53 protein-coding genes are annotated in these 53655 nt (G+C 62.9%); 29 read left to right on the forward strand and 24 right to left on the reverse strand.

What is annotated here, in order from left to right; translation table 11 throughout:
• Positions 1-38 precede the first annotated feature (38 nt).
• Positions 39-1418, forward strand: a complete 1380-nt coding sequence (gene radA, locus V7M64_RS07430) for a DNA repair protein RadA (RefSeq protein ID WP_333678206.1) — start codon at positions 39-41, stop codon at positions 1416-1418.
• Between the two features lie 2 nt (positions 1419-1420).
• On the opposite strand, the gene ccsA is transcribed toward radA, so the two are convergent.
• Entirely contained in the window at positions 1421-2230 is an 810-nt protein-coding gene (ccsA, locus tag V7M64_RS07435; protein WP_333678207.1) for a cytochrome c biogenesis protein CcsA, read from the reverse strand.
• Between the two features lie 276 nt (positions 2231-2506).
• On the opposite strand from ccsA, the gene ffh reads away from it, so the two are divergent.
• The 5 genes from ffh (at position 2507) to rplS (ending at position 5962) form a co-directional block, all read left to right on the forward strand.
• Complete coding sequence (gene ffh / locus V7M64_RS07440) at positions 2507-3889, forward strand: signal recognition particle protein (RefSeq protein WP_333678209.1); 1383 nt, start codon at positions 2507-2509, stop codon at positions 3887-3889.
• Between the two features lie 117 nt (positions 3890-4006).
• On the forward strand, positions 4007-4258 hold the full coding sequence (rpsP, locus tag V7M64_RS07445) for a 30S ribosomal protein S16 (protein WP_333678211.1): 252 nt from the start codon (positions 4007-4009) through the stop codon (positions 4256-4258).
• A 2-nt stretch (positions 4259-4260) separates the two neighbouring features.
• Positions 4261-4776: a ribosome maturation factor RimM gene (gene rimM / locus V7M64_RS07450; protein WP_333678213.1), complete on the forward strand. Its 516-nt coding sequence runs from the start codon at positions 4261-4263 to the stop codon at positions 4774-4776.
• 7 nt (positions 4777-4783) lie between these two features.
• Positions 4784-5566, forward strand: coding sequence for a tRNA (guanosine(37)-N1)-methyltransferase TrmD (gene trmD / locus V7M64_RS07455; protein ID WP_333678215.1), 783 nt, complete (start codon positions 4784-4786; stop codon positions 5564-5566).
• Positions 5567-5584: 18 nt separating this feature from the next.
• Positions 5585-5962 carry a 50S ribosomal protein L19 gene (gene rplS / locus V7M64_RS07460; protein WP_333678216.1) on the forward strand — a complete coding sequence of 126 codons (378 nt, stop codon included), beginning with the start codon at positions 5585-5587 and terminating at the stop codon, positions 5960-5962.
• Between the two features lie 199 nt (positions 5963-6161).
• Here the strand turns inward: rplS and V7M64_RS07465 are convergent, their stop codons facing one another.
• Together V7M64_RS07465 and epmB are read right to left on the reverse strand one after the other, a co-directional pair.
• A complete protein-coding gene (locus V7M64_RS07465) occupies positions 6162-8219 on the reverse strand; it encodes an EAL domain-containing protein (protein ID WP_333678217.1) in 2058 nt (685 codons plus the stop codon).
• 204 nt (positions 8220-8423) lie between these two features.
• The gene (epmB, locus tag V7M64_RS07470; RefSeq protein WP_333678219.1) at positions 8424-9434 is read right to left on the reverse strand and encodes an EF-P beta-lysylation protein EpmB; all 1011 of its coding nucleotides are present in this window, start codon (positions 9432-9434) and stop codon (positions 8424-8426) included.
• A gap of 83 nt (positions 9435-9517) precedes the next feature.
• Here epmB and efp point away from each other — a divergent pair, with 83 nt between their 5' ends.
• From efp to V7M64_RS07510, 8 genes are all read left to right on the forward strand, one after another.
• Positions 9518-10087, forward strand: a complete 570-nt coding sequence (efp, locus tag V7M64_RS07475; protein ID WP_333678220.1) for an elongation factor P — start codon at positions 9518-9520, stop codon at positions 10085-10087.
• Positions 10088-10276: 189 nt separating this feature from the next.
• The gene (locus V7M64_RS07480; RefSeq protein ID WP_333678221.1) at positions 10277-11620 is read left to right on the forward strand and encodes a TRZ/ATZ family hydrolase; all 1344 of its coding nucleotides are present in this window, start codon (positions 10277-10279) and stop codon (positions 11618-11620) included.
• Positions 11617-11871 (forward strand): YciI family protein, encoded by a 255-nt coding sequence (locus tag V7M64_RS07485; RefSeq protein WP_333678223.1) that lies wholly within the window; start codon positions 11617-11619, stop codon positions 11869-11871. Before V7M64_RS07480 ends, V7M64_RS07485 begins: the two co-directional genes overlap by 4 nt.
• A gap of 27 nt (positions 11872-11898) precedes the next feature.
• Positions 11899-12606 (forward strand): bifunctional 2-polyprenyl-6-hydroxyphenol methylase/3-demethylubiquinol 3-O-methyltransferase UbiG, encoded by a 708-nt coding sequence (gene ubiG, locus V7M64_RS07490; protein ID WP_333678224.1) that lies wholly within the window; start codon positions 11899-11901, stop codon positions 12604-12606.
• Positions 12603-13277 carry an HAD-IA family hydrolase gene (locus V7M64_RS07495; protein ID WP_333678226.1) on the forward strand — a complete coding sequence of 225 codons (675 nt, stop codon included), beginning with the start codon at positions 12603-12605 and terminating at the stop codon, positions 13275-13277. The genes ubiG and V7M64_RS07495 overlap by 4 nt, the downstream gene beginning before the upstream one ends.
• Positions 13274-14131 (forward strand): squalene/phytoene synthase family protein, encoded by an 858-nt coding sequence (locus V7M64_RS07500; RefSeq protein WP_333678227.1) that lies wholly within the window; start codon positions 13274-13276, stop codon positions 14129-14131. Before V7M64_RS07495 ends, V7M64_RS07500 begins: the two co-directional genes overlap by 4 nt.
• A 120-nt stretch (positions 14132-14251) precedes the next feature.
• Positions 14252-15202, forward strand: coding sequence for a GTP cyclohydrolase FolE2 (gene folE2 / locus V7M64_RS07505; protein ID WP_333678229.1), 951 nt, complete (start codon positions 14252-14254; stop codon positions 15200-15202).
• Positions 15203-15262: 60 nt separating this feature from the next.
• The gene (locus tag V7M64_RS07510) at positions 15263-15691 is read left to right on the forward strand and encodes a YbaY family lipoprotein (protein ID WP_333678230.1); all 429 of its coding nucleotides are present in this window, start codon (positions 15263-15265) and stop codon (positions 15689-15691) included.
• 51 nt (positions 15692-15742) lie between these two features.
• Here the strand turns inward: V7M64_RS07510 and V7M64_RS07515 are convergent, their stop codons facing one another.
• Both V7M64_RS07515 and yidD read right to left on the reverse strand, forming a co-directional pair.
• Positions 15743-17080 carry a dihydroorotase gene (locus V7M64_RS07515; RefSeq protein ID WP_333678231.1) on the reverse strand — a complete coding sequence of 446 codons (1338 nt, stop codon included), beginning with the start codon at positions 17078-17080 and terminating at the stop codon, positions 15743-15745.
• A gap of 46 nt (positions 17081-17126) precedes the next feature.
• Positions 17127-17396: a membrane protein insertion efficiency factor YidD gene (gene yidD, locus V7M64_RS07520; protein WP_333678290.1), complete on the reverse strand. Its 270-nt coding sequence runs from the start codon at positions 17394-17396 to the stop codon at positions 17127-17129.
• 141 nt (positions 17397-17537) lie between these two features.
• On the opposite strand from yidD, the gene dksA reads away from it, so the two are divergent.
• On the forward strand, positions 17538-18623 hold the full coding sequence (gene dksA, locus V7M64_RS07525) for an RNA polymerase-binding protein DksA (RefSeq protein ID WP_333678233.1): 1086 nt from the start codon (positions 17538-17540) through the stop codon (positions 18621-18623).
• Between the two features lie 117 nt (positions 18624-18740).
• Here dksA and V7M64_RS07530 read toward each other — a convergent pair whose 3' ends face one another.
• Positions 18741-19169 (reverse strand): SufE family protein, encoded by a 429-nt coding sequence (locus V7M64_RS07530; RefSeq protein ID WP_333678235.1) that lies wholly within the window; start codon positions 19167-19169, stop codon positions 18741-18743.
• A 49-nt stretch (positions 19170-19218) separates the two neighbouring features.
• Entirely contained in the window at positions 19219-20595 is a 1377-nt protein-coding gene (gene cysS / locus V7M64_RS07535) for a cysteine--tRNA ligase (RefSeq protein ID WP_333678237.1), read from the reverse strand.
• Between the two features lie 415 nt (positions 20596-21010).
• Here cysS and V7M64_RS07540 point away from each other — a divergent pair, with 415 nt between their 5' ends.
• The 11 genes from V7M64_RS07540 (at position 21011) to V7M64_RS07590 (ending at position 32413) form a co-directional block, all read left to right on the forward strand.
• A complete protein-coding gene (locus V7M64_RS07540) occupies positions 21011-21574 on the forward strand; it encodes a glycine zipper 2TM domain-containing protein (protein WP_333678240.1) in 564 nt (187 codons plus the stop codon).
• A gap of 314 nt (positions 21575-21888) precedes the next feature.
• Positions 21889-22896, forward strand: coding sequence for an N-acetylornithine carbamoyltransferase (locus V7M64_RS07545; protein WP_333678242.1), 1008 nt, complete (start codon positions 21889-21891; stop codon positions 22894-22896).
• A gap of 7 nt (positions 22897-22903) precedes the next feature.
• Positions 22904-23536, forward strand: coding sequence for an FMN-binding negative transcriptional regulator (locus tag V7M64_RS07550; protein ID WP_333678244.1), 633 nt, complete (start codon positions 22904-22906; stop codon positions 23534-23536).
• A complete protein-coding gene (locus V7M64_RS07555) occupies positions 23526-24002 on the forward strand; it encodes an OsmC family protein (RefSeq protein WP_333678246.1) in 477 nt (158 codons plus the stop codon). The genes V7M64_RS07550 and V7M64_RS07555 overlap by 11 nt, the downstream gene beginning before the upstream one ends.
• 24 nt (positions 24003-24026) lie before the next feature.
• Positions 24027-25220 carry an argininosuccinate synthase gene (locus tag V7M64_RS07560; RefSeq protein WP_333678291.1) on the forward strand — a complete coding sequence of 398 codons (1194 nt, stop codon included), beginning with the start codon at positions 24027-24029 and terminating at the stop codon, positions 25218-25220.
• The gene (locus V7M64_RS07565) at positions 25217-26356 is read left to right on the forward strand and encodes an acetylornithine deacetylase (protein WP_333678248.1); all 1140 of its coding nucleotides are present in this window, start codon (positions 25217-25219) and stop codon (positions 26354-26356) included. Before V7M64_RS07560 ends, V7M64_RS07565 begins: the two co-directional genes overlap by 4 nt.
• Positions 26357-26393: 37 nt before the next feature.
• Positions 26394-27659 carry an acetylglutamate kinase gene (locus V7M64_RS07570; protein ID WP_333678292.1) on the forward strand — a complete coding sequence of 422 codons (1266 nt, stop codon included), beginning with the start codon at positions 26394-26396 and terminating at the stop codon, positions 27657-27659.
• 5 nt (positions 27660-27664) lie between these two features.
• Entirely contained in the window at positions 27665-28618 is a 954-nt protein-coding gene (gene argC / locus V7M64_RS07575) for an N-acetyl-gamma-glutamyl-phosphate reductase (protein ID WP_333678250.1), read from the forward strand.
• 82 nt (positions 28619-28700) lie between these two features.
• Positions 28701-29996, forward strand: coding sequence for an argininosuccinate lyase (gene argH / locus V7M64_RS07580; RefSeq protein ID WP_333678253.1), 1296 nt, complete (start codon positions 28701-28703; stop codon positions 29994-29996).
• Positions 29997-30005: 9 nt separating this feature from the next.
• Entirely contained in the window at positions 30006-31154 is a 1149-nt protein-coding gene (gene proB, locus V7M64_RS07585) for a glutamate 5-kinase (RefSeq protein ID WP_333678255.1), read from the forward strand.
• Positions 31151-32413, forward strand: coding sequence for a glutamate-5-semialdehyde dehydrogenase (locus V7M64_RS07590; protein ID WP_333678257.1), 1263 nt, complete (start codon positions 31151-31153; stop codon positions 32411-32413). The genes proB and V7M64_RS07590 overlap by 4 nt, the downstream gene beginning before the upstream one ends.
• Before the next feature lie 74 nt (positions 32414-32487).
• Here V7M64_RS07590 and kynU read toward each other — a convergent pair whose 3' ends face one another.
• The 13 genes from kynU to V7M64_RS07655 all read right to left on the reverse strand — a co-directional run bounded on the left by kynU (position 32488) and on the right by V7M64_RS07655 (position 45707).
• The gene (gene kynU, locus V7M64_RS07595) at positions 32488-33765 is read right to left on the reverse strand and encodes a kynureninase (RefSeq protein WP_333678258.1); all 1278 of its coding nucleotides are present in this window, start codon (positions 33763-33765) and stop codon (positions 32488-32490) included.
• A gap of 92 nt (positions 33766-33857) precedes the next feature.
• Positions 33858-34379, reverse strand: a complete 522-nt coding sequence (locus V7M64_RS07600; protein ID WP_333678259.1) for a hypothetical protein — start codon at positions 34377-34379, stop codon at positions 33858-33860.
• Complete coding sequence (locus tag V7M64_RS07605) at positions 34376-35410, reverse strand: amidohydrolase family protein (RefSeq protein ID WP_333678260.1); 1035 nt, start codon at positions 35408-35410, stop codon at positions 34376-34378. The genes V7M64_RS07600 and V7M64_RS07605 overlap by 4 nt, the downstream gene beginning before the upstream one ends.
• 51 nt (positions 35411-35461) lie before the next feature.
• Complete coding sequence (locus V7M64_RS07610) at positions 35462-37567, reverse strand: FUSC family protein (RefSeq protein WP_333678261.1); 2106 nt, start codon at positions 37565-37567, stop codon at positions 35462-35464.
• Positions 37568-37706: 139 nt separating this feature from the next.
• Entirely contained in the window at positions 37707-38285 is a 579-nt protein-coding gene (gene yeiP, locus V7M64_RS07615; protein WP_333678262.1) for an elongation factor P-like protein YeiP, read from the reverse strand.
• A 38-nt stretch (positions 38286-38323) separates the two neighbouring features.
• Complete coding sequence (locus V7M64_RS07620; RefSeq protein ID WP_333678263.1) at positions 38324-39085, reverse strand: SDR family NAD(P)-dependent oxidoreductase; 762 nt, start codon at positions 39083-39085, stop codon at positions 38324-38326.
• 141 nt (positions 39086-39226) lie between these two features.
• On the reverse strand, positions 39227-39970 hold the full coding sequence (locus tag V7M64_RS07625) for a hypothetical protein (protein ID WP_333678264.1): 744 nt from the start codon (positions 39968-39970) through the stop codon (positions 39227-39229).
• Positions 39971-39994: 24 nt separating this feature from the next.
• Positions 39995-40570 carry an N-acetyltransferase family protein gene (locus V7M64_RS07630; RefSeq protein ID WP_333678266.1) on the reverse strand — a complete coding sequence of 192 codons (576 nt, stop codon included), beginning with the start codon at positions 40568-40570 and terminating at the stop codon, positions 39995-39997.
• Positions 40567-41055 carry a GNAT family N-acetyltransferase gene (locus tag V7M64_RS07635; protein WP_333678268.1) on the reverse strand — a complete coding sequence of 163 codons (489 nt, stop codon included), beginning with the start codon at positions 41053-41055 and terminating at the stop codon, positions 40567-40569. The genes V7M64_RS07630 and V7M64_RS07635 overlap by 4 nt, the downstream gene beginning before the upstream one ends.
• Before the next feature lie 121 nt (positions 41056-41176).
• A complete protein-coding gene (locus tag V7M64_RS07640; protein ID WP_333678270.1) occupies positions 41177-42076 on the reverse strand; it encodes a hydroxymethylglutaryl-CoA lyase in 900 nt (299 codons plus the stop codon).
• 23 nt (positions 42077-42099) lie between these two features.
• A complete protein-coding gene (locus V7M64_RS07645; protein ID WP_333678272.1) occupies positions 42100-44097 on the reverse strand; it encodes an acetyl/propionyl/methylcrotonyl-CoA carboxylase subunit alpha in 1998 nt (665 codons plus the stop codon).
• A gap of 188 nt (positions 44098-44285) precedes the next feature.
• On the reverse strand, positions 44286-44801 hold the full coding sequence (locus V7M64_RS07650) for a cupin domain-containing protein (RefSeq protein WP_333678274.1): 516 nt from the start codon (positions 44799-44801) through the stop codon (positions 44286-44288).
• 123 nt (positions 44802-44924) lie between these two features.
• The gene (locus V7M64_RS07655) at positions 44925-45707 is read right to left on the reverse strand and encodes an enoyl-CoA hydratase-related protein (protein ID WP_333678276.1); all 783 of its coding nucleotides are present in this window, start codon (positions 45705-45707) and stop codon (positions 44925-44927) included.
• A gap of 157 nt (positions 45708-45864) precedes the next feature.
• Between V7M64_RS07655 and V7M64_RS07660 the strand changes: the two genes are divergently transcribed.
• Genes V7M64_RS07660 through V7M64_RS07670 form a run of 3 tightly spaced genes read left to right on the forward strand, consistent with a single transcriptional unit; the run spans position 45865 to position 48241 of the window.
• The gene (locus tag V7M64_RS07660) at positions 45865-46104 is read left to right on the forward strand and encodes a FeoA family protein (protein WP_333678277.1); all 240 of its coding nucleotides are present in this window, start codon (positions 45865-45867) and stop codon (positions 46102-46104) included.
• Positions 46101-47942: a ferrous iron transporter B gene (locus tag V7M64_RS07665; protein ID WP_333678279.1), complete on the forward strand. Its 1842-nt coding sequence runs from the start codon at positions 46101-46103 to the stop codon at positions 47940-47942. The genes V7M64_RS07660 and V7M64_RS07665 overlap by 4 nt, the downstream gene beginning before the upstream one ends.
• Entirely contained in the window at positions 47939-48241 is a 303-nt protein-coding gene (locus V7M64_RS07670; RefSeq protein ID WP_333678280.1) for a DUF6587 family protein, read from the forward strand. Before V7M64_RS07665 ends, V7M64_RS07670 begins: the two co-directional genes overlap by 4 nt.
• A 143-nt stretch (positions 48242-48384) precedes the next feature.
• Here the strand turns inward: V7M64_RS07670 and V7M64_RS07675 are convergent, their stop codons facing one another.
• The 4 genes from V7M64_RS07675 to V7M64_RS07690 all read right to left on the reverse strand — a co-directional run.
• A complete protein-coding gene (locus V7M64_RS07675; protein ID WP_333678281.1) occupies positions 48385-49833 on the reverse strand; it encodes a hypothetical protein in 1449 nt (482 codons plus the stop codon).
• Positions 49830-51521: a molecular chaperone HscC gene (locus V7M64_RS07680; RefSeq protein WP_333678282.1), complete on the reverse strand. Its 1692-nt coding sequence runs from the start codon at positions 51519-51521 to the stop codon at positions 49830-49832. Before V7M64_RS07680 ends, V7M64_RS07675 begins: the two co-directional genes overlap by 4 nt.
• 73 nt (positions 51522-51594) lie before the next feature.
• Entirely contained in the window at positions 51595-53202 is a 1608-nt protein-coding gene (locus V7M64_RS07685) for a carboxyl transferase domain-containing protein (protein WP_333678284.1), read from the reverse strand.
• A gap of 108 nt (positions 53203-53310) precedes the next feature.
• On the reverse strand, positions 53311-53655 hold a 345-nt coding region (locus V7M64_RS07690; protein WP_333678286.1), incomplete at its 5' end, for a hypothetical protein.

Consider the following 53655-nt stretch of genomic DNA (forward strand, 5'->3'; position numbering starts at 1 on the left):
GCTAAGCTCTCGCTCATCGATTCCACGCATGCAGTGTCATGGCCAAAGCTAAAACCGCCTACATCTGCGCCGATTGCGGTGCCGAACATTCCAAATGGCAAGGCCAATGCGTGGAATGCGGCGCCTGGAACACGCTGTCTGAATTCGTCGTGCAGCCGGCGCAGAAATCCGCCGGTGCAGCACGGCAAAGTGGCTATGCCGGTGCCGTGAGTGGCGTGGCGCGCGTGACGCCGCTGACTGACGTGCTGGTGACCGCCGAATCGCGGACGTTGACCGGCATTGGCGAACTGGACCGCGTACTGGGTGGCGGATTGGTCGACGGATCGGTCGTGCTGATCGGCGGTGATCCTGGCATAGGCAAATCGACGTTGCTCCTGCAAATGCTCGGCAAGCTCGGCGAAAAGCTGCCCAGCGTGTACGTCACCGGCGAAGAATCGCTGGCTCAGGTGGCTGCGCGCGCGCAGCGCTTGGATTTGCCATTGCAGCCTCTGCACGCGCTCGCCGAGACGGGTATCGAACGCATTCTCGACCAGGTTTCTGCCACGCGGCCACGCGTGCTGGTGATCGATTCCATTCAAACGATCTGGACGGACCTGCTTACTGCGGCACCCGGTTCGGTAAGCCAGGTGCGCGAATCCGCTGCCAAGCTCACGCGGTTCGCGAAGGAGACCGGTACCTCGGTTTTCCTGGTTGGGCACGTCACCAAGGAAGGCGGCATTGCAGGCCCGCGCGTGCTCGAGCACATGGTCGATGCCGTGCTGTATTTCGAAGGCGAATCCGGCAGCCGCTTCCGCGTGTTGCGCGCGTTCAAGAATCGCTTTGGCGCGGTCAACGAACTGGGCGTGTTCGCCATGTCCGAAAAGGGGCTGCGCGAAGTGCCCAACCCCTCTGCGATTTTTCTTTCCGCGCACAGTGGACCGACTTCAGGTAGCGCCATCATGGTGACACGCGAAGGTACGCGCCCCTTGCTGGTGGAGGTGCAGGCGCTGGTGGACCAATCGTCGCTAGGAAATCCGCGCCGTGTGGCGCTCGGTCTCGAGCAAAACCGCCTGGCAATGTTGCTGGCCGTCTTGCATCGGCACGGCGGCGTTGCGGCTTACGATCAGGACGTCTTCGTCAATGTCGTTGGTGGCATTCGTGTACAGGAAACGGCCGCCGATCTGCCTGTATTGCTCGCCGTGCTTTCCTCGCTGCGCGATCGCCCACTGCCGGACAAAGCGATTACCTTCGGCGAAGTCGGTCTTTCCGGTGAAATTCGTCCGGTTCCCAATGGCGAAGACCGCTTGAAAGAAGCCGCTCACCATGGGTTTCAACGCGCCATCGTGCCGAAGGCCAACGCACTAAAGAAGGGGCGCGTAGGCGATATGGAAGTCATCGGCGTGGAGCGCTTGTCGCAAGCCATTGATGCTTGCCGTTGAGCTCAATCCACGGCGCGATGCAGTATCACTTCCAATACGAACTTTGATCCAAAGAACGCCAGCACCAATACGCTCATGCCGATCAGGGTAAGGTTCACCGCGCTGCGGCCACGCCAGCCGTGTCGCCAGCGGCCGTAGAGCAGGGCGCCGAACACCAGCCAGGCGATGATCGACAGCACAGTCTTGTGGACCAAGTGTTGGCCGAACAGGTTGTTCACGAACAGGATGCCGGTGAGCAGCGCCACGGTAAGCAGGCCGAAGCCGGCGCCAATCAGGCGGAACAGCAAGGATTCGGTCAGCGTCAGAGGAGGAAGGGCACTCAGCCACGGTCCAATGTGACGGTGCCGGAGCGCTTTTTCCTGGATCGCGAGCAGGATCGCCATCGCTGCGGCAATCGAAAGCACGCTGAAGGCAAGCAAGGCCACCGTGACGTGCAGCTTGATGTGCCAGTCCATGGGAATCGGTAGGGTCGGGGGGGCGAAGAAGCTATCGACGCATAGAAGCAGCGCGCTTAGCGGAAACACGATCACGCCAAGCGCCATCACGGGGCGCGTGAGGTTCACGACCAGCGTGAGTGCGGACACCACGCACGCCACCAGCGAAAGCGCAGCAAAGAAGTGCAGATCGAGCGCGCCACGATGTGCTGCAAGCAACCACGCGGCATGCGCCAGTATCGCAAGGGTGGCGATGACCAAAGCTGGGCGCGCAACTCGTGCCGGTACTGTTGCGCGGCTGTCGAACAGCGGCCATGCCAACAGTCCGCTGGCAAGCAGGTAGCAGACGATGGCGAAGATGGAGAGGGCGGCGAACATGGCGTGCAAGTGTCGCACAGGGCGGTGATAGGGTGAACGTGAGCACATCCGGTCGTCTTGCAATGTTGCGGCGACTGTCCGACTTCTACGTGGATCGGTGAGCGATGGGCGTCTGCCGGGTCATTGCAGGGCGTTGGATTGGCACGACGTTTCGTGGGAGCGTCGAAGGTTGTTTGATCCCGCGTCGGAAGGTCGCAGGCACGTCTGTCTGCCAAGAGGCCTGCTGGCCCGGCTCTGGTATCATCGCCAGTCCATTTGCTTTACCCATTCGCCTTTATGTTCGAATCCCTCAGTCAACGCCTCTCCACCACTGTCAACCGCCTGCGTGGCCGCGGCCGGCTGACCGAGGAAAATATCCGCGAATCGCTGCGCGAAGTGCGCATTGCTCTGCTGGAAGCGGACGTGGCGCTGCCGGTGGTGCAGGCGCTGATCGAGCGCGTGAAGGTGCGCGCCGTTGGCCAGGAAGTGCTCAAGAGCCTGTCGCCCGGCCAGGCGCTGGTCAAAGTGGTAAGTGATGAGCTGACCGCGCTGATGGGTACGGCCAATGCCGAACTGAACCTTGCCCAGCAGCCGCCGGCCGTGGTGCTGATGGCGGGCCTGCAGGGTGCGGGTAAAACCACCACCGTGGCCAAGCTGGCGCGCTTCCTTGCCGAGCGCAAGAAGAAGCGTGTGATGGTGGTGAGTTGCGATGTCTATCGTCCGGCGGCGATCGAACAGCTGCGCACCCTGGCCGAGCAAGTCGAGGTCAGGTTCTTTCCTTCCGAGGCCGGCCAGAATCCGGTCGACATTGCCAAAGCGGCGATCACTGCAGCGCGCAAGGAAGTGATCGACGTGTTGCTGGTGGACACTGCCGGCCGCCTGCACGTCGACGAAGCGATGATGGCCGAGATCAAGGCGCTACACGCCGCGATCACCCCCATCGAAACCCTGTTCGTGGTCGACTCGATGACCGGCCAGGACGCGGCCAACACCGCCAAGGCCTTTGCCGAGGCACTGCCCCTTACCGGTGTGGTGCTCACCAAGACCGACGGCGATGCCCGTGGCGGCGCGGCGCTCTCGGTGCGCTACGTCACCGGTCGGCCGATCAAGTTCCTTGGTGCGGGTGAAAAGACCGACGCGCTGGAACCGTTCTATCCGGACCGTATCGCGCAACGCATCCTTGGCATGGGCGATGTGCTGTCGCTGGTCGAGGAGGTGGAGCGCAAAGTCGATCAGGAAAAAGCGCAGAAACTGGCCCAGAAAGTGATGAAGGGCAAGCGCTTCGACCTCAACGACATGCGTGACCAGCTCGAACAGATGAACAGCATGGGCGGCCTGGCCGGCTTGATGGACAAGCTGCCGGGCGTGTCCTCGCTGCCGGACAACGTGAAATCCAAGGTCGGCGATGGCGAGATCAAGCGCATGATCGCGATCATCAGTTCGATGACCAAGAAAGAGCGCCGCCATCCGGACCTGCTCAACGGTTCCCGCCGCGCCCGTGTGGCGCGGGGTTCCGGCACGCAGCCAGCGGATGTCAATCGTCTGCTCAAGCAGTACATGCAGATGGAAAAAATGATGTCCAAGCTCTCCAAGGGCGGCACCAAGGGCCTGCTGCGGCAGATGCGTGGCGCCATGAAGGGCATGAGCGGCATGGGCGGCGGGTTTCCGCCCATGCGTTGAGGCGGGTGCACCGCTAACCCCTTCCTTTTTCCGCGAATTTCATTAAAATGTCGCGTTTACCGCGTCCAGTCTAGGGCGTGCTTGCCGGAGACGCCGGCAACTCTGGAGCTTTCAACTATGGTCAAGATTCGTCTTTCGCGCGGCGGCGCCAAGGGCCGTCCGTTCTACCACGTCGTTGTGACCGATTCGCGCAGCGCGCGTGATGGCCGCAGCATCGAGAACGTGGGATTCTACAACCCGGTCGCCGCGGGCAAGGACAAGCGCCTTGATCTGAACGTTGCGCGCGTGCAGGAGTGGGTGGGCAAGGGCGCTCAGTTGAGCGACAAGGTTGCCTCCCTGTTGAAGGAAGCCGCCAAGCAGGCTGCTTGAGCATGAATACAGCCGGTCGGCGCGTCCTGGTTGGACGCATCGTCGGGTTGTACGGCGTGCAGGGCTGGGTCAAGCTCGAATCCTGGACCGAGCCCCGTGTGCAGATCTTCAAGTACCAGCCCTGGCTGCTTTCAGCGGCGCCGGGTGGGGAAACGGAGCTCGAAGGTGTCAAAGGTCGGCCTCAGGGCAAAGGGCTCATCGCCCAATTCCCCGGAGTGGACGACCGGGATGGCGCCGCAGCGCTGGTAGGGCAGGACATCTACGTCGCCCGCGAGCTGCTGCCGCCACCTGGCAAGGATGAGTATTACTGGGTCGATCTCGAAGGGCTCGAGGTCGTCACCACCGAAGGTGTGGCGTTGGGACGCGTGAGCCATCTGTTCGCGACCGGCGCCAACGATGTGGTGGTCGTAAGGGATGGCGAGCGCGAGCGGCTGGTTCCTTTCGTCCAGGGTGTGTACGTGCGTGCGGTGGATATTCCAGGCGGGCGCATGGTGGTGGACTGGGATCCCGAGTTCTGAGGGTCCGATGCGCATTGATGTCGTCACGCTTTTTCCGGACTTCATGCGTCAGTGTGCCGCCGTCGGCGTCGTTGGACGCGCGCAGCAGCGCGAGCTGCTGCAGGTGGAAACCTGGAACCCGCGCGATTACGCCACCGACAACTACCGTACCGTGGATGGCCGCACCTGCGGCGGTGGTCCCGGCATGGTGATGCTGATCGAGCCTTTGCGCAAAACCCTCCAGGCGATGCGCGAGGCGGCACCTGAACCGGTGCATCTGGTTTACCTCAGTCCGCAAGGAGCGCGGCTGACGCAGGGCAGGGTGGAGGCGCTGGCGGGCTTGCCTCGCATCGCTCTGCTTTGCGGGCGTTACGAAGGTGTGGACGAGCGCCTGCTGGCGCACGAGGTCGACGAGGAGCTTTCCATCGGCGACTATGTGCTGTCCGGCGGCGAGCTGGGCGCCGCGGTGATCATCGACGCGGTAGGGCGCCTGCAGGAGGGTGCGCTGAACGACGCGCAATCCGCCGAGCAGGATTCCTTCTCGAACGGCTTGCTCGATTGCCCGCATTACGCAAAACCGGTGCACGATGCACTGGGCGACGTACCGGAGGTGCTGCTTTCCGGCGATCACGCGGCCATTCGCCGCTGGCGTCTGAAGCAATCGCTGGGACGAACCTGGTTGAGGCGTCCCGATTTATTGGCGCAGCGCGCGTTGGATAAGGAATCCCGTGCGCTGTTGGATGAATTCCGCCGTGAGCATGCTCAGGCACAGCTACGGCAAAACGCGGTCGATGAAGACCGCAAGCATTGAACAAAGACAGGTGTTGTCATGAACAAAATCATCGAACAGTTCGAAGCCGAGCAGATCACCCGCCAGCTGCCGGAGTTCGGCCCTGGCGACACCGTGGTGGTCAACGTCAAGGTGAAGGAAGGCAACCGCGAGCGCGTACAGGCGTTCGAGGGCGTGGTGATTGCCAAGCGTAGCCGCGGCCTGCATTCGGCCTTCACCGTGCGCAAGATCTCGCACGGCACGGGCGTGGAGCGCGTGTTCCAGGCGCATAGCCCGAGCATCGAGTCGGTGCAGGTGAAGCGCAAGGGCAAGGTGCGTGGCGCCAAGCTGTACTACCTGCGCAACCTCGAAGGTAAGGCGGCTCGCATCAAGGAAGACATTGGTGCTTCCATCGCTGCTTCCTCGTCGGCGGACTGATTCCGGGCGATGCTACAGACACAAAAACCCGCGGAGCGATCCGCGGGTTTTTGTTTTGCCTATGCCTATGGGGCATGCGGTGGGCGCCTTGGATTAAACTGGCGCATCCGGGCAGCCTGGAGATTCAGTTGGGTTACGTTGCGCCAACTCACCTACGTGCCGCCTGAGGGTAGGGATGTACCGGCGTCCCTGAAGACTTCTACATATTTGCCACGAGCGGCTGCGGTTCCTGCAGGAAGTTGCCTTGCACGAAGTCCACGCCGCAGGCAAACAGCAGTGAGGTGCTGGCGGCATCCTCCACCCACTCGGCCACGGTCAGGCGCTTCATCTCGTGCGCCTGCTGGCAGATCTCGGTAACCTTCTTCTGGTTTTCCGGATGCTGCGGCAGATCGGCCATGAAGCTGCGGTCGATCTTCAAATAATCCGCGTCGATGTGATTGAGCAGCTGGAACGAGTTAAGACCAGAGCCGAACTGTTCCAGCGCGAAGGAGCCACCGAGCTGCTTCCATCCAGTGATGAACTCCTGCGCCGGGCGCAGCATCGTCACCACCTTGCTTTCGGTCATTTCCAGCACCAGGCGGCCGTGCTTGAGCGCTGCCTGCTTTAGCGCGCGCTCCAGCCACGACAGCAAGTTGGCGTGCTGCTGCATGGAATCCGGTGTGAGCTTGACGAAGAAGGTGGTTGGGATGCCATGCCGGTCGCGAGCTTTCAAGGCGCCGATGGCCTGGTTGAGCACCCAGCGATCGATTTCGGCATTCAGCCCGTACTTTTCCGCGATTGGCATAAAGAAGCCCGGCGAGACTTCTCCTTGCGGACCATTCATGCGCAGCAGGATTTCCGAATAATCGCCCTCGGCATCCTGCAGGCTGATGGTCTGCTGGTGATACAGCGCAAATTCGTTCTGGGTGAGCGCGCGGCGGAGCAAGTTCAGCCAATTGCGCTCGCGTTCGGCGTCGGCCTTTTCTCTGGCTGCCGGATCGTGCAATTCGCTGCGATTGCCGCCTTGGCCCTGCGCACTGCGCAGCGCCTGGCCGGCCTGGTTCAACAGCATCTCGGCGTTGGCGTTCTTTTCGCCCAGCAGGCTGCCGCCGATGCTGGCGGTCAAGGTGATCGACTGCGTGCCCAGGTCAAAGATTTCGCTGGAGATGGCCTTCTGCAGGGTGTCGATCCAGGCCCGGATGGCTTCATCGGTTTCCGTATGCAGGATTACGCCGACGGTATGTTCGGCCAGCAGGCCGGCGATATCTTCCTGGCGCAGCTGTGCGGTGACGCGGTGGGCGAAGGCAGCCAGCAATTCATCCGCCTTGCCCAGGCCGATGTTGTTGACGAGGTGCGCCCAATTGTCCGGCTCGATCAGCAGCATCGTCTGCCCCTTTCGGCCTTCGCTGGCGACGGCCACGGCGTTGTCGATGCATTCCAGCGTACGGGCACGGTTGAACAAGCCGGTGACCGGATCACGCTGCAATTGCTCCACCAGCGACGGATCGATCTGCTGTCGTCGGAACACGATCTGCAAGCAGGGCTCGCCTTCGAAGGTGGCATGGGCGAATTCGGCGGTGGCCGGGAAGGTGCTGCCATCGGCGCGGCGGGCGTGTAATTCCAGGCGGTATTCGGCCTTCTCGCCTTTCGACAACGCACGCAGCAAATTCTTGAAGGCATCCGCATCGGCCGGACCGATCAGGTCCAGCACCGGCAGGCCCAGCAGGTCGTCGTAGTCGGTATAGCCGAACGTATCGAGGTAGGAGCGGTTGGCGCGCACGTGCATGCCTTCGTGCACGTAGGCGATGGGATCGTTGGAGGAGTCCAGCAACGCATCGCAGCGGCGCTCCGATTCGCGCAGCGCCGCTTCCAGCCGGCGAACCTGGCGGCGTGCGTGCAGCGATTCGAATTCGCGACGGATAACAGTAATCAGCTGCTTGGGTTGGCTGCGCGAACCGACACCATGCACCACGCCATCCTGAAACATGTCCGCGACGCTTTGTTCGTCGATTTTTGCGACACAAGCGATCAGGGCAATGTCGCGGGCGCTGGCATCAATTTGCTGCGCCACATGGCGCAGCGACAGCCCGCTGACGCTTGGGTTGTACAAAACCACGTCGGGGCCGAGTTCCTCCAGCGCCGCATGGACTTGCTCGGTAGTGGTTGCTCGCGCTGGGCGAACGGCAATGCCTGAGTTACGCAACAAAGTATTGATGTGTTCCGCGTCCTCAACCGAATTCTCGATAAAGAGGATCTTGATGACGGAGTCTGTCTTCATGGGCGCGTCGTGCTTTCCTTCGATAGGGGCTGCTCGCGCGGAAGGCATCCGAGGGCAAGCCGGCACTGAATATAGGGTGTTTTAACGGATTCCTTGCAGACCTGCCAGCATCAATGCGTGCATTGGTGACGAAGCGCAGGCATACGGTTGTCCCCCGCCTGTTTTTCGTCAAGGGCATGCGGCTGGCATGGCCCATGAGGACAGTCAAAGTGGCCGCTTCGACGGATCGCCTCCCACCTCACGCACCAGCTTGGGTACCAGGTACCCTGGCAGGTGGCCGCGCATGCATTCGATCAGTGCCCGTGCCTGGGTATCGCTTACCTCGAAATGCGCTGCGCCCTGCACGCGATCGAGCTGATGCAGGTAATAAGGCAGCACGCCTGCGGCAAACATGCGTTCCGACAGCCTTATCAGCGTATCGGCATCATCGTTGATTCCCTTGAGCAGCACGGCCTGGTTGAGCAGTGTCGCACCGGCTTCGCGCAGGCGTGCGCAAGCCTCGTCTACGGGGGCATCGAACTCGTTGGCGTGATTGGCGTGCAAGACCACCACCTTTTGGATGGGCAGTGCCCTCAGCCACTCGACGAAAGGTGTGTCGATACGCTCGGGGAGCACCACCGGCAGGCGGGTATGGATGCGCAATCGCGTCACGTGAGGGATGCCGGCCAGCCCGCGGCCAAGCTCTTCCAGCTTGCCGGTGGCCAGCGCCAGCGGATCGCCGCCGGACAGAATCAGCTCGCTGATCGATGCGTCCTGGCGAACGTTTTCCAGCGCCTGGTGCCATTGACCGGCCGCGGCCATCTCCTCGCCGTAAGGAAAATGACGTCGAAAACAATACCGGCAATTCACCGCGCAGCTGCCGCTGGCGATCAGCAAGGCACGCCCCTGATACTTATGCAACACGCCCTTGGCCGAGCGGGCCGCCATATCGCCCACGGCGTCTGTGCTGAAGCCAGGCATCGGCCGTGTCTCGGCCAGCTGGGGCAGCACCTGCAGCAACAGCGGGTCGCGGGCATCGGCCTTACGCATGCGGCCGGCAAAACCACGGGGCACGCGCAGCGGGAAGCCGGCATCGTCGGCAGGCAGCGTATCGGCAAGCTGCTCCAGCCCCACCATCGCCAATAATTCGCGCGTATCGGTAATGGCTTCGCGCCATAGCGTGCGCCAGTCGGGCTCGGGCGGTGATAGGCGGGCAGCGTGGCTTGCGGTTATCATAATGAGTCTTGAACCGGGCCCAGGCCCGGGAACCGCTTATTCTAGCTGCCTGCCGGCGGCATCACATCTGGAGCACATAGCGCATGGCCACCGTCGGTCTCAACGACGTCAAGAAGGGTATGAAGATCCTTCACAACAATGACCCGTGGGTCATTACCGACGCCGATTTCATCAAGCCCGGCAAAGGTCAGGCGTTCACCCGCATCTTCATCCGCAACCTGAAGAACGGGCGCACCACCGAGCAGACGATGAAGTCCAGTGACAGCTTCGAAGTCGCCGACATCGTCGATACCGATATGCAATACCTGTACTCCGATGGCGAATTCTGGCACTTCATGCACCAGGAAAGCTTCGAGCAGCATCAAGCCAGCAAGGTCGGCATGGGTGATGCGGCCAAGTGGCTCAAGGGCGAAGAAGAATGCGTGGTCACGCTGTTCAACGGCGAGATCATTGCGGTGCAGCCGCCGAACTTCGTCGAACTGAAGATCACCGAGACCGATCCTGGCCTGCGCGGCGATACCTCCGGTGGCGGTGGCAAGCCGGCGACGCTGGAAACCGGCGCCGTGGTGCGCGTGCCGTTGTTCGTCAGCACGGATGAAGTGATCAAGGTCGACACCCGCACCGGCGAATACGTCAGCCGCGTCGGCAAGTGACGTACTGGCCGCGCGCTTCAGCGCGGCTTGCCAGTAGGTCATCCCGGTGAAGGCCGGCATCCAGTGAGGCACCAGTGCGTAGCACGCAACATATTGAGCGCAGTCTTCACTAGGACGACAAGCAACCCCGCGGGGCGGTCATCGTAAGATGTACCGCCCCGTTTCATATCCCCACATCAAAGAATCCCCATGACGACCCAGACCGCGCCGCAGCCTGTGGATGTACTCATCGAAGCCCGTTGGGTGGTGCCGGTCGAACCGCGTGGCGTGGTATTAGAACACCACGCCGTCGTTGTTCATGCCGATCGCATCGTGGCCATACTGCCGATCGCCGAGGCGCGCCATGCCTATGCGCCGCGCGAGCGGGTTGAGCTGGGCGAACACGTGCTAATCCCCGGTCTGATCAACACCCACGCACACAATCCCATGACCTTGATGCGCGGTCTGGCTGACGACTTGCCGCTGATGGTCTGGCTGCAGCAACACATCTGGCCGGTCGAGGCAAAGGTGATCGGTCCCGAATTCGTGCGCGATGGCGTAGAACTGGCCATCGCCGAGATGCTGCGCGGTGGTACCACCTGCGCCAACGAAAACTATTTCTTTCCGGACGCCATCGGTGCGACTTACCGCAAGCATGGTTTCCGCGCCGTCATCGCCTTGCCGGTGATCCAGTTTCCTACCGCATGGGCGCGCACGCAGGACGAATATTTCGAGCGGGCCGGCGAAACGCACGACAGCTTCCGCAACGATCCGCTGGTTCGCACGGCATTCGGGCCGCATGCGCCGTACACCGTGTCCGACGAATCCTTCGAGCGCATCCGTATGCTGGCCGATCAGCTGGATATCCCGGTGCATCTGCATCTGCATGAAACGGCGCACGAGGTGGAGGAGGAGCGCAAGAAAAGCGGCCTGCGCCCGTTCCAGCGCCTACAGAAACTGGGCCTGGTCAATGACCGCCTGATCGCCGTGCACATGACCCAGCTCACCGACGGCGAAATTGCCGCCTGCGCCGAGGCCGGTGTGTCGGTGGTGCATTGTCCAGAATCCAACCTGAAATTGGCTTCCGGCTTCTGCCCGGCGGAAAAGCTGCGCAAGGCTGGTGTGAACGTTGCGCTGGGTACCGATGGCGCCGCATCCAACAATGACTTGGACATGTTCGGCGAAATGCGCACCGCGGCGCTGCTGGCCAAGGCGGTGGCCGATGACGCCGCCGCGTTCGATGCCGAGTACGCACTGCGCACCGCCACCATCCAGGCCGCCAAGGCGCTGGGCCTGGATGCGGAAATCGGCTCGATCGAAGCCGGCAAGCAGGCAGACTTGGCAGCGGTCCGGTTGAGCGATCTGGAAACGCAGCCGTTGTTCCACGTTGTGTCCCAACTCATCTATGCCACTGGCCGCCACCAGGTCACCGACGTATGGATCGCCGGCAAGCGCAAGCTCGCCGGTCGCGAACTGGTGGACATGGATCTGGACGGCATCATGGGACGCACGCATGCATGGCGCGAGCGCATCGCGGCATTGGATCCGGCATGACACGTTTCCTCGTCATGCTGATGCGCAGGCCGCAAGTTGATCCTGCCGTGATACCGCTGCATCAAGCGTTTCTGGACACGCTGCGCGAGCAGGGGCGCAATGAGATGTCCGGCCCCTTTGCAGACCGCTCCGGCGGCGCCTATCTGCTACGTGCGCAATCCATGGACGAGGCCTTGGCGATCGCCCACAGCGACCCGGCGCATACTAGCGGCGGCTGGGATGTCACGGTCTACGAATGGAACACCCACTAAACACCGGATTCACGGGAGTTGTTCGTCATGCAAGCTACGCAAAACGTCAGCCATAAAGAAATTGCGCGCTTCGACAAACTGGCCTCGCGCTGGTGGGATCCGGACGGTGAATCACGGCCGTTGCACGATCTCAATCCCGTCCGCCTCGACTATGTCGCGTCGCGTTTGGCCTTGCGTGGTTCGCGTGTGGCCGACGTGGGTTGTGGCGGCGGCCTGCTGAGCGAAGCCCTCGCGCGCGCCGGTGCCGACGTGGTCGGCATCGACATGGGGCTGAAGGTTATCGAGATCGCTCGATTGCATCTGCACGAGTCGAACGTGCAAGTGGACTACCGCAAGCAGTCCTCCGCGGAACTTGCCGCAGCTGAGCCGGCCAGCTTCGATGGCGTGTGCTGCATGGAACTGATCGAACACATTCCTGATCCGGCGGCACTCGTGCACGATCTGGCTGTCATGCTGAAGCCGGGCGCAAGACTGTTCATGTCCACGCTCAACCGCACTCCGGCTTCGTTCGGTGCGGCCATCATCGGCGCGGAGTACATCGCGCGCCTGTTGCCGCGCGGTACGCATCACTATGCGCAATTCCTCAAGCCGTCCGAACTCGCGCGCTTGCTGCGGCATGAGGGCCTGGAACTGGAAGACATCAGCGGCCTGGGCTACAACCCGATCACGCGCAAGGCATGGCTAAGCCGCATCACCGCCGTCAACTATCTCGTCTGCGCACGCAAACCCGCATGAAGCCACTACCCGTATCGCCTCAAGGCGTTTTGTTCGACCTGGACGGCACGTTGCTGGACAGCGCCCCCGACCTGCATGCCGCGCTGGCTGTTTACTGCAATGAAGTGGGTGCAGCCGTTCCTTCGTACGCAGCGGTGCGCACCGTGGTGTCGCGCGGTTCGCGCGCCATCCTGCGCTGTGCCTTCGATGAAGGCGACGACGCACTGCTTGAGCGCATGCCGCGTTATCTGGAGCTTTACCACGGCATGATGTCGCGCCATACGCGTCCCTTCGAAGGCATCGACGCATTGCTCGACACACTCGAGGTCCATGGCATTGCCTGGGGCATCGTTACCAACAAGCCCGGCTATCTCACCGATGATCTGGTGAAGCAGATCGGCTGGGGCGAACGCGTGTGCGCGGTGGTGTCAGGCGACACGTTGCCCGTGCGCAAGCCCGACCCGGCCCCTGTGCTGCTGGCATGCGAACGTGCTGCGCTGGAGCCCGCGCGCTGCCTTTTTGTAGGCGATGATCGCCGCGACGTGCAGGCCGGACACGCCGCCGGTCTCTATACCGTCGCCGTCCAATGGGGCTATCTCGACGGCGGCGATCCACACAGCTGGGGCGCCGAGCTTGTCGTGGCACACCCGCGTGACTTGACCGAGTTGCTCAAGTTGACGGTTCCGGCGTGAGCGAAGAAGTTTCCCTGCACGGCGCGCTGCAAAGCTACGTCGATAAATGGCTGGCCGTGCAACCGCAACAGCGCACTGCGCTGGTGTTCGTGGATCCGGCCAAATATCCGGGACATATCGCGCTGGCGGCATGGGAACAAGAGTTGCTGTCCGCCGCCTACGGCATTCGCGAACCGCATGTGGCTGCCACCAAGCTCAATTGGTGGGCAGAAGAATTGAGCGGTGCGGCAGCCAGTGGCGGCAGGCATCCGCTGACCCGCGTTTTGTTCGATGACGAGCGTGCCCATGCGATGCCACAGGAGCGCTGGTTGGCCCCCGTATTGGCCGCGATGGCACAACTGGAAGAGGGCACGGCGGTGGATTTCGCCGCGCAACTCCATGCCGCCTCTGCCTTGCATGGCGCGCTGGCCGCACTGGAAACCGCCTGGTGGTACGGCGAAACCGCTTCGCCGGCACGCGCCGCGCGCGTGGCGACGTTGAATCATTTGCTGTTTGCCTTGCGCCGCCTGCCAGACGACGCGGAGCGCGATCGCCTGCCGTTGCCCATGGCGCGGCTGGCCCGCTTCGATCTGAGCCGCGCCGGACTGCGACAACCGAGCGAGGCGCGTGATCAGGCCATCAAGGCGCAGCTGGATGATCTGCACTCGGCCTGGAGCGAAGCCGTTCGGCTCGACGGTCCTTTGAGCGTTTTCCGAGCGCTGGAAGCCGGCGAGGCGGAGCGGCTGGTGCGCCGGGCCGCGCGCGCCGGCGAGCCGATGGAGGCGTTGCAAAAAGGTACGCCGGACCGAGGCTTCATGGCGACCATGCGCGCCTGGCGAGTGGCTCAGCGATGGCAGCAGCAGGTGAGGGGCTAAAGAGCAATAAAACGCACTGTTTCCAAAGCAAGGCCTGTTGCGGCGCGGCGAGCTGCCCCAAGATTGGCTCCGTGACAGCCTTGTACAGCTCCCCTGTAGAGGGGTGATTGAGGAGCTCCCATGCATACCCATGAAAACACTGTCCGCCTGATGCCAGATGTTGCCGCCCAGGCACAGCCGCATCTGGCTGGGGCATTGGATTGGGTGGGCATGGATGGCATTGAGGTGCCCGTACTGTTCGATGCCGGCGACGGCTCGGCGCAGCGTTCCAGCGCGCAAGTGGGTGCTTTCGTCAATCTCACCCGGCCGGACAAGCGCGGCATCCACATGTCGCGCCTGTATCTGCTGGTGGACGAATACCTGAGCGCCAGGCCGGTCGATGCCGGCCTGCTGGAATCCTTGCTACGCGCCTTCCTGGAATCGCACCATGAGCTGGCGGATCGTGCGCGCATCAGCATTCGCTTTGATCAACTCGTGCGCCGCGCTGCCTTGCGCAGCAGCAACAGCGGTTGGCGTGCCTACCCGGTTTCCATTGAAGCCAGTCTGTGCGAAGACGGCTTTCGCCTGGAATTGGGAACGGAGGTGGTTTATTCCTCGACTTGCCCCGCCTCAGCGGCGCTTTCGCGGCAACTGATCCAGGAGCAATTCGCCAAGGATTTCGATGCAAACAAGCCGTTGGATCACGCGGCGGTGCTGGCCTGGCTGGGCAGCGAAAAGGGCATCGTGGCCACGCCGCATGCGCAGCGCAGCGTGGCGCGTCTGCTGGTGCGTTTTGCCGGGGGCGCACGGCTGGATCTCATCAGTCTGCTCGATCGTGTCGAACACGCCCTGGGTACGCCGGTGCAGACCGCGGTAAAGCGCGAAGACGAGCAGGCCTTCGCCCTCGCCAACGGCGGCAACCTGATGTTCTGCGAGGATGCCGCGCGACGTATCCAGCATGCGCTCGACATCGATGAGTGCATTGCCGATTTCCATGTGCGCCTTGAACACCAGGAAAGCCTGCATCCGCACGATGCCGTGGCCTACGCCAGCAAAGGCATCGCCGGCGGCTACGGCAACGGGCGAGACTGATCCAACGCCGATGCGCGCGCGGTTGTTATCATCCGCACGTTCGCAGATGAGGAAATCCCCATGAAGATCCGCTACGGAGTGCTCCTGGCCGGCGCGTGTGTACTGGCCGGTTGCAGCTGGATGCCGCACTTCGGCAAGCACAACACGCCGCTGCCACAGCAGACGCTGATGAAGTCGTTGGCCGGCGAAGTCGACTATCACCTCGCGCACGACTTGCCGCCCGATGCTTATCTGGTCGTTACGCTCAACCGGCATGATGCGCCGGCAGGCGTGATCGCGACCGACCGCATTGCGCCGATCGGCGCCTCGCCGGTGTCGTTCGTGTTGAGCTATGAGCCGGGCGACGTGGCCAACGGCACGGATTTCCGTGTGTCGGCGAGCATCAAGCAGGGTGATCGCACCTTGGCGACCAGCGATACGCAGGCCCGCGTGCTTGGCGACTCAGGCAACAGCGGCCCGGTGTCGGTAACGATTTCCGAGTTGCACTGATGGCCGCGTGCGCCATGCCTCGCATGGAGGCATGGCGAGAGGCTAAAGGCTTCAGCGATCAAACGCCAGGCGCTCGCCGCGCACGCTTTCGTCCACGCGCATGCCGTCCCACACGCGTCGCCCGTTGACGAACGTCGACGCAATGGAATGGCTGAAGGAGTAGCCCTCGAATGGCGACCAGCCACACTTCGACAGCACTTCTTCGCGACGCACGGTATGCGGCTTGCGTGGATCGACCAGCACCAGGTCAGCCGCATAGCCTTCGCGCAGAAAGCCGCGTTCGTGCACGCTGAATAGCGTGGCCGGCGCATGGCTGACCGCTTCCACCACGCGTTCCAGCGTGAGCTTGCCTTCGGTCACGCGCTGCAAGGCCGCCTGCAGTGCAAATTGCACCAGCGGCAAGCCGGAAGGGGCCTTGTCGTAGAGCTGTGCCTTTTCTTCCAGCAGATGCGGTGCATGGTCGGTAGCGAGCACGTCGATGCGGCGCTCCGCCACCGCCCTGATGATCGCTTCGCGATCCGCGGCCGTCTTGATGGCGGGATTGCACTTGATCAGGAAGCCCAGCCGTTCGTAATCCTCGTCGCTGAAATGCAGGAAGTGCACGCAGGTTTCGGCCGTGATCTGCTTGCCCTTGAGCGGACCAGGCTGGAATAGTGCCAGTTCGTCGGCGGTGGAAATATGCAGCACGTGCAGTCGCGTGCCGTGCTTTTGCGCCAGCGAGATGGCCAGCCGGGTGGACTTGATGCAGGCCTCACGCGAGCGGATCAGCGGATGCTCGCGTGCCGGAATGTTGTCGCCGTATTTTTCGCGTGCCTTGGCGTGCAACGCATCGATCATCGGCGTGTCTTCGCAATGCGTGATGATCGGCGTGGGGGCTTCGCGGAAGATGCCGTCCAGCGTGTCGGGGTTGTCCACCAGCATGTTGCCGGTGGAGGCGCCCATGAACACCTTGATGCCCGGCGCGGCGTTGGGGTCGAGCGAGCGGATCGCCTCGAGATTGTCGTTGCTGGCGCCGAGGTAGAACGCGTAGTTCACCGCCGAGGTTTCCGCCGCGCGCGCGTACTTGGCTTCCAGCGATTCGCGGTCCAGCGCCGGCGGCTTGGTGTTGGGCATCTCCATGAAGCTGGTGATGCCGCCCGCGGCGCAGGCGCGCGATTCGTGCGTGATATCGGCTTTGTGCGTGAGCCCCGGTTCGCGAAAGTGCACTTGGTCATCGACCATGCCGGGCAGCAGCCAGAGCCCTGTCGCATCGATCACCTGCTCGCCGGGGCGAGCGTTCAAGCTGTCGCCGATGGCATCGATGCGGCCGTGCTTGACGCGCAGGTCGGCGTGGAAGCGGCGACCTTCATTGACCAGTTCGGCGTTCTTGATCAGCCAATCGGTGGACATGCGAACTCCTCAAGGAAAAGGGAAAGGCATTGGACTTGCGCCGCGCTCAAGCAGCCCCATCTTCCGGTTCCCTGCCTGCGGCATGGCAGCCGGAAAAGTGGAAGTGCCCGGGTACCGGATCGTTACCGCCCGAGCACAGCGGCTGACAGCGTAGTATCCGCCATCCGGCCAGCAGGCTGCCGCGCCATGGACCAAAGCGGGAGACAGCAATGCGTGCATAATCGGAGCAACTGGGGTAAAAGCGACAACGCTGTCCTAACAGAGGGCTCACGAAGCGCTTGTAGAGATTGAGCAGGAAGATAATCAACCGATGCACGGCGTTCACATGGCCGAAGCCGCTTTGAGACCCGAGGGTGGAAGTATTCCAGAAGGTGTAAGTATCCCAAAGGGATGGTTGCCGGTGTGAAGGGTATTGGGCTATAACAGCCGGCCGCCAAGGCCAAAACGGTGAAGGTAAATGGCGAAAACCACGCATAATTCGACCGCCGCCAAGAACGCTGCAAAAGGAAAGGCTGCGGGCAAGAGCAACGACACCAAGGCCAGCAAGGCCAAGGTCGCTGCCCCCAAGTCCGTGAAAAAGGCGGCGCCGGCCAAGAAGGCCGAGGCGAAGAAAGCTCCGGTCAAGGCGGCCGCCAAGAAGGCGGCGCCAGCGCCGGCCAAGAAGGCCGTGGCCAAGCCGGTCGCCAAGGCGCATCCGAAGCATGCCGAGCCGGTCAAGGCGCCAGCCAAGAAGGCAGCCAAGCCCGAGGCCAAGAAGCCTGAGCCCAAGCACGCCGCGCCTGCCCGCAAGCCGGCGCCGGCGCCGGTCAAAAAGGCGGCTGAAAAAACCGTTGCCAAACCGGTGGCGCCCAAAGCGGCATCGGCTCCCGCCGCAGCGGTCGTGGCAAAGGCGACATCAGCTACACAAACTGCAACACCGCAAGCCGTATCATCATCTGCCGCCCGGCCCATTGCGGGTAAGGTGGCCAGTGCCGTGGGACCGTCCCCGGCGCCGCGCGTTGCGAATGCCACTGCGCAAAATTCCTCCAGCAAGAAACAAAAAACCACGCAGTCATCAATGAATAGCTCCGCTACAACGCTCGACAATGGTGTAACCCGCGAAGACGGCCGTTACGCCCTGCCCATCACCACGAATATCGATCTGCCTCCGGGCTATCGGCCTTCGTCCGACGAGGAGTACATGAATCCCCGTCACCTTGCGTACTTCCGCAACAAGCTGCGCACCTGGCGCGAGCAGTTGGTGGAAGAGTCGCGCCAGACCATGGAGAACCTCCGCGACGAAGTGCGTGACGTTGGCGACGAAGCCGAACGCGCCACTCGCGAGACGGAAAACTCGCTGGAACTGCGCACGCGCGACCGCTACCGCAAGTTGATTTCCAAGATCGACAAGGCTTTGCGCCGCATCGAGGAAGGCCGTTACGGCTACTGCGAAGAGACCGATGAAGAAATCGGTCTCGAGCGCCTCGACGCCCGCCCGATCGCCACGCTCTCGCTGGATGCGCAGGAGCGTCGCGAACATCTGCAGAAGCAGATGGGCGATTGATGCTCGGGACGTAAACGAGAAAAAGCCCCGCCGAGTGCGGGGCTTTTCGCAGGCCGAGATGAAATTCCAGCTTTCTTGAGCGTCCCTGGCGCTGGGATTGCATGCCAGCCTGGAGGCCTACAGTTGCGCTGCCGCGTACGCTTTGAGCCTCACCAGCATCGCCGCCAAACCGTTCGATCGCGTCGGTGACAAATGCTTGGCCAAGCCGATTTCCTGGATGAACGCAGGCTCGGTAGCCACGATCTCGGCCGCTGGCCGATCGGAATACACGCGAAGCACCAAGGCGATCAGGCCGGAGACGATGGCCGAGTCGCTGGCCGCGTCGAAGTGCATGTTGGATGCATCGCCGCTGGGCACCAGCCATACCATCGACTGACAGCCGTGCACGCGGTAATCCTCGGTCTTTTTGTCTTCCGGAAACGGTGGCAGCTGTTTGCCGAGGTCGATCAGGTATTGGTAGCGCTCGGTCCAGTCGCCGAAGAAGGCAAACTCATCGGCGATTTCCTGTTGGGCCTGGGCGGCGGTGGCTGGGGCAAGAGTGTTCATGAGTGAATTATCGCGCGGTCCGGCTTAGTTCGGGCCGAACCACGCTGTTTCAATGTTTCACCACGCTCCAGCGCGTGCCCTGGGCGCCATCCTCGATCACCACACCCATGCTCGTCAGCTCCTCGCGGATCGCATCGGCCCGTGCAAAGTCGCGTGCGGCGCGGGCAGCGCGGCGTTCTTCCAGCAGCGTCTCGACGCGCGTTGCATCTACCGCATTGCCGCCGGCCTGCTTGAACCAGGCTTCCGGGTCCTGCTGCAGCAATCCCAGCGCCGCGCCGCCACCGAGCAGGGCGGCCTTGCTGCCAGCGCTCGGAGCCTGCCGCGCGGCATCGGCCAGCAACGAGAGTTCGGCCAGCGCTTGCGGGGTGTTGAGATCGTCGCAAAGGGCGGCCTCCAGGCGTTCCGGCACCGGCAATGGCTGGATCATGTCGACGATGACGCCGCTCAGTTCGCGCAGCACGCGATACCAGCCATCCAGCGTGCTGATGGCCTGCGCGACGGCCGCGTCCGACCAGTCCAGCGGCTGGCGGTAATGGCCGCGCAGCAGCAGCAGGCGCAACGCTTCGTGCGGATGCTGCTTGAGCAGCTCATGCACGTGCAGCACATTGCCCAGCGACTTGGACATCTTGCGCCCATCGAAGGTGAGCATGCCGTTGTGCAGCCACCAGCGCGCAAACACCTTGCCGCCGTGCGCACAGGTGGATTGGGCGATTTCGTTTTCGTGATGGGGAAACTGCAAATCGACGCCGCCGGCATGGATGTCGATGGTTTCGCCCAGATGCGCCGCGCTCATGGCCGAGCACTCGATATGCCAGCCGGGCCGCCCGCGGCCCCAGGGGCTGTCCCAGCCGGGCAGTTCCGGAGTGGAAGGCTTCCACAGCACGAAGTCGGTGGGGTTCCTTTTGTACGGCGCCACTTCCACGCGCGCGCCGGCGATCAGCTCGTCCGTATCACGGCCAGACAGCGCACCGTAGGCCGAGTAGGAAGCCACGTCGAACAGCACGTGCCCTTCGGCCTCATAGGCGTGTCCGTTGGCGATCAGCGTCTGGATCATCGCGGTGATCTGGCCGATATGCGCGGTGGCGTGCGGCTCGACGTCCGGCGGGGCAATGCCCAGCCCGGCCATGTCCTCGCGGTAGGCCTGGGCGAAGCGGCTGGTGATCTGGCCGATCGGCACGCCCTGCTCGAGCGCGGCGGCGTTGATCTTGTCGTCCACATCGGTGATGTTGCGGGCATAGACCACCCCGGCGTAATGCCGGCGCAGCAACTTCACCAGCACGTCGAACACCGCCGGGCCGCGCGCGTTGCCGATATGGACATAGTTGTAGACCGTGGGCCCGCACAGATATACCGTCACCCGGTTCGGATCGAGCGGCAAAAAAGGCTCGGTGCGACGGCTGAGGCTGTTGTAAAGCGAGATCGGCATGGCTGGGCACGGTCGGGTCAATAAGCCCGCCATCTTATCAAGCTCTTGCGGCCGTGCTGGCGGGGAAAGCTCTTAAGGCATCACTAAGTATCGCTGTCGTCACCAGTCCGAAGGCCTGCGAACAGGCAGGGCTGGCCCAAACGCATTAGTTCAAATGATGGGGCGATGCCTGTAAGGCCCGCAGACTGCGCCGCGCGGCTTGAAAGGAAGCCAGTCTTTCCTGCGCCGTGCGACACACCCTGCGGGCCTTCCAGGCATCATGACCACGGCGATACTTGGTCCGTGGTGCCTTCGTTTCGCCAACCTGCCGCGAACAGGGCACTAAGTTACGGCAGTTCTAAGCGTGGATTCAGAGTGAATTTGCTGGAATTTCAACATGCGCCACGCGCCATCCTTCCTCTTCCGGAGGCTATCCATGAATAACAAGATGCTGCTGATCCCCTTGCTTGCGCTGACCGTGATGTCCACCGGCGTGATGGCGCAACAAGACGGATATCCGCCCCCGCCGCCTCCGCCGGGCGCTCCTGGTCCCGCGGCCGATAATGCGCACTATGCCTGGGCTGACGTGCTGCGTGTCGATCCGGTCTACGGCGTCGCCCGCACGTCTACGCCCAGCACGCAGTGCTACGACCAGCAGGTAGTGCAGCAGACGCCGAGCAACAAGGGCGTCGGTACCGTGCTTGGTGCCGTCGTCGGTGGCGTGCTCGGCAGCACCATCGGCCATGGCCGCGGCAACACGGCGGCGATCGTGGGCGGCGCGGTGGCAGGCGGTGCGGTTGGCAACTCCGTTTCCAGCGGTGGCCAGACTTACACCAGCAACCAGACGGTGTGCCAGCCGGTGACCCAGGTCAGCGAGCAGCGCCAGATCATTGGCTACGATGTGGAATACCGCTATCACGGCGACGTCTACATGTCGCGCCTCAGCTACGACCCGGGCGAGCGCCTGCGGGTGCGGGTCAGCGTCTCGCCAGCTGATTGATCTGCCTCATAGCCTCATATCAGGCGACCGCTGCCGCCGGCATGGTCGCCTTTCTTTTGTGAAAAATTTTCTGTTGCATGGCAACGAAAATCCCGTCATGATGACTATTCAACCACCCGGAAGCCTCATGTCTTCAGCCGTCTATACCGCTACCGTGCTTACCAGCGCCCGTATGGCCGCTGGCATGACGTCGCGTGCGCGCCGACCGCTGAATCGACATTCGGCCGGGTAGGCTGTCGCCACGTTGCATGTGTAATACGACGACTAAACCCGGCCCTTGCGCCGGGTTTTTTGTTTTTGGACTGGAGTCAACGATGTCACTTCGTCATTTCCTCACCACCCAGGATTACAGTCGCGCCGAAATCGACGCGCTGCTTGAACAGGCTGCCGCATTCAAGTGCTCGCCGCGTGGCCAGCAACTGGCCGGAAAATCGGTGGCGTTGTTGTTCTTCAATCCCTCGATGCGTACGCGCACGAGCTTCGAGTTGGGTGCGTTCCATCTAGGTGGTCACGCCATCGTGCTATCACCGGGCAAGGATGCATGGCCGATCGAATTCCGCCCCGGCGTGGTGATGGATGGTGAGGCGGAAGAGCACATTGCCGAAGTGGCACGCGTGCTGAGTCGCTACGTGGACCTGATCGCCGTGCGCGCCTTCCCGAAATTCCAGGACTGGTCGGTGGATCGCGAAGACGCCGTGATCAAGGCCTTCGCGCAGCATGCCACCGTGCCGGTGATCAACATGGAAACCATCACGCATCCATGCCAGGAACTGGCGCATGCGCTGGCGCTGAAGGAACGCTTCGGCGATCTCACCGGCCGCAAGTACGTGCTGACGTGGACCTATCACCCAAAGCCGCTGAACACTGCGGTGGCCAACTCGGCGTTGCTGATCGCCACCAAGATGGGCATGAATGTGACGCTGCTGTGCCCCACGCCCGACTACGTGCTGGACGAGCGTTATATGGCCTTCGGCGAGCAGAACGCGAAGGAAAACGGCGGCTCGCTCACGGTCAGCCACAACATCGAAGAAGCCTATCGTGGCGCCGACGTGGTGTACGCCAAGAGCTGGGGGGCACTGCCGTTCTTCGGTCGCTGGGAGCAGGAAAAGCCGATCCGCGACGCGCACAAGCACTTCATCGTCGACGAAGCAAAGATGGCGCTCACCAACAACGGTGTCTTCAGCCATTGCCTGCCGTTGCGCCGGAACATCAAGGCCACCGATGGGGTGATGGATTCGCCGGCATGCATCGCCATCGATGAAGCCGAAAACCGCCTGCACGTGCAGAAAGCCGTGATGGCTTCGCTGATCGGGCAGCGCTGAGCCCATCATGTATCTGCCCAAATCTTTCCATGAAACACGGCCGGACGTATTGCACGCGCTGATGCGCGACTATCCGTTTGCCACCATCGTCATGCATGGGAACGACGGCCTGGTTGCCAATCACATACCGCTGGAACTGGCCAGCGATGCATCGCTGCACGGACACGTGGCGCGCGGCAACGAATTGGCGAAAGCAGACGGCGCCGAAGTGCTGGTGATCTTCCATGGCGTGGATGGCTACGTCAGTCCCAATTGGTATCCAAGCAAGCACGAGACCGGACGCGAAGTGCCCACCTGGAACTATGCCGTGGTGCACGTGCATGGCCGCTTGCGCGTCGTGGAAGATCCTGCCTGGTTACGCCAGTTGCTGGATCGGTTGACCGACCGCCACGAAGCATCGCAGGCGAAACCGTGGCACGTCAGCGATGCGCCGGAAGACCACATCGAAAAGATGCTGCGCCTGATCGTGGGTATCGACATCGCGATCGAACGTATCGAGGGCAAATTCAAGCTGAGCCAGAATCATCCGGACGCCAATCGGGCCGGTGTATTGAAAGGCTTGGCCGAGCGCGATGGGCGACGCGATGCCGAACTGGCCGAACTGATGCAGCAAACCGAGGAGCGTCGGCATGGGCGATAAGCAGCACCAGTACCCCGTGCAAGTGGTGTGGACCGGCAATCATGGCAGCGGCACCAAAACCTACCAGGGTTACGGGCGCGAGCATGAAGTCCGCGTCGCCGGCAAACCGGTGATCGCCGGGTCGTCCGACGCAGCGTTTCGCGGCGACGGCAGCAAGCACAATCCCGAGGACATGCTGGTGGCCGCGCTATCGAGCTGCCACATGCTCTGGTACCTGCATCTTGCTGCCGTAGCGGGCGTGGTGGTGACCGGCTACATCGACGACGCCGTCGGCACTTTGCAGGAGCGCGGCAACGACGGCCGTTTCATTGAGGTAGTGCTGTGCCCGCGCGTCACCATCACCGCGGCCAGCGATCCGGAAACCGCCAGGTGCGTGCACGACGACGCGCACCATGCCTGCTTCATCGCCAACTCCGTCAACTTTCCGGTGCGCTGCGAACCACGCATTGTCATCGAATCCATGTAAACCACCTTTCTTTTTGGATCTCGCATCATGAGCAAAGACATCGTTCTGGCCTTCTCCGGCGGTCTCGACACCAGCTTCTGCATTCCCTACCTGCAGGAACGCGGTTGGGCCGTGCACACTGTGTTCGCCGATACCGGCGGCGTGGATGCCGAAGAGCGCGCCTATATCGAAGCGCGCGCCAAGGAACTGAAGGCGGCCAGCCACGTCACGATCGATGGCGGTCCGGCGATCTGGAATGGCTTCGTCAAGCCGTTCGTGTGGGCCGGCGAGGGCTACCAGGGCCAATATCCGCTGCTGGTGTCCGACCGCTACCTGATCGTCGATGCCGCGCTCAAGCGCTGTGCCGAACTGGGCACCAAGGCGATCGCGCACGGTTGCACCGGCATGGGCAACGACCAGGTGCGTTTCGACCTAGCCGTCAAAGCGCAGGGCGACTACGAGATCGTGGCGCCGATCCGCGAGATCCAGAAAGAACACACCGAAGTACGCGCCTACGAGCAGAAATACCTGGAAGCCAAGGGTTTCGGCGTTCGTGCGAAGCAGAAGGCCTACACCATCAACGAAAACCTGCTTGGCGTGACCATGTCCGGCGGCGAGATCGATCGCTGGCAGACCCCGGGCGAAGGCGCCGTGGGCTGGTGCAAGCCGCGTGCCGAATGGCCGTCCAAATCGCTGCGTTTGAAGCTCAGCTTCGTCAACGGCGAAGCGGTGGCGCTGGACGGTGAGAAGATCGACGGCCACAAGCTGCTCGCCAAGCTCAATAGCGTGTTGGCGCAGTACGGCGTGGGCCGCGGCATCTACACCGGCGACACCACCATCGGCTTGAAGGGCCGCATCATTTTTGAAGCGCCGGGCCTTACCGCCCTGCTGGCGGCGCATCGCGCGCTGGAAGAAGCCGTGCTGACCAAGCAGCAGAACCGCTTCAAGCCTGACGTGGCGCGCAAATGGGTGGAGCTGGTCTACGAAGGTTTCTTCCACGATCCGCTGAAAACCGACCTCGAAGCGTTCCTGGCTTCCAGCCAGTCGACCGTCAACGGCGACGTGGTGCTGGAAACCAGCGGCGGCATCATCAACGCGGTCGCCGTGGAGTCCAAGCATATTCTCAACGCCAAGGGCGCCACGTATGCGCAGGCGGCCGACTGGGGCGTGGCGGAAGCCGAAGGCTTCATCAAGCTGTTCGGCATGAGCAGTACGCTGTGGGCCGAGGTGAATCGATGAGTGCTGCGGACCTCCGGACGCAGGATTCAGGACTCGGTGCGGCGTTGCTCGATGCGACGCTGAAGCATCTGCGCGCGCTGGTGTCGTTCGATACGCGCAATCCGCCGCGCTCGATCGGTACCGGCGGCATCTTCGACTATCTGCGCGAACAGCTGCCAGGTTTCGACGTGCAGGTGACCGACTACGGCGCGGGCGCGGTGACGCTCCATGCCGTGCGCGGCAAGCCGAAATATCTGTTCAACGTGCACCTGGACACGGTGCCGGATTCGCCGCATTGGACGCGTGATCCGCATGTACTGGAAACAACGGCTGATCGCGCCATCGGCCTTGGCGCTTGCGACATCAAGGGCGCAGCGGCCGCCTTGGCGGCGGTGGCGAACGCCTGCCAGGGCGACTTGGCCTTGCTGTTCTCCACCGATGAAGAAGCGAACGATCCGCGCTGCATTGCCGGCTTCCTCAAGGAAGGGCACGCGTACGATGCGGTGATCGTGGCCGAGCCGACATGCGTTGAAGCCGTGCTCGCGCATCGCGGCATCCATTCGGTGCAGATGCGCTTCAGCGGCCAGGCCGGCCACGCTTCCGGTGAGATCAAGCCGACGGACAGCGCCGTGCATCAAGCCATCCGCTGGGGGGGCGCCGCCCTGGATCATGTCGAAAGCCTCTCGCATGAGCGCTTCGGTGGACTTACTGGCTTGCGCTTCAACATCGGCCGCGTCGAAGGCGGTATCAAGGCAAACATGATTGCGCCTACCGCAGACGTCCGTTTCGGTTTTCGTCCGCTGCCGAGCATGGACCCGGACCAGTTGCTGGAAACCTTCCGTACGCTGGTGGAGCCCACGCCGGTCAGCTACGAGGAACTGTTCCGCGGCATGTCGCTTCCCGCAGGCGATGTTCCCAACGCCGAAGCACGCCGCCTTGCCGCGCGTGACATTGCCGACGAACTGGGCATTCCCGTCGGCAACGCCGTGAATTTCTGGACCGAAGCGGCGCTGTTCTCCGAAGCCGGTTATATCTCCTTCGTCTACGGCCCCGGCGATATCGCCCAGGCGCACACCGCCGACGAATGGGTCGCGCTGGATCAATTGCAAACGTACGCACAAACCATCTACGAGATCGTGAACCGTGGAAGCGCATAAGAACACTCGCCAGACCATTGTGCGCCTGCTCTCCGCCATGGGCAGCGCCAAGGAAATCCAGCAATACCTCAAGCGCTTTTCGCAGGTCGATGCCAAGCGATTCGCGGTAGTGAAAGTGGGCGGCGCGGTGCTGCGCGACGAGCTCAACGACCTCACCTCTTCGCTGACCTTTCTGCAGCAGGTGGGTCTTACACCGATCGTGCTGCACGGTGCCGGTCCGCAGCTGGATGAAGAACTGCAAGCCGCAGGCATCACCAAGCAAACCATCAATGGCTTGCGCGTCACCTCGCCGAAAGCCCTGGGTATCGTGCGTCGGGTGTTCCAGCAGCAGAACCTGCGCCTGGTCGAAGCGCTGCAGGCAATGGATACGCGTGCCACCTCGGTGCCGTCCGGCGTGTTCATGTCCAGCTTCCTGGACAAGGACGTCTACGGCATGGTGGGCAAGGTCGACAGCATCAATCTCGCGCCGATCGAAGCGAGCTTGCGCGCGGGTTCCATTCCGGTCATCGCGAGTCTCGGCGAAACGGATGAGGGCCAGTTCCTCAACATCAACGCCGACTTTGCCGCCAATGAACTGGTGCGCGTGCTGCAGCCGTACAAGATCGTCTTCCTGACCGGTACCGGTGGCCTGCTTGACGACCAGGGCCAGATTATCGATTCGATCAACCTGAGCACGGAGTTCGAGCAGCTGATCCAGCAACCCTGGATCAACGGTGGCATGCGCGTGAAGATCGAGCAGATTGCCGATCTGCTGCAAAGCCTGCCTCTGACCTCGTCGGTGTCGATCACGCGCCCTTCCGAACTGGCGAAGGAATTGTTCACGCACAAAGGTTCCGGCACGTTGGTGCGTCGTGGCGAAAAGGTGTTCCGTTTTGAAAGCTGGGACGGCGTGGACCAGGTACGCATGCGCGAACTGATCGAATCCAGCTTTGGCCGCAAAGTGGTCGACGATTACTTCGCACGCACCAAGCCCTATCGCATCTACGTCAGCGAAAACTATCGCGCTGCGATGATCCTCACCCGCGAGGATGGCCTGATCTACCTCGACAAATTCGCCGTGCTCGACGATGCGCAGGGCGAAGGCCTCGGCCGCGCGGTGTGGCAGGTGATGCGCGAGGAAAATCCGCAGCTGTTCTGGCGTTCGCGTCACGGTAACGCGATCAATTATTTCTACTACGCCGAGTCGGACGGTTGCTACAAGCAGGAGCGCTGGAAAGTGTTCTGGTACGGCCTGGACGGTTTCGACACGATCGCGCGCTGCGTCGAGCATTGCGCCACACGCCAACCCACCTTGATCGACTGACGACTATGGCTATTTCCAACAAACGCATCGGCATCGTCGGCGCCCGCGGCCATACCGGCGCGGAACTGATCCGCCTGGTGGCAGCGCACCCGGCGCTGGAGCTGGCATACGTGTCCTCGCGCGAGTTGAACGGGCAGCGCGTCGAGGACCACGTCGAAGCGTACAAGGGCGAGTTGCGCTACAGCTCGCCAGCGCATGAAGAATTGCCGTCGCTCGATGCCGACGTCGTGGTACTGGCGCTGCCGAATGGAAAAGCATCCGTTTGCGTGAAAGCGTTCGACGCGGCCGGTAAGAGTCCCGTCATCGTGGATCTTTCCGCGGACTATCGCTTCGACAATACCTGGTACTACGGCCTGCCCGAACTTACCCGCAACAAGTGGCGTGGCGAGAAGCGCATCAGCAATCCTGGCTGCTATGCCACCGCCATCCAGCTTTCCGTGGCGCCGCTCAAGGATGTGCTGGCCGCGCCGCCGGTGTGCTTCGGCGTCTCCGGCTACTCCGGTGCCGGCACCACGCCATCGGACAAGAACAACCCGGAAAAGCTGCGCGACAACCTGATGCCGTATTCGCTTACCGGCCACATGCATGAGAAGGAAGCGAGCCGGCATTTGGGCATACCGGTGGAATTCATGCCGCACGTGGCGCCGCATTTCCGCGGCCTGACGGTGACGACGAATCTCTACCTGTCGCGTGCATTGAAGCGTGAAGATGTGCTGGCGCGCTTCCAGCAGGCCTACGCGGGCGAGAAGCTGGTGCGCGTGCTCGACGAGGCGCCGTGGGTGAGCCAGATCGCTGGTAAGCATCACGCCGAGGTGGGTGGCTTTGCGCTGTCGGCGGACGGCAAGCGTGTGGTGGTAGTGGCCACGCTCGACAACCTGTTGAAGGGTGCTGCAACGCAGGCGATGCAGAACATCAACCGGGCGATTGGGGTGGATGAGTACACGTCAATCCCTGTGTAAGGCGCGATATGCATATCGTTATTGGCCGTCATTCCCGCTTTCGCGGGAATGACGGCAAAAAACAAAAAGAGAACCTAAAGCCATGACCGACCTCCTTTGGCAAAAAGCCGGCGTCGAAACCAACGCGAAAATCATGAAGTTCCTCGCCGGCGACGACGTGCTGCTGGACCGCGAGTTCTTCCTGCACGACATCACTGCCAGCAAGGCGCATGTGGAGGGTCTGGCCAACATCGGTGTCGTCAGCGCGAAAGAGATGGAAGACTTGAAGCGCGAACTGGATGTACTGGCCGAGGACTTCCGCGCCGGCCGCTTCGTGCTGGACGACCGCTACGAAGACGGCCATTCCGCCATCGAAGCCCGCCTTACCGAGCGCCTCGGCGATGCCGGCCGTCGCGTGCACACCGGCCGCAGCCGCAACGACCAGATCCTGGTCGCCACGCGCCTGTGGCTGAAGGAAAAGCTTGCGCTGTTGGAAACGCATTGCCACAGCATTGCCGACGTGTGCTTGCAGCGTGCCGCGCAACCGGCAGTGCCATTGCCGGGCTACACCCATCTGCAACGCGCGGTAGTGTCGTCCACCGGCATGTGGTTTGCCGGTTTCGCCGAAGGCTTTATCGACAACGCGTGGCGCGCCAGGCAGACCGCTGCGTGGATCGATGCCAACCCGCTCGGCACCGCCGCCGGCTACGGTGTCAACCTGCCGCTGGATCGCGCGCATACCACGCAGGCGCTGGGCTTTGGCCGCATGCAGGTCTCGCCCATCTACGCGCAGCTTTCGCGCGGCAAGTTCGAGATGGCGGTGATGGAAGCGTTGAGCAGCGCCATGCTCGATGCACGCCGCCTGGCCTGGGATCTATCGCTGTTCACGACGGCGGAATTCAACTTCGTGTCGCTGCCATCGGAATACACCACCGGCAGTTCGATCATGCCCAACAAGCGCAACCCGGACGTGGTGGAGCTGCTGCGTGCCTCCTATGCCACCGTTGCGGCGGCACGCTGCGAAATCGAGCAACTGCTGTCGCTGCCGTCCGGCTATCAACGCGACCTGCAATTCTCCAAGGGTTCGCTGTTCCATGGCGTCACCCATGGCCTCGCCGCGCTGGAACTGTTGCCCGACCTGCTCGCACGCATGCAATGGAACGAACCCGCCATGCGCGCGGCGATCGAGCCGGCGATGTACGCCACCGACGTCGCCATCGAACAGGCTGCCGCAGGTGTTCCGTTTCGCGAAGCCTACAAAGCCGCGGCCCAGGCAGCGCAGCAAGCCGGGCACGGGCGCACCCCTGAATCCAGCCTCGCGGCGCGCACCTCGCCGGGCGCGGGCAACGACGTGCAATTGGCCGTATTGCGGCAGCGTCTCGATAACCTGGCGTCATAGCGAACCGACATGAGCATCGTCCGCTTGCCAGAACACAGCTTGCCCACATGGCGCCGCGTGGTGCTCAAAGTCGGCAGCAATTTGCTCGCTGCCGACGGCGGCGGCCTGACGCCGCTTTACGCGCAAGCCTTGGCCGGATTTATCAGCGCAAGCCAGCGTGCAGGGCGTGAGGTGGTGCTGGTATCTTCCGGCGCTGTTGCCGCCGGCCGCGCCTTGCTGCGCCAGCGCACCGCACCAGGGCCGGAGTTGGCGGCGAAGCAGGCGCTGGCCGCATTGGGCCAGGCACCGATGATCGCGTTGTGGCAAAGCCTGTCGGAGCATCCCGTCGCACAAGTGCTGCTGACCCACGACGATCTGCGCAACCGACGCCGCTACCTCAACGCGCGTGCAACGCTGCGCGAGTTGTTAATGCTGGGCGTCTTGCCGGTCGTCAACGAAAACGACACGGTCGCGGTGGACGAACTCAAGCTCGGCGACAACGACAATCTCGCCGCCATCGTTGCCGCCCTGGTCGATGCCGATTTGTTGCTGATCGCCTCGGATGTGGATGCGCTCTACAACGCCGATCCCCGCCGCGATCCGGCAGCCAAACCTATCGGCCACGTGCCGCAGCTGACCGCGCAGATCATGGCCATGGCTGGCGGCAGCGGCACTACCGTGGGCACCGGCGGCATGCGGACCAAGCTGCAGGCCGCCGAAAAGGCTGCCGCAGCCGGTATTCCCACGGCGTTGTTCAGCGGCCGCGAGCCGGCGACGGTCAAGGCCCTGGAAGAAGGGCAGCTGCGCGGCACCTTGATCGATGTCGCGGGCAATCGCATGCAGGCACGCAAATATTGGTTGCGCCATGCACCGACCGGCAGCGGTCGCGTGAGCGTCGATGCGGGTGCCGTGCGCGCCCTTGCCGGCGGGCGCGCGTCGCTGTTGCCCGGCGGTATCCTCGACGTGGCAGGCGAATTCCATCGAGGCGACCTGATCGAAATCGTGGACGCCCAGGACCGACCCGTGGCACGCGGACTCTGCCAGTACGGTGCGGCCGAAGTGCGCCGTCTGGTCGGGCGGCACAGCCGCGATATCGCGTCCATCCTCGGCTACAGCTATGGCGATGAAATCGTGCATCGCGACGATCTGGCCACCATTGCAGGAGAATCGGAAGCATGAGCGAGATTCGACACCTGGCCCTGGCCTGCAAGGACGCGGCGCAAGCCATGTTTGCCCTTGATACGGACACCAAGCGCAAGCTGTTGCACGACATGGCTGCTGCGCTGGAAACGCAACGCGATGCCATCCTTGCGGCGAACGCACGCGACCTGCAGCACGCCACTGCGAAGGGCACGCAAGGCGCGATGCTCGATCGGCTGCGCCTGGATGAATCCCGCATCGCCGGCATCGCCAACGCCGTGCGCGAGATCGCTGCATTGCCCGATCCGGTTGGCCTGGTCACGCGCCGCGAAACACGCCCGAACGGCCTGGAAATCGAGCGCGTGCGGATTCCGCTGGGCGTGATCGCGATGATCTACGAAGCGCGTCCCAATGTCACCGCCGATGCCGCCGCACTGTGCCTGATGGCAGGCAACGCCGTGATCCTTCGTGGCGGTTCCGAAGCGCTGCAGTCGAACATGGCGATCGCATCGGCACTGCACAGCGCGTTGGAAAAGCACGATGTGCCAGCAGCTGCCATCACCCTGATCGAAGACTTGCGCCGCGAAACGATGGTGGAGCTGCTGCAGCTCAGCGACATCGTCGACCTGGCGATTCCGCGCGGCGGCGAGGGATTGATCCACTTCGTCGCCGAACATGCGCGCGTGCCGGTGATCAAGCATTACAAGGGCGTCTGCCATTTATACGTCGATGCTTCCGCCGATGAAGCATTGGCGTTGAACCTGCTGGTCGATGGCAAAACCTCGCGTCCTGGCGTGTGCAATGCGCTGGAAACCTTGCTGGTACACCGCGATGTCGCCGCGTCGTTCCTGCCCAAGGCAGCGCAGGCATTGCAGGAGCGTGGTGTGGAGTTGCGCGGTTGCGAACGCGCGCGCGCACTGGTCGAAGGCATGCGCCCGGCTACCGAGGAAGACTACGCGGCGGAATTTCTCGACCTTATCCTGGCCATCCGCGTGGTCGATGATCTTGGCATGGCGATCGGCCATATCCAGTGCTTCGGTTCCGACCATACCGAAGTCATCGCGACACGTGACGATGAATCGGAGCGCTGTTTCACGCATGCCATTCGCTCGGCCGTGGTGATGGTGAACGCGTCCTCGCGTTTTTCCGATGGCGGCGAATTGGGCCTTGGCGCCGAGATCGGCATCTCCACCACGCGCCTGCATGCGTACGGGCCGATGGGTGCGGAGGCCTTGACGGTCGAGCGGTTTATCGTGCGCGGCGAGGGGCAGGTGCGCCATCCGCAGAGCCGGTTGTAACAGGCCGTTCGCCGGCCCTGTGATGTTCCCTTGTTTTCCGCTCGTTGTCCCGGCGACTCGGTAGCCTGCCTCGCTCAGCCGTTTTTCCAGCGACGCACCGCCTGTGCAAATGCCAGGCAATCTGCAAACTGGTTGTATAGCGGCACTGGCGAGATACGGATCACGTCGGGCTCGCGCCAGTCGCCGATGATGCCGTTATCGATCAGGTATTCGAACAACGCGCGCCCCTGCGTACGGCCGCCCAGCACGCGAATGGAAAGCTGCGAACCACGGCGTTCGAGTTCTTTCGGCGTTACGATCTCCAGCACGTCGGGCAACTGTGTTTCCACCAGCCATTGCAGATAGCCGGTGAGCTGCAGTGATTTTTCGCGCAAACGCGGCATGCCTGCGCGGTGGAAAATGTCCAGTGATACCCGCAGCGGCGCCAGCGAAAGAATCGGCGGATTGGAGAGCTGCCAGCCATCGGCACCCGGCGTGGGAACAAATTCCGGGCCCATCTGGAAGCGCGTGGCCTTGTCGTGCCCCCACCAGCCAGCAAAGCGCGGCAGAGCGGCACGGGCATGGCGTGAGTGGACGAACGCGCCACCCACCGCGCCAGGGCCGCCATTGAGATACTTGTAACTGCACCAGATGGCGAAATCCATGCCGCTGTCGTGCAGCTGCAGTGGCAGGTTGCCGACGGCGTGCGCAAGGTCGAAACCCACCTGGCAACCTTGCTTGTGCGCCAGCTCGGTAATCGCCTTGAGATCGAACGCCTGCCCGGTGCGATATTGCACGCCGGGCAGCAATACCAGCGCGATGCGCGAACCATGCTCGGCAAGCACGCGTTCGATGGCGCCCATCGAGATCGTGCCGTTGGGCTCGTCGCCTTCCAGTTCGATCAACGAAAGATTCGGGCTGAAGCCGTGATAGCGGATTTGCGATTCCACCGCGTAGCGGTCAGTAGGAAACGCGCCCGCCTCGATCAGAATGGCGTGGCGGTCCGGCGTGGGGCGATAGAAGCTCACCATCATCAGGTGCAAGTTCACGCCAAGCGTGTTCATGGCGACGACTTCACCGGGTTGCGCGCCGACGACTCCGGCCAGGTGGTCGCGCACGAACTCGTGGTAATCCATCCACGGCAGGCGGCCTTTGAAGTGGCCTTCCACGCCGAGCTCGCCCCAGTAGTCCAGTTCCGCATTGACGGCTTCGCGCGACGCGCGTGGTTGCAGCCCTAGCGAATTGCCGCAGAAGTAATGGCTCTCGCCGTGCTCGTGCGGTGGAATCAGAAACTCCTTGCGAAAATCGCGCAATGGGTCGGCTGCATCACGGGCCTGGGCCCATTCGGCGGTGGCTTCGTAGTGTGGGGACATTGCGGTATCCAAACAGCTGTTTCGTGCCGCCGTCATTCCTGCTTTCCAGGGCATGGCGACGCAGGTGGAATGTCAAACGATGATCAGGCGCATCAGCTGCCCAAGCTTGCGGCGACGTCATTGCAACCCTTGTCGAACGCCGCAGCCCAGGCTTGGCCGGCCTCGCTGGCGGACGGACGTACGCAGCGCAACTGGATGGCATGGCCATGACGGAACCAGTAGCGCTCCGTATAGGTGTACTGCGTGCCGCTTTCGCTCGCGGTGTAGAGGAAGCTGTTCTGCTCACCCGACGGACGCGTACTTGCCTGGTAATCCTTCATGTTCCTGGCTTTCGCCATCGCGCCGTTGACGTAGTCGCCGAACGCCTGTGCATCCGGCACCTGCTTCACTGTGACGGTGACGCGCGCCAACGTGGTGCTCGCGCTGGGCGAGGGATCGGGCACCTGAAACACGCGCACTTCCGGATCGCCATCCACTTGCATGATGCCGACCCATCCGGCTGGCGTGGTGAAGTGCACGCTGCCGGACGCCATGCTGATGTCGTCGGCGTGGGCCACGGTGATGCTGGCCAATGCAAGTAAGGCTGTCACCACCATGTAGCGGGTCAATCTCATGCGTGTTCCTCAGGATGCGGGTTGGATACGAAGCGACGTAGCGGCAGCCCCAGCCATTCCAGTGCGGTGCCGTGAAACAGGCGGGCGCGGGTCGGTTCGTCCAAGTGCAGCGACTCGATGCCGCTGCCCGGTTCCTGCTCCCCCAGCGGGAAAGGATAGTCGGTACCGAGCATGACGCGGTCGAAGCCGGTCACATCCAGGAGGTATTGCAGCGCGCGGGGATCGTGCACGCAGGAGTCGAAGTACAGGCGCTTCAGATATTCGCGCGGATTGCGCGGGTTATCCGTGGCGACCAGGTCCGGACGCATGCGGAAGCCGTGTTCAATACGGCCGATGCTCCACGGAAAGCTGCCGCCGCCGTGCGCAAGCATCACGCGCAGCTTGGGCAGCCGTTCCAGCACGCCGCCGAACGCAAGGCAGCAGCCGGCGCGCGATTGTTCGGCCGGCATGCCCACCAGCCACGGCATCCAGTATTTGGGCATGGTGGCCGCGCCCATCATGTCCCACGGATGCACCATCACGGCGGCACCGAGATCTGCCGCGGCTTCGAAGAACGGGAACAGCTCCGGTGCGTCCAGGTTCCACTCGTTGCAATGCGAGCCGATCTGCACGCCGGAGAGGCCCAGTTCGTCGATGCAGCGCTCCAGTTCGCGAATCGCCAGTTCGGGCGACTGCAGCGGCACCGTACCGATGCCGGCGTAGTTTTTGGGGTAGTCCCGGCAAACGCCGGCCATGTGATCGTTGAGATGGCGATGCAGTTCCAGCGCCTGGTAACCCGGCGCCCAATACGAGAACAGCACCGGCACGGTGGAGATCACCTGCACGTTCACGCCGAAGCGGGCGTAGTCATCGACGCGATGTTGCGGATCGAACGACGACTCCCATACCTCGCGGAAGAACTTGCCGTCCTTGTAGATGCGATGCCGGCCATCGCTGTGGATCATCACCGGGAAGGCATCGTTGCCGAATTTTGCGGCGAGATTGGGCCAGTCACGCGGAAGGATGTGGGCGTGGGTATCGATTTTCAGCATGCATCAAGTGTAGCGCCTGCCGGGCCGATCGTTTGTAGGCAGTACGGGGACCTAGGGATGCACGCGGTGTTCACCCTGCGCGGCCGCCGCTTCCTGCGGGCCCCGTCCGACCACGTAGGCCAGCGTGTTGATGTTGTCGACCAGGCGATCGCCGATGCGCGCCAGCTGCTCGGCGCGAGGACGGTCGTCCGCCATGGCGAGCAGGGTGGCCAGGCTGCGCTGCAGTTGCCGCAGTTCCGGGGCCGGCGGGGGCGCCTGGTTGTTGCGCAATGCAACAGCCAGGGCATGCAACTGGTCCGCCGCCCGCTCGACGAAGTGAGTGACTTCCACCTGTTCGGGCAAGTTGTCGCAGTCGTGCAGCAGCGCTTCCAGCGTCATCGAAGTGCGCGCCAGGCGGTTGCCGTTGAGGAACAGCGCATTGGCCAATTCGAGCAGGTTTAGCGGCGTGGCCGGCTCGGCCTGCATGCGATCCAGGGAGGCTTGCGCATTGGTGCGCGCCGTACGCACGGCAGTGCGGGTTTCGCGGTGGGCGTGGCGCTGTGCCGGACGCGCCAGCGCATGCAGGTAATCCGCGTAGGCATCCAACATATCTGACAAGGCGGAGCGCGCGCGCCGGCGTTCCCACGTGGGCCACACCACGTAGGCGAGCAGGGCCATGCCGCTGCCGAGCACGGTGTTCAACACGCGATCCATCACCGCCGTGCCGGAGTTCACGCCCTCGAACGACAGCAGGATCACCACCGTGCCAGTCAGCGTCGCCACCGCAATGCCGTAGTGCGCGGTAGCCAGATAACGGAACGCCATGCACAGCACCGCCATCAGCGCGAGATGCGCCCAGGGATCGTGCGGCGTGATGTGCAGCAGGGCCGTGGTGAGCACCAGGCCGAGAATGGTGCCGGCCACGCGCAGCAAGCCGAAGTTGAAGGTGGCGGCGAAATCCGGCCGTAGCACGATCGCCGCCGTCATCGGCAGCCAGTAGCCGTGAGGCAGTTGCCACAGGCGCGAAATCAGCAGCGCGATGCTCAGGCACACCGCGCAACGCATTGCATGCCGGAACGCCACCGAATGCGTCGTGAGGTTCGCGCGCAGGGTGGCGAGCGCCGAGCTGCCGCGCAGCGCGCTCGGCAGGCGTGTCTCTGCCGCTGCGGCGCGTTGCTCGCCAGTGGCGCCAGCCCAGTCCGCATTGCGCAGGGCGGCGGCGAGCTTGCCGGAAAGAGCATGGATATGCGCGGCGACGCTGTCATTGCGGGTATGGGTGTCCAGCAGCGCGCGTTCGCTCGCCTGCAAGGTTTGCAGCGCGCGTGCGGCCTGTTCGGGTGAGTCGCCACTGTCCAGTGCATCGGCCAGCGCGCTCAGCACGCGGGCGGCATCGGTACGGAACATTGCCACGATGCTGGCCGCGCTGTGCAGTTCCGCCATCGCCACCAGCTCCAGGCGCAAGCGCTCGGCCAGCTCCAGCAAGACCGCGAAGGCCTCCATCGCGCGACCGCGCGCGTGATGGCGGCCGAGCAGCGTCTGCTGCAAGGTGGTCATCGCGTCGGTGAGCGCGGGCACGTCTTCGTCGTTCTGCTTGTTCTCACTCGCCAAGCTGGCAAGGCCGCGATAGACGGTAGCCAATGCATGCCGTTCCGGCCCGTAGCGCTGCAAGGGCCACGCGGCCACGGAGAACAGGGTAAGCAACAGGCCGCCGGCGAAGATCAGGCCTGCGCCAATGAGGGCGTTGTCGAGCGTGGTCGGCGTCGCTGCCGTGATCACCAGCAGGATCATGCTGGTCATGCCCACGCGGGCGATGTCCACGCCAAACACCACCAACAAGCCGCCGAAGAAACCGCAGGCTGCGGTGGCTATCAGGATCAACGGCAAATTGCCGCCGATCAAAAAGCCGCACAGCGAGGCGAGTCCCGCCGCCAGCGAAGCCAGCAGCAGCTGCTGCAGGCGCTGGCGATACGGACCGGGCTGGTCGGAAAACATCGTGTCGAGCGCACCAGCACCCACGGCCAGGCCGGCCTCGGCGTGGCCGGTGAGCATGCCCACTGCCAGCGGCAGCACGACCGCCGCGGTATTGCGCATCACCACCCATGCCGGCACGTCCGGACGCTTGGTCGCAGTCAGGCTTTGCAGCACGCTGGCGCGGAGCGAGTAAGTGCGGGTGGACATGGCGGGGAACGCGATCGGAATGTTAGTGATTCTGCCTTACCGCTGCGGCGGTGTCGCGTGATGCAGTGTGGCAAAACGGCGCCGCAATGGGCGCCGTTTTGTAGGGTTTCAAGGCTGCCGCCAATACGCGGCCCGGTGTTCAGAACGTCTTTTCGGAACCGCGTCCGGCGAATTCGCCGCTAAGCGTGTTCACCCACACTTTTTCGTCGGTGGTGATGTATTCGGGCACCTGGATTTCGATGCCCGTGTTGAGCTTGGCCGGCTTGGTGCGCTTGGTGGCGCTGGCGCCTTTCAGTTCCGGTGCGGTGTCCACCACGGTAAGCAGCACGCTGGTCGGCACCTGCAGGCCCACCGGCGCATCGTCGATCACCTGCACGTAATAGCCTTCCACGCTTTCCACGATGTAGCCGGCGTTGTCGCCGATCAGTTCCGGCCCGAGCGTGTATTGCGTGTAATCCTCGTTGTCCATGAACACGTAGGCATCACCGTCCATGTACGAGAAGTTGGCGGCGCGGCGCACCAGATCCATTTCCTTCAGATCATCGTCGGCGCGCAGACTGAGATCGAACTTGCGACCGCCGGGAATGGAATACAGCGTGAAACGGAACGTGACGTTGCCGCCACGCGCGGTGGGCGAACTGCGCTCGATGTCGCGCACTTGGTAAACGGTGCCTTCGTGTTCGACCACGTTGCCTTTTTTGACGTCGGAAGCTTTCATGGGTTGAGAGAGCCGATGATTGTGAGATGGGGTTTGCGTTACTTCGGCTGCAGACGTACCGCGCCATCCAGCCGGATCGTTTCGCCGTTGATGTAGCGGTTGCCGAGAATGAATGCCACGGTGGAGGCAAATTCTTCCGGCTTGCCCAGGCGCGAAGGGAAGGGGATGGAAGCGCTGAGCGATTCCTGCACCTGCGGGGGCATGCCATCGACCATCGGCGTCCAGAAGATGCCTGGCGCGATGGTCGCCACGCGGATGCCGAAGCGCGACAGTTCGCGCGCCATCGGCAAGGTCATGCCCACCACGCCGCCCTTCGATGCGGAGTAGGCAGCCTGGCCGATCTGGCCCTCGTAGGCGGCCACGCTGGCGGTGTTGATGATCACGCCGCGCTCGCCATCTTCACCGGCTTCGTTGTGCTGCATCAGCGCTGCGCCTGCCTTGGCAACGTTGAAGCTGCCCACCAGGTTCACCATCACGGTGGAGGCGAAGGTGTTCAACGCCATGGGACCTTCCTTGCCCAGCACGCGGCCGGCGCCGAGGATGCCGGCGCAATTGATCACTACGTTCAGGCCACCCAGCACTTCCTTGGCGGCGTTGACGTTGGCCGATACACCTTCTTCTGAGGTGACGTCGGTGCGGAAAAAGTGCCCGCTCAGCGCCTGGGCTGCTGCCTGGCCCTTTTCCTCGTTGACGTCGAACAGGGCGACGCGGCCGCCGTTGGCCGCCAGGTGCTGGGCCACGGCGTGGCCGAGGCCGGAAGCGCCTCCGGTGATGATGGCCTTGACTTGGTTGAGCTGCATGGGGATATCCCGAAAAGCGAAAACCGTCATGGTAACGCACACCCACTACGCGCGCTTTTCCCGATCGCCCATGCCGGGATGGGTGTCCACTGCTGCGTTGAGCGAACCATGGCGCGTTCACGCCACGGTTCGCCAAGCCAATCAGTGCAGGCAGTCCGTCAGGCTCTCGTGGAGTGTCATGTTGGTATGGGGCAGCACGACTTCCATGGGTTGGGTGTTGTTGACGAAGGCAGCGGCGAGGTCCTCGGCCCGCGTGGATGGAGCGAGTGGGCTGGCGCATTGCCATATACGCGGCCGCACCAGGATCTTGCCGCTGTCGGCATCGACCTCTTCCAGGCTTGCCGCGAACACCCAGACGCATTCGCCAATGATGCCGGTGCTGGTGTTGACCGAGCAGCGATATTTCAACGCTTCGATGTTCGTGTATTCGCCGCTGCAAAAGGTATCGCCGCATATGTCGTCGAAGTTCCGCTTCAGCGAATAGATGGTGCTCACCCAGGCGTCTTGCTGCTGCCAGGTAGGCAGATAATCCCGCATCTCGACATAGGTGGCTGCCATGGGGGAAGCGGCTTGCGGGCTTTGCGTGGCGGCTGCGGCGGGAAGCGCGAAGCACACGCCGAGAAAAAGCGCTAACCGGAAGGCTGCCGGGCGCATGATCGAACAAATGTTCATGAGGGTGATCTCCATGTTGGTGAAGGCTGCGCCATGTGCGGCGCAATGCCATTGAGCGTTACCGCCATGACGACAAACAGGAGAGATGTCCGAAAGCTGCGTAAGCTTTTTATGTGGCGGTTGCAAAGTGTGGACTCTTGGTCCATGGACAGTAGCGCGGAACCGCATAGGCTGGCGGTGAGAAAACGCCGAGCCCAACATTGCCTTCTGCATGGCAACGCTGGGGTTCGCATGCGCTCATCGGGCGCCTGCAGCCAATACATCGCGCAGCGTGGGCGATTCCATTAAGGCGGAGAATGCGGTTACGCCAGCAGGAGTGTGCGCCGGCGGTTGCAGCTCCCGTTGCCAGACCCCTACGTCCCACCACTGGCCGAGCTTGTATCCGGCTTTGCGCCAGACGCCGGCCGGGGTAAAGCCCATCGCTTCATGCAAGGCCACACTGGTCTCGCCCGGCATGGTAATCACACCCACGGCCTGGTTGATGCCCTGCAGGCGCATCACGTCCAGCAGGGTTCCGTAAAGCCTGCGCGCGATGCCACGTCGCCGTGCGTTCGCAAGCACGTAAATCGAGGTTTCGGCGATCCAGTCGTATGCCGCCCGTTCGCGAAAGCGTGTGGCATAGGCGTAGGCGAGCACTTCACCTTGTTCCTCCCATACCAGCCAGGGGTAATGCTGCAGGCGGGTGAGGATGCGCTGGCGCATCGCGTCCGCGCCGGGAAGTTCGGTTTCAAAAGTGATGGCGGTATCGATGACGGCAGGTGCATAGATGGCGTGGACGGCCTCGGCGTCTTCGGCGCGCGCGATGCGAATCATGAGATATCCCGGATGAAGAAACGATCGCAACCGAAGTGCCCGGTACCGCCCATCGGCGCGCACAACGCTTTGAAGCCGCTTTTCAGATATAGCGCCTGCGCGGCGTCCATGCCGGTGAGCGTTTCGATGTAGCAGCGCTTGAAGCCGAAGCTGCGGGCGGCATCCAGGCAACGCTGCATCATGGCGCTGCCGGCACCGATGCCGCGTGCTTCGGGCAGGAAGTACATTTTGCGCAGTTCGCAGACATCATCCTCGCCGGCATCCAGCGGCGCGATACCGCCGCCGCCAACCACGATGCCATTGAGCGCCACCACGAAATAGGCGCAGCGCTGTCGCGCGTAGGCCGCGTGCATGTCGTCCACTTCGGCATCATGGATGGCGAAGCCGGGACCGTCGGCGCCGAACTCGGGCATGACGGTGCGGATGATGCTGGCGATGGCGGCGCTATCGCGCGGCTCGATCGAGCGGATGAGGAAGTTGGGCATGCGCGGGAAATTATCAGCTTTTTGCGCGCTGGTGCATCGGCCTTAAGCTGGGATGACCATCCCGGCTTTCTTGTGGCATTCCGGGTGCCGGGATGGCCGTGCCAGCTTACGGGCCTGGCAATCAAGCCACCGTCGTACGCGCCTTCGTCACCCGGCTCGCCGTGGGTTTGTTGAGCTGCGCGGAAAGCCACGCGCCCGTGGCCACCAGCATGTCCAGATCGATGCCGGTTTGCATGCCCATGCCATGCAGCATGTAGACCACGTCTTCACTGGCGACGTTGCCGCTGGCGCCTTTCGCATACGGACAACCACCGGTGCCGGAGACGGCGCTATCCACCACGCGCACGCCTTCTTCAAGGCAGGCGAGGATGTTCGCCAGGGCCTGGCCGTAGGTATCGTGGAAGTGCACCGCCAGTGCATGCATGGGAATTTCCTGCGACACCGCATGCAGCATCGCGCGTGCCTTGGCCGGCGTGCCGACGCCGATGGTGTCGGCTACGGAAACCTCATAGCAGCCCATCTCATACAGCCGCCTGGCTACGTTGACCACGTCCGCGATGGCCACCTCGCCTTGATAGGGACAACCTAGGGCGGTGGAGACGTAGCCACGCACCTTCACGCCTTCCGCGTTGGCTTCTTCCAGCACCGGCTGGAAGCGTTCCAGCGATTCGGCAATGGAAGCGTTGATGTTGGCGCGATTGAACGCTTCGGATGCCGCCGTGAAGACCGATACCTCGGTGGCGCCGGCCTGGCGCGCAATGCGATAGCCTTGTTCGTTCGGTACCAATACCGGATAGGTCACGCCCGGCACCTTGCGGATATTGCGAAACACTTCCGCCGCGTCAGCCAGCTGCGGCACCCAGCGCGGGCTGACGAAGCTGGTGGTTTCGATGGTCTTGAGGCCGGTGGAGGAAAGCCGGTCGATCAACGCAATCTTGATGTCCGGCGGCAGCAGGGTCTTCTCGTTTTGCAAGCCGTCGCGCGGGCTGACTTCAACGATGCGGACTTCGGAAGTGGTCATGTGAAGCTCCTGCAACCCTCAAGTTACGACGCGAAGCGAACGAGTACGGCATCGGCTTCGACAAACTCGCCTTGGGTTGCGCTGACGGTATCAATGGTACCTGCGCGTGGCGCCTTCAAGGCCAGTTCCATTTTCATGGCTTCCATCACCAGCAATTCCTGCCCTTCTTCCACGGTGTCGCCCGCCTTGGCCTTCACCAGCACGACGCGGCCGGGCATGGGCGCGACGATCTGGTTGCCACCGGCGCCTTCCTTGGATTCCCACGCAAACGCTGCGGCCCGGACAAAGGCGTGGCGCTGGCCGCTGGCATCGTGCAAGGTGATGCGTTCTTCATCGGCATGCACACGCAGTCGAGCGCTTTGCGCACCGAAACGCGCGCTGAGCAGGCTGCCTGCAAAGCGTGCGCCGCGCACATCGCAGTGTGACGCGCCATGCTGCAGACGGTAGTCGCCGTCATGGCCAAACGCTTCGATTTCATGGCGCTGCTCGCGCAAGGTAAGCGCAACGATGCGCTTGCCGGCATGCCCGATGCGCCATGCGTCCGCACGCGACCACGGCGAATACGGATCATTGCCATGCCTTGACGCGGCGACGAGCTTGCGTTCGTCGCAAAGCAGTGCGGCGGTAGCGGCAGCGAACAGGACATGTTCAGAGGGTGCCGTATCGCCGGTTAGAAATTCATCAAGGTGGCGATCGAGGTAACCCGTGTCGATGCGGCCCTCGATCACGACCGGATGACGCGCCAGCCGTTCGAGGAAGGCGATGTTCGATTTCGGCCCGACGATCTCGCATTCGGCCAAGGCTTCGCGCAGGCGTTGCAGCGCTTGCGTGCGATCGGTGTCATAGACGATCAGCTTGGCGATCATCGGATCGTAAAAAATCGTTACCGTGTCGCCTTCGATGACGCCACCGTCCAAGCGCACGTGACGCGACGGAGCGGGCAATCGCAAACGGCGCAATTTGCCCGAACCGGGCAGGAAATGCTGATCCGGATCCTCGGCGTACAGGCGTACTTCAATGGCATGCCCACGAGCCTGGATTTGTTCCTGTTGCAGCGGCAGCGGTTCGCCCGCGGCGATGTGCAATTGCCATTCCACTAGGTCGAGGCCCAGGGTTTCCTCGGTAACCGGATGCTCCACCTGCAGGCGCGTATTCATCTCCATGAAATAGAAGCTGCCATCCTGGGCCACGATAAATTCCACCGTGCCGGCGCCGACGTAATTCACCGCCTTCGCGGCGGCCACCGCCGCCTCGCCCATGGCCTTGCGGCGTTCGGCATCAAGGAACGGGGAGGGCGTTTCCTCCAGCACTTTCTGATAGCGGCGCTGCGCGGAACACTCGCGTTCGTTGAGGTGAATAACGTTGCCGTGCGTGTCGCCGAACACCTGGAATTCGATATGCCGTGGATGCTCGACGTAGCGCTCCAGGATCACGCGCGTATCGCCGAACGAGCTGGCCGCTTCGCGTTGCGCGGAGGCCAGGGCATCGGCGAATTCCTTTTCCGTGCGCACAATGCGCATGCCTTTGCCGCCGCCGCCGGCCGCGGCCTTGATCATCAGTGGGAAGCCGGTCTTGCGTGCTTGTTCGGCAAGGAAATCGCTCGCTTGGTTTTCGCCGTGGTAGCCCGGCACCAGCGGCACGCGATGATGTTCCATCAGCGCCTTGGCGGCAGCCTTGGAACCCATCGCGTCGATGCTTTCCGGGCGTGGGCCGATAAACGTCACGCCGGCTTCGGTGCAGGCACGTGCGAAGGCGGTGTTTTCGGAAAGGAAGCCGTAACCGGGATGGATCGCCTGCGCGCCGGATTTTTTTGCGACCTCCACAATGGCGTCGGCGCGCAAATAGGATTCGGCCGGCCGTGGCCCGCCGATCGGCCAGGCTTCATCGGCGAGCCGCACGTGCTGCGCGTCCTGGTCCGCTTCCGAATACACCGCAATGGTATGGATGCCCAGCCGCCGGCAGGTGCGGATCACGCGGCAGGCGATCTCGCCGCGATTGGCAATCAGTACACGCTCGAACATGCGGATTCCTCAACCCATCGCTTGCAGCTGCAAAGCCCATAAAGCTAGCAGAATTGCGTGACGCGGCCGATGCGCGGCGCAGCATGCGTGCGCCGTCGTCACATTGGGCTGGGATGAAATCCCCGCATCGCCATGCGGACAAAAGCCGGGATGTCATCCAGCTAGCGGTGGCCGCTTTGGCAGGCGCATTACTCGCCTTCCCAGTAATCGATCGTGTCGCCCTGGCGCATGACGATGCGAATCATCTGCGGCTTGCCTTCCGCATCCGGCCCGAATTCACCCAGGATGCCGTACTTGTTGGAATCCGGGTATTCGCAGATCTCCGGCGAAAGCTTGCTGCTCACGGCGAGATAACGCATTTCAACCGATCCAGTGTTGATGATCTGATGCGCGCTTTCCGGCCCGCCGGGCGGGCAGGCGATGATGTCGCCCTGGCGGATCGGGTGGCTTTCGCTGCCGATGCGAATCTCGCCTTCACCTTGCAGGATGAAGAACATTTCCTCGTTGACACGATGGTTGTGCAGCGGAAACGCGCGCATGCCGGGCGGCACCGCGGTGATGTTGTAGCCGAGCTTCTCCGCGCCCAGCTGCATGGATACGCGTCCCATGCGTGCATCGAAGCGCTGGGCGGCATCGCCGGTGGCGGCGAAGGCGGGCGGGCGTGGCTGCAGGTCGACGTCGGCGATGTTGATGATGCGTTTCATGGCGTGCCTCGTAGTGGGACAAAGAGTTGCAGGTAGGCCGGATGAGCAGCACCCGGAATCACGACAAAGCCGGGATGCCATCCCAGCCTAAGCACTGCTGCTGCCAGCGTGGCGTCAGCATGCTCAAACCCAGTTGGCGGCGCGCTTGTCGAGAAAGGCGCCAAGCCCTTCCTGGCCTTCTTCCGATACGCGCAGCCGAGCGATCAATGCGGCGTTGTCATGGTCGATACGTTCGGCCATGGGCAGGGTGAGTCCGTGCATGTTGAAGGCAAGTTGCTTGGCTTCGCGCTGCGCCAGCGGGCCGGCCTTGGCCAGTTGCTTGAGCACGGTGTGCACGGTGTCGTCCAGATATTCGGCGGAGACCGCCTCGTGCAGCAATCCGATGTTCATCGCCGTTTCTGCATCGAAGATCTCGCCGGTCAGGAACAAACGCCGCGCCTGGCGTACCCCGATGGCTGCCACGACATACGGTGAAATCACGGCGGGCACCAAACCCAGTTTTACTTCGGTAAGGCCGAACTTGGCCGTGTTCACGCCAATGGCGATATCGCAACAGGCGATCAGCCCCACGCCACCGCCATAAGCCGCGCCATTGACGCGGGCAACGGTGGGTTTGGGCAGGAATTGCAGCGTGCGCATCAGCGCCGCCAGGCGCAGGGAGTCTTCGCGGTTTTCCGCCTCGCTGGCCTTGGCCATGCCGCGCATCCAGTTGAGGTCTGCGCCGGCCGAGAAGCTTGCCCCCACCCCGGTCAGCACCACGACACGTACGGCGGGGTCGTCACCGGCGTCCCGCAAAGCCACGGTGAGTTCGGCGATCAGTCGATCGTCGAAGGCGTTGTGCACGTCCGGGCGATTGAGGCGGAGTTCGCGGATACCCGCGTGGTCGGCGATCTGGATGGTGGTCATGGGACGTCCATGCATAGGGAGCGGATGTCTTGAAGCGTAGCATCGCCCTCCGGCCGGCCAGCCGCTTTCAGTCCGTCTTCAGTGGGGGACGGACCCCTGCACCCAATGCGAAAAGAGGATACAATGCGAACCATTCTTATTTAGAAGCGTAACAACTGTGCGCCTGTCCGATTTGCCGAAAGGTGCTAACGCCGTGGTTGAACGAGTCGAAGATGCCCATGCCGATGACCTGATCGCGCAGCGCCTGCGTGACCTGGGCTTTGTGGCCGGCGAACACGTGAAGCTGGTCGCGCGTGGCCCGGTGGGCGCCGATCCGCTATTGATCCAGATCGGCTCGACCCGCTTTGCGTTGCGTCGTGCCGAAGCCTCGCGGGTCACGGTGCGGGAGGTTGCATGAGCGCCGATACGCTGCGCATCGCCCTGGTCGGCAACCCCAATTGTGGCAAGACGGCGCTGTTCAACCAGCTCACCGGTGGACGCCAGAAAGTGGCCAATTACGCCGGCGTCACGGTGGAGCGCAAGGAAGGGCGATTCACCGCGCCGTCGGGCCGCGTGATGCAGATCCTGGATCTGCCCGGTACCTACAGCTTCGACGCCGCCAGCCCGGACGAACAGATCACGCGCGATGTGCTGGAAGGCAACTATCCCGGCGAGGCAGCACCCGACCTCATCATTTGCGTGGCGGACGCCACCAACCTGCGCCTGCATCTGCGCTTTGTGCTGGAAGTGAAGCGGCTCGGCCGGCCAGTGGTGCTGGCCTTGAACATGATGGATGCGGCGCGCCGTCGCGGCATCACCATCGATGTGGCGGAATTGCAGCGTCGCCTCGGCATCCCCGTGGTGGAAACCATTGCGGTCAAGCGTGGCGGTACGCGCGCGCTGGTCGAGCGGGTGGATGGCGATCTGCCGGAAGCGCCGCTTGCGCTGCCGGACGATCCGGACAGCCGCGCCAATCTCCACGACGAAGTACGCCAATTGATGGCGGCCACCGTCACCATGCCACGCGCCACGGCTGCCATCGACGATGCACTCGATCGTTGGGCGCTGCACCCGGTGTTCGGGTTGCTCACGCTCGCGGTGGTGATGTTCCTGGTCTTCCAGGCGGTCTACGCATCCGGCAAGCCGATGAGCGACCTGATCGGCGAAGGTTTTACCTGGCTTGGCGAGCATGCGGCCGTGGTGCTGCCTGCCGGCCCGATCCACGATCTGGTGGTAAGCGGCATCTTCGGCGGGCTGGGCACGGTGCTCGGCTTTTTGCCGGTGATTCTGGTGCTGTTCCTCTTCATCCTGATGCTGGAGGAGTCGGGCTACCTGCCGCGCGCGGCATTTTTGCTCGATCGCCTGATGGTATCGGTAGGGTTGACCGGCCGCTCGTTCATTCCATTGCTGTCGAGCTTCGCCTGCGCCATTCCCGGCATCATGGGCACGCGCAGCATCACCGATCCGCGCGATCGCCTCGCCACGATTCTGGTGGCGCCGCTGATGACCTGTTCCGCGCGCTTGCCGGTATACGCGCTGCTGATTGGCGCGTTCATTCCCGCACGCCGCGTATTCGGGTTCTTCAACCTGCAGGGCGTGGTGCTGTTCGCCTTGTACGTGGCCGGCATTGTCGGCGCCATGACGGTGGGCTGGGTGATCAAGCGCATTCGCCGCGACAAGAGCGAACACGCGTTGTTGATGGAATTGCCGTCCTATCGCTTGCCCAGGGTGCGCGACGTTGCGCTCGGTTTGTACGAGCGCGGCAGCATCTTCTTGAAGCGCCTTACCGGGGTGATCCTGGCGTTGACGGTGTTGATGTGGTTTATCTCGACCTTTCCGTCGCCGCCGGTAGGCGCTACGGGTCCCGCCATCAACTACAGCCTTGCCGGCTATCTTGGCCGCTTCCTGCAGCACATTTTCTCGCCGCTAGGCTTCAACTGGCAGATCAGCCTGGCATTGATTCCCGCATTTGCCGCGCGTGAAACGGCCGTGGCGACACTGGCTACTGTCTATGCCGTCAGTGGCGATGCGCAGAACGGTGGCCTGGCACATGCGCTTACCGGCAATTTCTCGCTGGCGACGGCGTTGTCGCTGCTGGTGTGGTTTGCCTTTGCGCCGCAATGCATGTCCACGCTGGCGGTGATTCGCCGTGAAACGCAGTCCTGGCGCAACGTGGCGATTTCCTTCGGCTACATGTTTGTCGTGGCGTACATGGCATCGTTTATTACCTATCAGGTTGCGGGGTTGTTCTCGTGAGTACCGGTCTGCTGGTTCAGTACGTGGTGATCGCGCTGGTGGTGCTTGCCAGCGCGCTGTATGCGTTCCGCAAGCTGGCGCCACAACTCACCAACCGTTGGCTGGCGTCCGCGTCGATTCATCTCGGTCAGCCTGGGCATGCTGCGTGGATGCGTTCTTTCGCGCGCCGTCTACAGCCGAAACAGGCGACGGGCAATTGCAGTGATGGTTGCAGCACGTGTGGCGCATGTGGACCGAAGCCACCGGCTGCTGCGCGCGGCGAGGCAGTGCCGTTGCAATTCCGTCCGCGCCGGCATTGAGAGGCGGCCGTAAGCTGGGATGGTTTTTCCGATGCTGTGATTCCATTCCGGCCTAAGCTCTTTTGCCATGTGCAAGGGGGAGTGGATCAGCACGCGACACAACGGCTGCCAGGGCATGCCGCCGCGAAAGCGCGCATGCAAGGTCAGCTTCGTGCAAGCTTAGGGTGCAGGTAGGCGCGATGAAGCCACATGTCGATTCCCCACAGTGCAAGGCCAAGCAAGGCCATGGCCATGGTCAGAAAGTCACTGTCATCCATCTTGTGCACCAGCGGTGCGCCAAGAATGAGGGTGAAAAAAATCATCGCTGGCGCGAAGCGTCCAGTGCGGAGCAATAGCTCGCTTTTTGCCGGCGTGCGGCGGCGGAATCGCCGCACGGCAAAAACAAAGCTCAGGGCGGCCAGCATGCCGCCGAAAGCGTGCGCCCACCCCGATGCCTGGATGGCCACGCTCGAAACGCAGAGTAACGGCATGGCGAGCCTGCGCAACCATGGCCAGCGCGACGGCTTCGCTTCCGCTTGGCCTTGCCATTGATCGAACCACCAGCAGCCCGCCATCAACAGCCACCCACCGATCACCGTTGAGGCAAGAATGCTGGAGGTCCGTATCGCCGCATGCCAATCCATGCCAGCGGCCTCGGATCCGCCACCCATCGCGAAGATTCCCATCACCGCGAAAATGACCGCCAACGTCCACACGCATGCGCGCAGGGTATTGAGAGCGAAGCGTTCCCATGTCAACGACGTGCCGACGATGACGCCGCGTGACCAGAAGATGGCTTGTCGCCGATCAATCGCCGCAGGCATGTCGTCAACGCGGCCGTTATGGGAAAGCGCTTGGACCAGATGCGCCAATCGGCGGCCTCGATGGGATTGCATGGCCGCGGAGGCCGTGCGCAGCCAATTGAAAGGTCGTTGCAGAAACGCAAGATCCTTGCGCAGCGAAAGCACGTCGGGGCGACCGTTGCGCATCCGCCCGATGCGCCGCGCCAGTTCGTGGTGATGCTCGGGAAGCAATTCCCACAGCGTCCTTTGCCGCACGCGCAAGGCTTGCAGTGCGACAGGATTCACACCCGACAGGACGTGGTCCAAATCGAAGAAACGCAGTAGCGCGTCCATGTTGTCGCCCGATATGGTTTGCGGTTGCTGAAACAGCCGTTGCAGCACGACCTGGGCGGCCTGTTGCTTGACCGGGATGGACCAGAACTCCGGCCGCTTTTGTAACTGGTGAAAAAGCGCGCTGCCGTTTTCCGCTTCGACGGCGGCACGAATAACGTCCTTCGTCAGGTTGCCGAGATGAATGGCGGGAGCGGGAGGGAGCTTGGCAGCATTGCCTTGCGGTGATGAAGGCGTCGACGATGCGACGGTGTCCGGGCGATGCGGTTCTTTTTGCGCCGTTGTCGACGATGCATTGACGGGCGGCGGCGCAGTCCTGGTGACGTGCGCCAGCACCAACTTGTACGCCGTATGCAGACGCTGGAACGCTTCCGGATCCTCATCCGGCCGCGTGGTGCGCAACAAACGCGCATACGCCCGCTTGACGCTGGCGGCATCCGTTTCCGGCGTCAGTCCCAGCAGCGCAAACGCCCAGTTCAAAGCTGCGCCTCCAGCGAATCCAGCGCATCGCTAAAGTTTTTGCGATGCTCTTCAATCAGGCGTTCGTCCTGTGCTTCCAGTACTTGCCGGAAATGGCCGATCCATTGCTGCAGCACCTGGCGGGCGGCGAGATGTTCCTCGAACAATCGCTCGGCGCGTGCGAGCAGGGCGATGTTTTCCTGCTTGGCGCGCGGATGGATTTTCAGTTCCGACAAGGCGGCCAGCCGTGCGCGAATTTCTTCGTCATTGAGCATGCCGGGGTTTTGCTGCAACACCAGTTCGTGGCGTATGCCGCTGGTTTTCGGGGTTGCCTCCACTTGCAACACGCCATTGATATCGTAGGTGAAGCGCACGACCACTTCGTTGCCAGAAACGGGAAGCGTGGGGTTGAGTGCGATTTCCAGCTCACCCAGCTTGATGTTGTTCTCCACCATTGGGTTTTCGCCCTGGTAGATGTTCAGCGTGAGCTTGGCTTGCCGTTCGCTCATTGGCCAATAGCTGCTTTCGCGGCTGATCGGCACCACGCTGTTGCGCTGGATGATTGGCGAGAACAAGCCATTCTGCACGTGCCCCTGTGCATCGCGCTGGCCGATTTCCACGCCCAGCGTATACGGGCACACATCGGTAAGAATGACTTCTTCCAGCTTCGCATTGCGGCTTTTGAGGCCGGAGGCGACGCATGCGCCCAGCGCGATGGCTTCATCGGGATTGACGTGGCGCAACGGCAGCTTGCCGAACATGCGCGCGATCAGGCGCGATACCAGCGGCATGCGGCTGGCGCCGCCCACCAGCACGATCTCATCGAGTTGATCGGGGCGCAGGCGCGCGTCGCGCAACGCACGCTCCAGCGGCATGCGCATGCGTTGCATCAAAGGTTCAGCCAGGTTGAAGAAGCGGTCCTGGTCGATGTTCCACTTGATGGCGTGCTTGCCGGCCTGGCATTCCACGCTTACTTCAGGCTGCTGGCTCAGGCTGCGCTTGGCCAGTTCCAGACGGCGGCGCAACAGGCCGCGTTCGATCGCCGAGAAATCCTCGGCGCGCAGTTTCAGGTCGGCAAGACATGCCGCCTGCAGCGCATCGAGAAAATCCTCGCCGCCAAGGTAGTTGTCGCCGGCGCTGGCGTGCACTTCCACCACGCCTTCGAACATCTCCAGCACCGATACGTCGAAGGTGCCGCCGCCGAGATCGAAAATCAGGAAACGGCTGCCTTCCTTGCGCTCCTGCAGGCCATAGGCGAGGGCGGCGGCGGTGGGTTCGTTGATCAGCCGCTCCACCTTGATGCCCGCCAACTCACCCGCGGCGCGCGTCGCCTTGCGTTGCGCATCGGAGAAATAGGCGGGCACGCTGATCACTGCCTCTTGCACTTTTTCGCCCAGTACGGCTTCGGCGTCGGCCAGCAGCGAGCGCAGCACCAATGCGGACAATTCCTCCGGACGAAAGCTGCGTTGCCCAAGCTGCACTTCGCGTGCCGTGCCCATCCAGCGCTTGAAGGCCGCGACGCTGGCGGCTGGATGGCTGATCAGCCGGTCGCGCGCGGCCGCGCCGACCAGCATGTGCCCATCGTCGTCCACGCTGATGACGGAAGGCGTGAGGTAGTCGCCCAGCGCGTTGCGGAAGAGCTGCGGCCCTTCCTCGCCGTAGCAGCCAATAAGCGAATGCGTGGTGCCGAGATCGATGCCGACGATCATGTTGTTGCTTTCCCCCTGTACGTCCTGTCTGCGGCTTTAGCCCCTCTCCCCGGAGGGCGAGGGGCAAAGCATGCTACATCCGGAATACGCCATACCGTTGCTGCTCGATCGGCGCATTCAACGACGCCGAAATCGCCAGCCCGAGCACGCGGCGCGTATCGGCCGGATCGATGATGCCATCGTCCCACAGCCGCGCCGTGGCGTAGTAGGGGTGTCCTTGGCGTTCGTATTGATCGCGGATCGGCGCCTTGAAAGCCTCTTCTTCCTCAGCGCTCCACGTCTGGCGGGCAGCCTCCATGCCATCGCGCTTCACCGTCGCCAGCACGCTGGCGGCCTGCTCGCCGCCCATCACGCTGATGCGCGCGTTCGGCCACATCCACAGGAAACGCGCGCCATACGCACGACCGCACATGGCGTAATTGCCGGCGCCGAAGCTGCCCCCGATCACCACCGTGAACTTCGGTACGTGCGAGCAAGCTACCGCAGTGACCATCTTCGCACCGTCTTTGGCGATGCCGGCGTTCTCGTATTTCTTGCCGACCATGAAGCCGGTGATGTTCTGCAGGAACACCAGCGGTACATTGCGCTGGTTGCACAGCTCGATGAAGTGCGCGCCCTTGAGCGCGGATTCGGAAAACAGGATGCCGTTGTTGGCGATGATGCCTACCGGATAGCCATGGATGTGCGCGAAGCCGCACACCAGCGTCTTGCCGTAGCGTGCCTTGAACTCATGGAATTCAGAGCCGTCGACGATGCGCGCGATAATCTCGCGGATATCGAACGGGCGACGCGTGTCCTGGGGGATCACCCCATACAGCTCTTCCGCCGCATAGCGTGGTTCCACCGGCGCCTTCACTGCCAGCGGCATCGGCTTGTTGCGGTTGAGGCTGGCCACGATATCGCGCGCGATCGACAGCGCATGCGCATCGTTCTCGGCGAAATGATCGGCTACGCCCGAGGTGGACGTATGCACGTCGGCGCCGCCGAGTGCTTCGGCGTCCACCACTTCGCCGGTCGCCGCCTTCACGAGCGGCGGCCCACCGAGGAAGATCGTGCCTTGTTCGCGCACGATGATGGTTTCATCGCTCATTGCCGGCACGTAGGCGCCGCCAGCGGTGCACGAACCCATCACCACCGCGATCTGCGGAATGCCAAGGCCCGACATGCGCGCCTGGTTGTAGAAGATGCGGCCGAAATGTTCCTTGTCCGGAAAGACCTCGTCCTGCATCGGCAGGAACGCGCCGCCGGAATCGACCAGGTAGATGCAGGGCAGGCGATTCTCCAGCGCTACTTCCTGGGCGCGCAGATGCTTCTTGACCGTCATCGGGAAATACGTGCCGCCTTTGACCGTGGCGTCATTGGCCACCACCACCACCTCGACGCCATGCACGCGGCCGATGCCGGTGATGACGCCGGCGGCCGGCGCTGCGCCTTCGTACATGCCATGCGCCGCAAGCGGCGAGAGTTCCAGGAACGGCGAGCCGGGATCGAGCAAGGCGCGGATGCGTTCGCGCGGTAGCAGCTTGCCGCGCGCGGTGTGCTTTTCGCGCGCCTTGGCGCCGCCGCCCTCGGCATGGCGCGCCAGTTGCTGATGCAAGTCATCCACCAGGCTGCGCAGGTTCGCGCTGCTGGTTTGGAAATCGGAGGAGCGGGGATCGATCTGCGAGGTAAGGACGCTCATGTGTCGCCAAGCTCGTGGGGCAAACCGTGGATGATACCGGTTGGCGGTCCGGCATAAAAAAACCGGCCGCCAGACGGCGGCCGGTTTAGCCGAGCTACGAACGAAGGATTAGTTACCCTTCGAAGCGTCCTTGGCGGCGTCCTTCGCAGCGGTCGCAGCCGACTTGGCAGCGTCGGCAGCCTTGTCGGCAGCCTTCGAAGCATCGGCAGCGGCGCTCTTCATCGCATCGCCAGCAGCCGGAGCGGCAGCCGTGGAAGCCGGAGCAGCGGCCGGAGCAGCAGCGGTGGAAGCCGGAGCAGCAGCCGGAGCAGCAGCGGTGGAAGCAGCAGCGGCCTTCTGAGCCTGGTCAGCAGCCTGCGTAGCAGCTTGCTGGGCCTGGTCAGCCGACTTCTGTGCGTCCTGCGCGGAATCCTGCGCGCCGTTGCTGCAAGCCGCCAGCAGCGCGACGAGCGC

Source organism: Dyella sp. (genome assembly GCF_036746095.1).
Lineage (GTDB): Bacteria > Pseudomonadota > Gammaproteobacteria > Xanthomonadales > Rhodanobacteraceae > Dyella_B.

What these genes read in the sequence shown, in the direction of transcription:
- V7M64_RS07555 (WP_333678246.1), top strand. Translation starts at nt 23,526, where the DNA reads ATGGGCGATAAGCAGCACCAGTACCCCGTGCAAGTGGTGTGGACCGGC.
- V7M64_RS07485 (WP_333678223.1), top strand. Translation starts at nt 11,617, where the DNA reads ATGACACGTTTCCTCGTCATGCTGATGCGCAGGCCGCAAGTTGATCCT.
- V7M64_RS07665 (WP_333678279.1), top strand. Translation starts at nt 46,101, where the DNA reads ATGAGCGCCGATACGCTGCGCATCGCCCTGGTCGGCAACCCCAATTGT.
- ubiG (WP_333678224.1), top strand. Translation starts at nt 11,899, where the DNA reads ATGCAAGCTACGCAAAACGTCAGCCATAAAGAAATTGCGCGCTTCGAC.
- folE2 (WP_333678229.1), top strand. Translation starts at nt 14,252, where the DNA reads ATGCATACCCATGAAAACACTGTCCGCCTGATGCCAGATGTTGCCGCC.
- V7M64_RS07610 (WP_333678261.1), bottom strand. Translation starts at nt 37,567, where the DNA reads ATGTCCACCCGCACTTACTCGCTCCGCGCCAGCGTGCTGCAAAGCCTG.
- kynU (WP_333678258.1), bottom strand. Translation starts at nt 33,765, where the DNA reads ATGTCCCCACACTACGAAGCCACCGCCGAATGGGCCCAGGCCCGTGAT.
- trmD (WP_333678215.1), top strand. Translation starts at nt 4,784, where the DNA reads ATGCGCATTGATGTCGTCACGCTTTTTCCGGACTTCATGCGTCAGTGT.
- ffh (WP_333678209.1), top strand. Translation starts at nt 2,507, where the DNA reads ATGTTCGAATCCCTCAGTCAACGCCTCTCCACCACTGTCAACCGCCTG.
- V7M64_RS07515 (WP_333678231.1), bottom strand. Translation starts at nt 17,080, where the DNA reads ATGTCCACCGATTGGCTGATCAAGAACGCCGAACTGGTCAATGAAGGT.
- V7M64_RS07640 (WP_333678270.1), bottom strand. Translation starts at nt 42,076, where the DNA reads ATGACCACTTCCGAAGTCCGCATCGTTGAAGTCAGCCCGCGCGACGGC.
- rplS (WP_333678216.1), top strand. Translation starts at nt 5,585, where the DNA reads ATGAACAAAATCATCGAACAGTTCGAAGCCGAGCAGATCACCCGCCAG.
- proB (WP_333678255.1), top strand. Translation starts at nt 30,006, where the DNA reads ATGAGCATCGTCCGCTTGCCAGAACACAGCTTGCCCACATGGCGCCGC.
- V7M64_RS07540 (WP_333678240.1), top strand. Translation starts at nt 21,011, where the DNA reads ATGAATAACAAGATGCTGCTGATCCCCTTGCTTGCGCTGACCGTGATG.
- V7M64_RS07565 (WP_333678248.1), top strand. Translation starts at nt 25,217, where the DNA reads ATGAGTGCTGCGGACCTCCGGACGCAGGATTCAGGACTCGGTGCGGCG.
- rimM (WP_333678213.1), top strand. Translation starts at nt 4,261, where the DNA reads ATGAATACAGCCGGTCGGCGCGTCCTGGTTGGACGCATCGTCGGGTTG.
- dksA (WP_333678233.1), top strand. Translation starts at nt 17,538, where the DNA reads ATGGCGAAAACCACGCATAATTCGACCGCCGCCAAGAACGCTGCAAAA.
- V7M64_RS07605 (WP_333678260.1), bottom strand. Translation starts at nt 35,410, where the DNA reads ATGCTGAAAATCGATACCCACGCCCACATCCTTCCGCGTGACTGGCCC.
- yeiP (WP_333678262.1), bottom strand. Translation starts at nt 38,285, where the DNA reads ATGAAAGCTTCCGACGTCAAAAAAGGCAACGTGGTCGAACACGAAGGC.
- argH (WP_333678253.1), top strand. Translation starts at nt 28,701, where the DNA reads ATGACCGACCTCCTTTGGCAAAAAGCCGGCGTCGAAACCAACGCGAAA.
- efp (WP_333678220.1), top strand. Translation starts at nt 9,518, where the DNA reads ATGGCCACCGTCGGTCTCAACGACGTCAAGAAGGGTATGAAGATCCTT.
- V7M64_RS07650 (WP_333678274.1), bottom strand. Translation starts at nt 44,801, where the DNA reads ATGAAACGCATCATCAACATCGCCGACGTCGACCTGCAGCCACGCCCG.
- V7M64_RS07550 (WP_333678244.1), top strand. Translation starts at nt 22,904, where the DNA reads ATGTATCTGCCCAAATCTTTCCATGAAACACGGCCGGACGTATTGCAC.
- argC (WP_333678250.1), top strand. Translation starts at nt 27,665, where the DNA reads ATGGCTATTTCCAACAAACGCATCGGCATCGTCGGCGCCCGCGGCCAT.
- V7M64_RS07685 (WP_333678284.1), bottom strand. Translation starts at nt 53,202, where the DNA reads ATGAGCGTCCTTACCTCGCAGATCGATCCCCGCTCCTCCGATTTCCAA.
- cysS (WP_333678237.1), bottom strand. Translation starts at nt 20,595, where the DNA reads ATGCCGATCTCGCTTTACAACAGCCTCAGCCGTCGCACCGAGCCTTTT.
- V7M64_RS07680 (WP_333678282.1), bottom strand. Translation starts at nt 51,521, where the DNA reads ATGATCGTCGGCATCGATCTCGGCACCACGCATTCGCTTATTGGCTGC.
- V7M64_RS07655 (WP_333678276.1), bottom strand. Translation starts at nt 45,707, where the DNA reads ATGACCACCATCCAGATCGCCGACCACGCGGGTATCCGCGAACTCCGC.
- epmB (WP_333678219.1), bottom strand. Translation starts at nt 9,434, where the DNA reads ATGATAACCGCAAGCCACGCTGCCCGCCTATCACCGCCCGAGCCCGAC.
- V7M64_RS07530 (WP_333678235.1), bottom strand. Translation starts at nt 19,169, where the DNA reads ATGAACACTCTTGCCCCAGCCACCGCCGCCCAGGCCCAACAGGAAATC.
- ccsA (WP_333678207.1), bottom strand. Translation starts at nt 2,230, where the DNA reads ATGTTCGCCGCCCTCTCCATCTTCGCCATCGTCTGCTACCTGCTTGCC.
- V7M64_RS07480 (WP_333678221.1), top strand. Translation starts at nt 10,277, where the DNA reads ATGACGACCCAGACCGCGCCGCAGCCTGTGGATGTACTCATCGAAGCC.
- V7M64_RS07635 (WP_333678268.1), bottom strand. Translation starts at nt 41,055, where the DNA reads ATGCCCAACTTCCTCATCCGCTCGATCGAGCCGCGCGATAGCGCCGCC.
- V7M64_RS07645 (WP_333678272.1), bottom strand. Translation starts at nt 44,097, where the DNA reads ATGTTCGAGCGTGTACTGATTGCCAATCGCGGCGAGATCGCCTGCCGC.
- V7M64_RS07590 (WP_333678257.1), top strand. Translation starts at nt 31,151, where the DNA reads ATGAGCGAGATTCGACACCTGGCCCTGGCCTGCAAGGACGCGGCGCAA.
- V7M64_RS07495 (WP_333678226.1), top strand. Translation starts at nt 12,603, where the DNA reads ATGAAGCCACTACCCGTATCGCCTCAAGGCGTTTTGTTCGACCTGGAC.
- radA (WP_333678206.1), top strand. Translation starts at nt 39, where the DNA reads ATGGCCAAAGCTAAAACCGCCTACATCTGCGCCGATTGCGGTGCCGAA.
- V7M64_RS07620 (WP_333678263.1), bottom strand. Translation starts at nt 39,085, where the DNA reads ATGCAGCTCAACCAAGTCAAGGCCATCATCACCGGAGGCGCTTCCGGC.
- V7M64_RS07625 (WP_333678264.1), bottom strand. Translation starts at nt 39,970, where the DNA reads ATGCAGAAGGCAATGTTGGGCTCGGCGTTTTCTCACCGCCAGCCTATG.
- rpsP (WP_333678211.1), top strand. Translation starts at nt 4,007, where the DNA reads ATGGTCAAGATTCGTCTTTCGCGCGGCGGCGCCAAGGGCCGTCCGTTC.
- V7M64_RS07545 (WP_333678242.1), top strand. Translation starts at nt 21,889, where the DNA reads ATGTCACTTCGTCATTTCCTCACCACCCAGGATTACAGTCGCGCCGAA.
- V7M64_RS07630 (WP_333678266.1), bottom strand. Translation starts at nt 40,570, where the DNA reads ATGATTCGCATCGCGCGCGCCGAAGACGCCGAGGCCGTCCACGCCATC.
- V7M64_RS07600 (WP_333678259.1), bottom strand. Translation starts at nt 34,379, where the DNA reads ATGAGATTGACCCGCTACATGGTGGTGACAGCCTTACTTGCATTGGCC.
- V7M64_RS07465 (WP_333678217.1), bottom strand. Translation starts at nt 8,219, where the DNA reads ATGAAGACAGACTCCGTCATCAAGATCCTCTTTATCGAGAATTCGGTT.
- V7M64_RS07510 (WP_333678230.1), top strand. Translation starts at nt 15,263, where the DNA reads ATGAAGATCCGCTACGGAGTGCTCCTGGCCGGCGCGTGTGTACTGGCC.
- V7M64_RS07570 (WP_333678292.1), top strand. Translation starts at nt 26,394, where the DNA reads ATGGGCAGCGCCAAGGAAATCCAGCAATACCTCAAGCGCTTTTCGCAG.